The sequence below is a fragment of the Tardiphaga sp. 619_E2_N8_4 genome (genome assembly GCF_051810905.1).
GTDB lineage: Bacteria > Pseudomonadota > Alphaproteobacteria > Rhizobiales > Xanthobacteraceae > Tardiphaga > Tardiphaga robiniae.
This window is the reverse complement of sequence record NZ_JBPWQJ010000001.1, coordinates 1,247,399-1,304,123: the sequence shown is the minus strand read 5'-3', so window position 1 is coordinate 1,304,123 and position 56,725 is coordinate 1,247,399. Positions and strand designations below refer to the sequence as shown.

Annotated in this window: 56 protein-coding genes and 1 pseudogene (2 of these 57 cut by a window edge); 23 read left to right on the top strand and 34 right to left on the bottom strand. The window is 61.3% G+C overall.

What is annotated here, in order from left to right; all coding sequences use genetic code 11:
• The 4 genes from AB8A23_RS06230 to AB8A23_RS06215 form a co-directional block, all read right to left on the bottom strand.
• On the bottom strand, positions 1-159 hold the start of the coding sequence (locus tag AB8A23_RS06230) for an ABC transporter substrate-binding protein (protein ID WP_439060128.1). It extends 1,071 nt beyond the left edge of the window; the window shows 159 of its 1,230 coding nt (coding positions 1-159); the start codon lies at positions 157-159; the stop codon falls past the left edge of the window.
• Between the two features lie 76 nt (positions 160-235).
• Positions 236-994: an enoyl-CoA hydratase/isomerase family protein gene (locus AB8A23_RS06225; protein WP_439060129.1), complete on the bottom strand. Its 759-nt coding sequence runs from the start codon at positions 992-994 to the stop codon at positions 236-238.
• Positions 994-2,232, bottom strand: a complete 1,239-nt coding sequence (locus AB8A23_RS06220) for a CaiB/BaiF CoA transferase family protein (protein WP_439060130.1) — start codon at positions 2,230-2,232, stop codon at positions 994-996. Before AB8A23_RS06220 ends, AB8A23_RS06225 begins: the two co-directional genes overlap by 1 nt.
• A 164-nt stretch (positions 2,233-2,396) precedes the next feature.
• On the bottom strand, positions 2,397-3,707 hold the full coding sequence (locus tag AB8A23_RS06215) for a hydroxymethylglutaryl-CoA reductase, degradative (RefSeq protein ID WP_439060131.1): 1,311 nt from the start codon (positions 3,705-3,707) through the stop codon (positions 2,397-2,399).
• 273 nt (positions 3,708-3,980) lie between these two features.
• Between AB8A23_RS06215 and AB8A23_RS06210 the strand changes: the two genes are divergently transcribed.
• Entirely contained in the window at positions 3,981-5,375 is a 1,395-nt protein-coding gene (locus tag AB8A23_RS06210) for a PLP-dependent aminotransferase family protein (protein ID WP_439060132.1), read from the top strand.
• Between the two features lie 14 nt (positions 5,376-5,389).
• Here AB8A23_RS06210 and AB8A23_RS06205 read toward each other — a convergent pair whose 3' ends face one another.
• Positions 5,390-6,091, bottom strand: coding sequence for a GntR family transcriptional regulator (locus AB8A23_RS06205; RefSeq protein WP_120287567.1), 702 nt, complete (start codon positions 6,089-6,091; stop codon positions 5,390-5,392).
• A gap of 165 nt (positions 6,092-6,256) precedes the next feature.
• Here AB8A23_RS06205 and AB8A23_RS06200 point away from each other — a divergent pair, with 165 nt between their 5' ends.
• Genes AB8A23_RS06200 through AB8A23_RS06185 form a run of 4 tightly spaced genes read left to right on the top strand, consistent with a single transcriptional unit; the run spans position 6,257 to position 10,394 of the window.
• On the top strand, positions 6,257-7,111 hold the full coding sequence (locus tag AB8A23_RS06200; protein ID WP_210269347.1) for an ABC transporter ATP-binding protein: 855 nt from the start codon (positions 6,257-6,259) through the stop codon (positions 7,109-7,111).
• A gap of 3 nt (positions 7,112-7,114) precedes the next feature.
• Positions 7,115-7,888, top strand: coding sequence for an ABC transporter permease (locus AB8A23_RS06195; protein ID WP_068729960.1), 774 nt, complete (start codon positions 7,115-7,117; stop codon positions 7,886-7,888).
• A gap of 27 nt (positions 7,889-7,915) precedes the next feature.
• Entirely contained in the window at positions 7,916-8,941 is a 1,026-nt protein-coding gene (locus AB8A23_RS06190; RefSeq protein WP_120287570.1) for an ABC transporter substrate-binding protein, read from the top strand.
• A gap of 13 nt (positions 8,942-8,954) precedes the next feature.
• Positions 8,955-10,394 (top strand): amidohydrolase family protein, encoded by a 1,440-nt coding sequence (locus tag AB8A23_RS06185; RefSeq protein WP_175369233.1) that lies wholly within the window; start codon positions 8,955-8,957, stop codon positions 10,392-10,394.
• Positions 10,395-10,433: 39 nt separating this feature from the next.
• Here the strand turns inward: AB8A23_RS06185 and AB8A23_RS06180 are convergent, their stop codons facing one another.
• The 7 genes from AB8A23_RS06180 to cyoA form a co-directional block, all read right to left on the bottom strand.
• The gene (locus AB8A23_RS06180) at positions 10,434-10,967 is read right to left on the bottom strand and encodes a response regulator transcription factor (RefSeq protein WP_089263395.1); all 534 of its coding nucleotides are present in this window, start codon (positions 10,965-10,967) and stop codon (positions 10,434-10,436) included.
• A complete protein-coding gene (locus tag AB8A23_RS06175; RefSeq protein WP_420878717.1) occupies positions 10,957-12,330 on the bottom strand; it encodes an ATP-binding protein in 1,374 nt (457 codons plus the stop codon). Before AB8A23_RS06175 ends, AB8A23_RS06180 begins: the two co-directional genes overlap by 11 nt.
• An 84-nt stretch (positions 12,331-12,414) precedes the next feature.
• Entirely contained in the window at positions 12,415-13,236 is an 822-nt protein-coding gene (locus tag AB8A23_RS06170) for an SURF1 family protein (RefSeq protein ID WP_175369235.1), read from the bottom strand.
• On the bottom strand, positions 13,236-13,625 hold the full coding sequence (gene cyoD, locus AB8A23_RS06165) for a cytochrome o ubiquinol oxidase subunit IV (RefSeq protein WP_093757703.1): 390 nt from the start codon (positions 13,623-13,625) through the stop codon (positions 13,236-13,238). The genes AB8A23_RS06170 and cyoD overlap by 1 nt, the downstream gene beginning before the upstream one ends.
• Positions 13,622-14,254, bottom strand: a complete 633-nt coding sequence (cyoC, locus tag AB8A23_RS06160) for a cytochrome o ubiquinol oxidase subunit III (RefSeq protein ID WP_439060133.1) — start codon at positions 14,252-14,254, stop codon at positions 13,622-13,624. The genes cyoD and cyoC overlap by 4 nt, the downstream gene beginning before the upstream one ends.
• Positions 14,251-16,275, bottom strand: coding sequence for a cytochrome o ubiquinol oxidase subunit I (gene cyoB, locus AB8A23_RS06155; RefSeq protein ID WP_439060134.1), 2,025 nt, complete (start codon positions 16,273-16,275; stop codon positions 14,251-14,253). Before cyoB ends, cyoC begins: the two co-directional genes overlap by 4 nt.
• Positions 16,276-16,289: 14 nt before the next feature.
• Complete coding sequence (cyoA, locus tag AB8A23_RS06150) at positions 16,290-17,456, bottom strand: ubiquinol oxidase subunit II (protein ID WP_170849649.1); 1,167 nt, start codon at positions 17,454-17,456, stop codon at positions 16,290-16,292.
• A 178-nt stretch (positions 17,457-17,634) separates the two neighbouring features.
• Here cyoA and AB8A23_RS06145 point away from each other — a divergent pair, with 178 nt between their 5' ends.
• On the top strand, positions 17,635-18,969 hold the full coding sequence (locus tag AB8A23_RS06145) for an MFS transporter (protein WP_089263383.1): 1,335 nt from the start codon (positions 17,635-17,637) through the stop codon (positions 18,967-18,969).
• 101 nt (positions 18,970-19,070) lie between these two features.
• Here the strand turns inward: AB8A23_RS06145 and ccoS are convergent, their stop codons facing one another.
• The 10 genes from ccoS to AB8A23_RS06095 all read right to left on the bottom strand — a co-directional run bounded on the left by ccoS (position 19,071) and on the right by AB8A23_RS06095 (position 27,717).
• Positions 19,071-19,226: a cbb3-type cytochrome oxidase assembly protein CcoS gene (ccoS, locus tag AB8A23_RS06140; RefSeq protein WP_089263381.1), complete on the bottom strand. Its 156-nt coding sequence runs from the start codon at positions 19,224-19,226 to the stop codon at positions 19,071-19,073.
• Positions 19,223-21,487 (bottom strand): cation-translocating P-type ATPase, encoded by a 2,265-nt coding sequence (locus AB8A23_RS06135; protein WP_439060135.1) that lies wholly within the window; start codon positions 21,485-21,487, stop codon positions 19,223-19,225. The genes ccoS and AB8A23_RS06135 overlap by 4 nt, the downstream gene beginning before the upstream one ends.
• A 70-nt stretch (positions 21,488-21,557) precedes the next feature.
• Positions 21,558-22,358, bottom strand: a complete 801-nt coding sequence (locus AB8A23_RS06130; RefSeq protein WP_089263377.1) for a DUF2189 domain-containing protein — start codon at positions 22,356-22,358, stop codon at positions 21,558-21,560.
• Positions 22,359-22,374: 16 nt separating this feature from the next.
• The gene (locus AB8A23_RS06125) at positions 22,375-22,575 is read right to left on the bottom strand and encodes a hypothetical protein (protein ID WP_439060136.1); all 201 of its coding nucleotides are present in this window, start codon (positions 22,573-22,575) and stop codon (positions 22,375-22,377) included.
• Between the two features lie 11 nt (positions 22,576-22,586).
• Positions 22,587-23,468 (bottom strand): cytochrome-c oxidase, cbb3-type subunit III, encoded by an 882-nt coding sequence (ccoP, locus tag AB8A23_RS06120; RefSeq protein WP_439060137.1) that lies wholly within the window; start codon positions 23,466-23,468, stop codon positions 22,587-22,589.
• Positions 23,459-23,644 carry a cbb3-type cytochrome oxidase subunit 3 gene (locus AB8A23_RS06115; RefSeq protein ID WP_439060138.1) on the bottom strand — a complete coding sequence of 62 codons (186 nt, stop codon included), beginning with the start codon at positions 23,642-23,644 and terminating at the stop codon, positions 23,459-23,461. The genes ccoP and AB8A23_RS06115 overlap by 10 nt, the downstream gene beginning before the upstream one ends.
• 2 nt (positions 23,645-23,646) lie before the next feature.
• Positions 23,647-24,387, bottom strand: a complete 741-nt coding sequence (ccoO, locus tag AB8A23_RS06110; protein ID WP_439060139.1) for a cytochrome-c oxidase, cbb3-type subunit II — start codon at positions 24,385-24,387, stop codon at positions 23,647-23,649.
• 2 nt (positions 24,388-24,389) lie between these two features.
• Entirely contained in the window at positions 24,390-26,048 is a 1,659-nt protein-coding gene (gene ccoN, locus AB8A23_RS06105; RefSeq protein ID WP_439060140.1) for a cytochrome-c oxidase, cbb3-type subunit I, read from the bottom strand.
• A 241-nt stretch (positions 26,049-26,289) separates the two neighbouring features.
• Positions 26,290-26,664: a nuclear transport factor 2 family protein gene (locus AB8A23_RS06100; RefSeq protein ID WP_068729987.1), complete on the bottom strand. Its 375-nt coding sequence runs from the start codon at positions 26,662-26,664 to the stop codon at positions 26,290-26,292.
• 93 nt (positions 26,665-26,757) lie between these two features.
• Entirely contained in the window at positions 26,758-27,717 is a 960-nt protein-coding gene (locus AB8A23_RS06095; protein WP_089263370.1) for a tripartite tricarboxylate transporter substrate-binding protein, read from the bottom strand.
• A gap of 157 nt (positions 27,718-27,874) precedes the next feature.
• Here AB8A23_RS06095 and AB8A23_RS06090 point away from each other — a divergent pair, with 157 nt between their 5' ends.
• Both AB8A23_RS06090 and AB8A23_RS06085 read left to right on the top strand, forming a co-directional pair.
• Positions 27,875-28,348: a DUF2867 domain-containing protein gene (locus AB8A23_RS06090; protein ID WP_231078722.1), complete on the top strand. Its 474-nt coding sequence runs from the start codon at positions 27,875-27,877 to the stop codon at positions 28,346-28,348.
• 7 nt (positions 28,349-28,355) lie between these two features.
• Positions 28,356-28,898, top strand: a complete 543-nt coding sequence (locus AB8A23_RS06085) for a hypothetical protein (RefSeq protein ID WP_210269350.1) — start codon at positions 28,356-28,358, stop codon at positions 28,896-28,898.
• Here the strand turns inward: AB8A23_RS06085 and AB8A23_RS06080 are convergent.
• Positions 28,882-30,021 (bottom strand): FUSC family protein, encoded by a 1,140-nt coding sequence (locus tag AB8A23_RS06080; RefSeq protein ID WP_439060141.1) that lies wholly within the window; start codon positions 30,019-30,021, stop codon positions 28,882-28,884. The two genes, AB8A23_RS06085 and AB8A23_RS06080, sit on opposite strands and share 17 nt — an antisense overlap.
• A 129-nt stretch (positions 30,022-30,150) precedes the next feature.
• Here AB8A23_RS06080 and AB8A23_RS06075 point away from each other — a divergent pair, with 129 nt between their 5' ends.
• The gene (locus AB8A23_RS06075) at positions 30,151-31,515 is read left to right on the top strand and encodes an MmgE/PrpD family protein (RefSeq protein WP_439060142.1); all 1,365 of its coding nucleotides are present in this window, start codon (positions 30,151-30,153) and stop codon (positions 31,513-31,515) included.
• A gap of 6 nt (positions 31,516-31,521) precedes the next feature.
• Here AB8A23_RS06075 and AB8A23_RS06070 read toward each other — a convergent pair whose 3' ends face one another.
• Both AB8A23_RS06070 and AB8A23_RS06065 read right to left on the bottom strand, forming a co-directional pair.
• Positions 31,522-31,809, bottom strand: a complete 288-nt coding sequence (locus tag AB8A23_RS06070; RefSeq protein ID WP_439060566.1) for a DUF1330 domain-containing protein — start codon at positions 31,807-31,809, stop codon at positions 31,522-31,524.
• Between the two features lie 96 nt (positions 31,810-31,905).
• A pseudogene (locus tag AB8A23_RS06065) lies at positions 31,906-32,031 on the bottom strand (DUF1127 domain-containing protein); the annotation flags it as partial.
• Between the two features lie 221 nt (positions 32,032-32,252).
• Between AB8A23_RS06065 and AB8A23_RS06060 the strand changes: the two are divergent.
• From AB8A23_RS06060 to AB8A23_RS06040, 5 genes are all read left to right on the top strand, one after another.
• Entirely contained in the window at positions 32,253-33,173 is a 921-nt protein-coding gene (locus tag AB8A23_RS06060; RefSeq protein ID WP_439060143.1) for a LysR substrate-binding domain-containing protein, read from the top strand.
• Positions 33,174-33,238: 65 nt separating this feature from the next.
• Complete coding sequence (locus AB8A23_RS06055) at positions 33,239-33,841, top strand: 3-keto-disaccharide hydrolase (RefSeq protein WP_089263360.1); 603 nt, start codon at positions 33,239-33,241, stop codon at positions 33,839-33,841.
• Positions 33,842-33,945: 104 nt separating this feature from the next.
• Complete coding sequence (locus AB8A23_RS06050; protein ID WP_439060144.1) at positions 33,946-34,863, top strand: pirin family protein; 918 nt, start codon at positions 33,946-33,948, stop codon at positions 34,861-34,863.
• Positions 34,864-34,929: 66 nt separating this feature from the next.
• Positions 34,930-35,847 carry a phosphoribosylaminoimidazolesuccinocarboxamide synthase gene (locus AB8A23_RS06045; RefSeq protein WP_439060145.1) on the top strand — a complete coding sequence of 306 codons (918 nt, stop codon included), beginning with the start codon at positions 34,930-34,932 and terminating at the stop codon, positions 35,845-35,847.
• A gap of 175 nt (positions 35,848-36,022) precedes the next feature.
• Positions 36,023-38,215 (top strand): SLC26A/SulP transporter family protein, encoded by a 2,193-nt coding sequence (locus AB8A23_RS06040; RefSeq protein WP_439060146.1) that lies wholly within the window; start codon positions 36,023-36,025, stop codon positions 38,213-38,215.
• Between the two features lie 42 nt (positions 38,216-38,257).
• On the opposite strand, the gene AB8A23_RS06035 is transcribed toward AB8A23_RS06040, so the two are convergent.
• From AB8A23_RS06035 to AB8A23_RS06020, 4 genes are all read right to left on the bottom strand, one after another.
• On the bottom strand, positions 38,258-41,425 hold the full coding sequence (locus tag AB8A23_RS06035; RefSeq protein WP_439060147.1) for an efflux RND transporter permease subunit: 3,168 nt from the start codon (positions 41,423-41,425) through the stop codon (positions 38,258-38,260).
• 8 nt (positions 41,426-41,433) lie between these two features.
• Positions 41,434-42,564, bottom strand: a complete 1,131-nt coding sequence (locus tag AB8A23_RS06030) for an efflux RND transporter periplasmic adaptor subunit (RefSeq protein ID WP_439060148.1) — start codon at positions 42,562-42,564, stop codon at positions 41,434-41,436.
• Positions 42,565-43,097: 533 nt separating this feature from the next.
• On the bottom strand, positions 43,098-43,448 hold the full coding sequence (locus tag AB8A23_RS06025) for a hypothetical protein (protein ID WP_439060149.1): 351 nt from the start codon (positions 43,446-43,448) through the stop codon (positions 43,098-43,100).
• Positions 43,449-43,506: 58 nt separating this feature from the next.
• Positions 43,507-43,905 carry a hypothetical protein gene (locus AB8A23_RS06020; protein WP_439060150.1) on the bottom strand — a complete coding sequence of 133 codons (399 nt, stop codon included), beginning with the start codon at positions 43,903-43,905 and terminating at the stop codon, positions 43,507-43,509.
• Between the two features lie 235 nt (positions 43,906-44,140).
• On the opposite strand from AB8A23_RS06020, the gene AB8A23_RS06015 reads away from it, so the two are divergent.
• Positions 44,141-44,353: a hypothetical protein gene (locus AB8A23_RS06015; RefSeq protein WP_089263345.1), complete on the top strand. Its 213-nt coding sequence runs from the start codon at positions 44,141-44,143 to the stop codon at positions 44,351-44,353.
• Positions 44,354-44,466: 113 nt separating this feature from the next.
• Here the strand turns inward: AB8A23_RS06015 and AB8A23_RS06010 are convergent, their stop codons facing one another.
• Together AB8A23_RS06010 and AB8A23_RS06005 are read right to left on the bottom strand one after the other, a co-directional pair.
• A complete protein-coding gene (locus AB8A23_RS06010; protein ID WP_439060151.1) occupies positions 44,467-45,957 on the bottom strand; it encodes an NAD-dependent succinate-semialdehyde dehydrogenase in 1,491 nt (496 codons plus the stop codon).
• A 154-nt stretch (positions 45,958-46,111) separates the two neighbouring features.
• Positions 46,112-46,441, bottom strand: coding sequence for a hypothetical protein (locus AB8A23_RS06005; RefSeq protein WP_120287595.1), 330 nt, complete (start codon positions 46,439-46,441; stop codon positions 46,112-46,114).
• Between the two features lie 274 nt (positions 46,442-46,715).
• On the opposite strand from AB8A23_RS06005, the gene AB8A23_RS06000 reads away from it, so the two are divergent.
• Positions 46,716-47,900 carry a serine hydrolase domain-containing protein gene (locus tag AB8A23_RS06000; protein WP_120287596.1) on the top strand — a complete coding sequence of 395 codons (1,185 nt, stop codon included), beginning with the start codon at positions 46,716-46,718 and terminating at the stop codon, positions 47,898-47,900.
• 162 nt (positions 47,901-48,062) lie between these two features.
• On the opposite strand, the gene AB8A23_RS05995 is transcribed toward AB8A23_RS06000, so the two are convergent.
• The gene (locus tag AB8A23_RS05995) at positions 48,063-49,064 is read right to left on the bottom strand and encodes an adenosine kinase (protein ID WP_120287597.1); all 1,002 of its coding nucleotides are present in this window, start codon (positions 49,062-49,064) and stop codon (positions 48,063-48,065) included.
• A gap of 160 nt (positions 49,065-49,224) precedes the next feature.
• On the opposite strand from AB8A23_RS05995, the gene murJ reads away from it, so the two are divergent.
• From murJ to AB8A23_RS05975, 4 genes are all read left to right on the top strand, one after another.
• A complete protein-coding gene (gene murJ / locus AB8A23_RS05990) occupies positions 49,225-50,778 on the top strand; it encodes a murein biosynthesis integral membrane protein MurJ (RefSeq protein ID WP_439060152.1) in 1,554 nt (517 codons plus the stop codon).
• An 88-nt stretch (positions 50,779-50,866) separates the two neighbouring features.
• The gene (gene trpS, locus AB8A23_RS05985; RefSeq protein ID WP_093757729.1) at positions 50,867-51,919 is read left to right on the top strand and encodes a tryptophan--tRNA ligase; all 1,053 of its coding nucleotides are present in this window, start codon (positions 50,867-50,869) and stop codon (positions 51,917-51,919) included.
• Between the two features lie 156 nt (positions 51,920-52,075).
• Complete coding sequence (locus AB8A23_RS05980; RefSeq protein ID WP_089263331.1) at positions 52,076-52,570, top strand: universal stress protein; 495 nt, start codon at positions 52,076-52,078, stop codon at positions 52,568-52,570.
• A 136-nt stretch (positions 52,571-52,706) separates the two neighbouring features.
• Entirely contained in the window at positions 52,707-53,276 is a 570-nt protein-coding gene (locus AB8A23_RS05975) for a NifU family protein (RefSeq protein ID WP_089263329.1), read from the top strand.
• Positions 53,277-53,350: 74 nt separating this feature from the next.
• Here AB8A23_RS05975 and AB8A23_RS05970 read toward each other — a convergent pair whose 3' ends face one another.
• Positions 53,351-55,030: a methyl-accepting chemotaxis protein gene (locus AB8A23_RS05970; protein WP_439060153.1), complete on the bottom strand. Its 1,680-nt coding sequence runs from the start codon at positions 55,028-55,030 to the stop codon at positions 53,351-53,353.
• Between the two features lie 133 nt (positions 55,031-55,163).
• Entirely contained in the window at positions 55,164-55,487 is a 324-nt protein-coding gene (locus tag AB8A23_RS05965) for a hypothetical protein (protein WP_439060592.1), read from the bottom strand.
• On the opposite strand from AB8A23_RS05965, the gene tsaB reads away from it, so the two are divergent.
• The 3 genes in view from tsaB to AB8A23_RS05950 are tightly spaced (at most 42 nt apart) and all read left to right on the top strand, a layout consistent with a single transcriptional unit that may run on beyond the window.
• Entirely contained in the window at positions 55,404-56,099 is a 696-nt protein-coding gene (gene tsaB, locus AB8A23_RS05960; RefSeq protein ID WP_439060154.1) for a tRNA (adenosine(37)-N6)-threonylcarbamoyltransferase complex dimerization subunit type 1 TsaB, read from the top strand. The genes AB8A23_RS05965 and tsaB overlap by 84 nt on opposite strands.
• On the top strand, positions 56,099-56,584 hold the full coding sequence (gene rimI / locus AB8A23_RS05955) for a ribosomal protein S18-alanine N-acetyltransferase (RefSeq protein WP_439060567.1): 486 nt from the start codon (positions 56,099-56,101) through the stop codon (positions 56,582-56,584). The genes tsaB and rimI overlap by 1 nt, the downstream gene beginning before the upstream one ends.
• A 42-nt stretch (positions 56,585-56,626) precedes the next feature.
• Positions 56,627-56,725, top strand: the 5' end (the start) of a protein-coding gene (locus tag AB8A23_RS05950) for a Fur family transcriptional regulator (protein WP_068730031.1). Its footprint extends 354 nt past the window's final position; only the first 99 of its 453 coding nucleotides appear in the window; it begins with the start codon at positions 56,627-56,629; its stop codon lies off the right edge, out of view.

Sequence of the window (56,725 nt, the reverse complement as noted above, 5' to 3'; positions counted from 1 at the left end):
GCCGGTAATGTCGGCATAGACGCCCGACATATCCTCGATCACGCCGACACGGACGACGCCATCCGAGACCTGCGCGTTCTGCGCCAAAGCAGAGGCAATGCAAAGAAAAACGCTGGCAATCGCCATCGTAAAACACGCACCCAGTTCAGATCGTCTCATATCCTCCACCCCTTTTACGTTTTTGATTTTTCAATATGCCTGCAACGCGCGATCTCTCCAGGGACCTATCGCATCGTCACTTCCCGTTTCCTCTGTTCGCAAACGCAGCCAAGCCAAGCTTGGCATCCGCACTCGTGAAGGTGCGCTGACCGAGCGCGGCCTCCACGCGAAATGCTTCTGCGAGCGGCAGGTCCTGAAGCGTCAGCGCCGCTTGCTTGATGGTCTGGATGGCGACCGGACTCAGTGCCGCGATCTTGGCTGCCATCTCATAGGCCAGCGGTTCGACTTGATCGGAATCGACAACCCGGTTGACGACGCCTTTGGCAAGCATGTCATCCGCGGAAAAGCGCTCTGCCGTCAGCATGATCTCCATGGCATGCGCGTAGCCGATCTGCCGGACCAGGCGCACGAGCGTGCCTCCCGCCGGCACGAAACCGTGCTTCGGTTCGGGCAGTTGAAAGACAGCGTCGCGCGCCGCGATCCGGATGTCCGTCGCCAGCATGATCTCGAACCCGCCGCCCATGCACATGCCGCGAATGGCGCTGATGACCGGCTTATAGAATCCGGGAAACTTGATGTGCGCCGGATCCCAGGCAGAGATGTCGATCGTGTCCGCCGCAAGTGCAGGAATAGACTCCCGGAGGTCAGCACCGACGCAGAAGGCGCGATCGCCCGCACCGGTCAGCACCACGGCCCGGATCTCATCGTCATCCTTGATGGCGTGGAATGCGCGGCCGAGGTCGTCATACATAGCGAGCGTCAGCGCATTCATCTTGTCCGGCCGGTTGATCCGGACCGTTGCCACGTGACTGTCCTTGGTGAAATCAATCGCCATCAGATCGCTCCCGACGCCTTGAGACGCGCCAGTTCGGCCGCCGTGACATCCGCCAACCGGGAGAGAACCTCTGCATTGTCCTCGCCAGGCAGCGGCGCTTTTTCAAACGAAATCTGTCCCGCACCGGATAGCTTGATCGGCAGACCGAACATGCCGATCAGCTTTCCGGCGATCGGAACGTCGACGATCATGTTACGCGCAGCGATGTGCGGGTCTTCCACCACTTCGGCGATGGTCTTGATGGCGCTGAGCGGGATCTTGTCGCCCGCCATCTCCTCGAGTTCGGCCTTGGTGTAGTTCGCGAACCAGCGTTCCAGCAGCGGCTTGACCCTGGTCTCTGCCACCGCGTGATCGAACCGCTTCTCCATCGTATCGATAGCAGGATCTTTGGCCTGTTCCGGCTCGCCGAACAGCGCGCAGGTAATCGCCCAGAACTTGTCGGTGTAGCCGCCGAAGAAAACGTAGCCGTCCTTGCAGGGAAACTGGCCATAGGGCCGAACGAACGGATGATCGTTGCCCAGTGGCGAGGCGACCTCTTTCTGCGCGGTGTAACGGACCACGGCGTTCTCGGTCAGAGTCAGCACGGAGTCTTGCTGAGATACATCGACCACCTGACCGACGCCGGTCTTCTCTGCCTCTCGCAATGCTGCGAGCGTTCCGATAGCCGCATAGAGGGAAGCGGCGAGGTCGCCGATGATCGTGCCGACGCGCACCGGCGGCAGATCGGCATAGCCGTTCATCGACCAAAGGCCGCCGGCCGCCTGCCCCGTATTGTCATAGGCCGGCTTGGATGAATTTGGACCTGTGCGACCGAAGCCACTGATAGCGGTGTAGACGAGCCTGGGATTGAGTTCGCGCAGCACCTCGTAGCTGAGGCCAAGCTTGTCCATCGTGCCGGGACGGAAGTTCTCAACGAGGATGTCGGCCTTCTGCACCAACTTCTTCAGCAGGGCCTTGCCATCCTCGGATTTGAGATTGAGCGTGATGCCCCTCTTGTTGCGGTTGAACTGAGTGAAGAAGGCGCTGAGCTGCTCATCGTCGTTGCCGACGAAGGGTGGAAAGGTCCGCGCATAATCCGGCTCTCCGGGATGCTCCACCTTGATCACGGTGGCACCCAGGTCTGCGAACAACATCGAGCAGAATGGACCTGCGACAACACGCGTGATGTCAAGCACCGTCACGCCCTTGAGAGGACCGTTGCGCTCCTTGAGCCCACCTATCTTTTCTGCTGTGTTCACATCATCCTCCCAGTCCATACGAATATCCGCCGACAACATCGGCACGCATGGTTTTCGTACAAGAGCATGAGTATCGAAGATACATTTTCATACCCGCCGGCCGTGCAGGCGTGATGCCTGCACGAAGTTGCGTTGCACAAAGTGGCGTTAGAACGCCTCCACTTCTACGAACGCAGCTTCTCGAGAACTTCCTTGGCGCGATCAACACGCACGTCGTGATTGGCGGCGAGCGCGACGGCGACCATCTCGATCTCGTCACCGGTGGCGCCGGCGACGATGGCGATGTTGCGCGCATGCAGTGCCATGTGCCCCTTCTGGATGCCTTCGGTGGCCAACGCACGAAGCGCGCCCATGTTCTGCGCCAGACCGACGGCAACGGCGACTTCCGCCAGCTCCTGCGCACTCTGCACGCTAAGTATCTTCAGGGCCGCTCGCGCAGCGGGATGGGTCTTGGTGGCACCGCCGACGAGGCCGAGCGCCATCGGCATCTCAATGGTGCCGACGAGATTGCCCTTGCCATCGATTTCCCAACTGGTGAGCGAGGTGTAGCGGCCGGAGCGCGAGGCCCAGACATGGGCGCCGGCCTCGATGGCGCGCCAGTCATTGCCGGTGGCGACCACGACGGGATCGATACCGTTCATGATGCCCTTGTTGTGGGTCGCAGCGCGGTAGGGATCGACGATCGCAAACGCACAGGCCTCGACGATGCCGCGGGCGATCCGCTCGCCATCATATTCCTCGGTCTTCAACGCCTCCGGCGTCACTGACACCATTGCGCGGGCGATGCGCAGATCGGCATAGTTCGACAGGATGCGCAGACGCACGGTTCCGCCTGTGATCTTCTCGATCAGCGGCGCGACCGTCTCCGCCATCGTGTTGACGGTGTTGGCGCCCATGGCATCGCGCACGTCGACGATGAGATGCACGGCCATCATCGGCCCCACCGGTGTGTCTTCGAACACATGCACCTCGACGTCGCGGCAGCCGCCGCCGAGCGAGATCAGCACCTTGTCCTTGGCATTGGCCGCCTCGATGATGGCATCGCGCTCACGCAATACGCGGGCGCGGGCGCCATGCACATCGGTGACACCCAGCACCTGCACCTGCGCACGCATGATCGGCGCTGAGCTTGAGGTCTGGAAACCGCCGCATTTACGAACGATGCGCGCCATATACGACGCCGCAGCCACCACCGACGGCTCCTCGACCGCCATCGGAATCAGGTAGTCACGGCCGTTCACGGTGAAGTTGGTGGCGATACCGACCGGCAGTTCGAACGTGCCGATGACATTCTCGATCATGCCATTGGCGAGTTCGAGCGGCAGCGCACCGGGGCCGAAGGCCGCGCGCTCGGTATCACCGAGCGAGGTCGCGTCGATCACACGGTCCAGCCTTTCGGCAGGCGCGAGATTGCGCAGATTTTCCAAACGCGAATTGATCTTTCCGGGCTGTTCGCCCGACTTTGAACCGGCCATTGCGGCGCCTCCCATACAGGGTCTTCTGTTGGCGGCACGTTAGGCATCCGCGGATGACGTTCGAAAGAGACAGTTCTGAAATATTGTCCTAGACTGTACCCATGGCGATATGACCTCTCTATTCGCGGATGCAGCATTCTTCCGTGCAAATGGAGTGCAGACCAGGTCCATCTGCGCGAAGACATGAGACTGGACGATTGAATTCAATCTTGTCGCTCTTGGAGAAAGGTACGGTTCCGATGGACCGTCCAGCACTGCACCTGGAGGCATTGCTTGACCGCTTCTCGTGAGCCGTCCGACCGCAGCACAACGCTGGCCGAGACTTTGGCCGGCCGGTTGCGTGTGCAAATCCTCTCCGGCGCATTGCCGGAAGGCAACCGCCTGCCCTCGATCAGAAAAGCCGCCGGGGAATTTGGCGTGTCGAAGAACACCGTGGTCGAAGCCTATGACCGACTGGTGCTTGGCAATCTCGTCGCAGCAAAGGCAGGCTCCGGTTTCGTGGTCATCTATCGCGGCGATGATGGCGGGCGACCGAAACACGTGAGCGAAGCCGTCGACATCGCATCGCTGCTAAGTGCCCAGCTCTCGCAGAATTTCGAGATCCGCGTCGGCGACGGACGGCCGCCGGCGTCGTGGACGGAGCAATCGGAGATCAAGCGCCATCTGAGCGGGACCGGACGGATCCTGCCGGCCGCCGCTGACGCCTATGGCTCCGCGCTCGGCTTCCTGCCGCTCCGACAACAGATTGCATTGCGGCTGCAAGCCCAACAAATCGCGGCGAAGGAAGACGGGCTTCTACTCACATTCGGAGCCAATCACGCGCTCGACCTGATCATCCGCGCGATGCTGTCGCCTGGCGATACGGTGCTGGTGGACGAGCCCGGCTATTATCCTCTGTTCGCCAAGCTCACGCTGGCGCAGGTTCGCATCGTGGGTGTTCGCCGCCTGGCGGATGGGCCGGATGTCGACGACCTCGCCGCAAAGATCCAGTCGGAGCGGCCGAAGCTGTTTTTCACGCAGTCGCTTGGCCACAATCCGACTGGAGGATCGATCACGCTGCCCGTGGCGCATGCGGTGCTTCAGACGGCGATGCGATCGAACCTCGTGATCGTCGAGGACGACCCGTTTGCCGATCTGCCGATGGCGGTGAACAGCCGGCTGGCGACGCTCGATCAGTTGAACAATGTGATCTCGATCGGAACCTTTTCGAAGACGCTGTCGGCGAGCCTGCGATCGGGCTTCATCGCGGCCCGCAGCGACCGCATCGCGACGCTGGCCGAATTGAAGATGCTTACCACCGTTAACAGTTCAGGCCATGTGGAGCGACTGCTGCACCGGCTGCTCGCGGACGGCCACTATGAACGGCACCTGAAGCGGCTGGGACAGCGGAGTGAAGCCGCCATGGGCCAGGTGCGCGCCAATCTCGTGCGCGGCGGACATCCGCTCTATGCCGACGCACGCACGGGCTATTACCTGTATCTGCTGCTGCCGGACGGAATCGACGACATGGCGCTGGCGCGCGAAGGCGCGAAGGACAGCATCTTCATCGCGCCGGGAAGCCTGTTCTGCCTCGACAAGAACAGTCGGCTGGCGCGGGCGATCAGAATCAATGTGTCGCGGGCGGACAATCCAAAATTCTACGAATTTCTGCTGCGCCGGCTGCAATAGACGCCGCGACGCCTTCAGGTCGCTTCCTCGGTATAGGGCGCCAGCACATCCAGCAGATCCCGGCCCCGCGCCGGGGTCGGCTCCACCAGCGCGCGGTTGGCGACCGAATCCAGATGCGAATGCATCAGCGACATCGCCTTGTTGGCATCGCCCTCCTGAAGCGCCTCGATGATCGCGATATGCTCGCTGATGCCGCATTCCGACGAATGCGGGCGACTGAACAGCGACAGTGTCAGACAGCAGCGATAGGCGATCTCGCTGACATAGCGGACCAGCACCGGACTGTTGGTCATCGACGCCAGCATGATGTGAAATTCAGTCGCCAAGCGAATGGACACGGCGTTCGGCCCGTCATGCGCCTCGCGCTCCGCCTCGACATGCGCCTTGAGGCGCGCGATCTGACTGCTGCTGAGCTTGCCGGCGATCTTGCGGACGATCAGCCGTTCGAGATCCATCCGAATGTCGAAGATGTCGCGCGCGTCCTGCCAGCTCGGCGTCACGACTACAGCGATGCGGTTACGTCGCAGCTCCACAAGCCCCTCGGACGCCAGTTGCCCGAGTGCATAGCGCGCAATGGTGCGGCTAACGCCGAAGCGCTCACCCAAGGAGTCCTCGGGAAGCTTGGCGCCGGGTTCCAGAGCCTGCTCGATGATCGCCCGCCGCAGCGCGCGGCAGATCACCCCAACCTTGTCTTTTGAATTCGGCGCTTCTGGCATTCAGATCGAACCTGTCGCGATTTGGGCATTCCGGGCCGTGCCCGAAGTGCATGCAATCGAGGAGAGTGACTGCCCAATAATTCCTCAGGGAATGGCGAGCGAACGTAAAATGACAACGTTTCGCTCCGGACTCAAGTGGCACCCCAATTGCATGCACTTATCGCCATGACAAGTATGCAAGAAAATGGACCCACCGAGGGCCAGCGCAGACCGGTCGCCGTTGAGCTGTCCGCGACCTCAGTAACGTTCGGCCGCGGCCCGACCGCCACGCCGGCGCTTGCGGAGACGAACCTTATCATCCCCGACGGCGAATTCCTTGCCCTTGTCGGCCCCTCCGGCTGCGGCAAGTCGACGATCCTCAAGCTCGTCAGTAATCTGCTCCGCCCCACTACCGGCGTCGTCATCGTCGGCGGGCGTGAGGTCGCCGCCAAGGCGTTGCGGATTGGGATGGCGTTCCAGAACCCGACCATGCTGCCCTGGCTGACCATCGAGCGGAACATCATGCTTCCGCTCAAGATCGTCGAGCCGTTCCGATCCGAGTATCGACAGAAGCGCAAAGGCGAATTTCGCGACAAGGCGCTTGCATTGCTGGCCCAGGTCGGCCTCAAGGACTTCGGCAACAAGTATCCTTGGCAGTTGTCCGGTGGCATGCTGCAGCGGGCCAATCTGTGCCGCGCGCTGATCCATGAGCCGCGCATGTTGCTGCTCGACGAGCCGTTCGGCGCGCTCGACCAGTTCACCAAGGAAGAACTCTGGTCGATCCTGCAGAGCCTCTGGCTGCAACACAAACCGACGGTGCTGCTGGTCACGCATGACCTCCGCGAAGCCGGCTTCCTGGCCAGCCGCATCTGCGTGATGAGCGCACGACCGGGCCGCATCCTCGACGACAGCCCGGTGGACTTCCCGCGCCCGCGCACCATCCCCATGACTTTCGAGCCTGATTTCGTCGCGCTCAACCAGCGCCTGCGGGAACTCATCGTCAATGCCCGGAGCAACGCTCCCGAAACGCAGGAGGCATAGGTCATGAGTGTAGGCCTGCGTCAAAAACTCTGGTCGTTCGGACTGATCGTCATCTTCTTCGTCGGATGGCAGTTATTTTGCGCCATGTCGGGCGTGTCGGATCTGGTTCTTCCGCGTCCGACGGAAATCATTGCGACGCTGATTGCGCGCTTCCCGATCCTGTGGCCGCATATTCTGCAGACCCTCGGCACGACCATGGCCGGCTTCGTCCTTGGCGTCGGCCTCGGCGTAGTGCTAGGCGCGGTCATCGGCGTCTCGAAAGTCGCCTATGACACCGCCTATCCGCTGTTGGTCGGCTTCTCGTCGATTCCGAAGGTCGCCGTCGTGCCGATCTTCGTTCTGTGGTTCGGCTCCGGCTCGGTACCGGCGATCCTCACCGCGCTGTCGATCTGCTTCTTCCCCATCGTCGTCAATATCGCGACCGGTCTCGCCACCACCGAGCCCGAGTTGGAAGACGTGCTGAAGGCGCTCGGCGCCAGCAAGATGGACATTCTCTGGAATGTCGGCCTGCCGCGCACCATGCCGTTCTTCTTTGCCTCGCTGAAAGTCGCGGTCAGCTACGCCTTTGTCGGTGCCGTTCTGGCCGAGACCGTCGCGTCGAATCGCGGCATCGGCAATGTGATGATGAGCGCATCGTCGAACTTCAACGTCCCGCTGGTGTTCGCCTGCCTGTTCATTCTCGCGATCCTTGGCGTGGCGCTCTACGTCATTTTCTCTCTGATCGAGGCGCGTGTGACCGGCTGGGCCACACGCAAGAACGATCTCGTTGCCACCTAATCCACCCACATCAACCAGGAGAATGTCATGTTGAAGAGATTGACCGCCCTCGCAGTCGGCAGCGTCCTGCTCACAGGCTCTGCCTTCGCTCAGGAGACGACCATCAAGTTCACGCTGGGCTGGAAAACCCAGGGCAGTGATGCGGCATTCTTCTACGCGAAGGACAAGGGCTACTTCAAGGAAGAGGGCCTGAACGTTGTCATCGATCAGGGCGAAGGCTCGGGCGCAACAGTGACCCGCATCATGTCCGGCGCCTGGGACGCTGGCTTCGGCGACGTCAACGCCATCATCCAGAACTCCTCGACGCGCCCACAGGACGCGCCGGTGATGGTCTATATGATGTGGAACCAGCCTCCCTTCTCGATCGTCACCAAGAACACCAGCGGCATCAAAACGATCAAGGATTTCGAAGGACACACGCTCGGCGGCGCGCAGGGCACGCCGACGACGCGTCTGTTACCTGTCTTCATCCAGAAGAACGGCCTCGCGGCCGACAAGATCAAGGTCACCAATATGGCTCCCAATCTGCAGGAGCCGATGCTGATCAAGGGCGATATCGACGCCGCGCTGGTGTTCAACATCACCAGCTACTTCAACCTCGTCCTGAACCGTCAGGATCCCGAAAAGGACTACAAGTGGTTCTCGTTCGGTGAGTTCGGCCTCGACCTGTATTCCAACGGCGTGATGGTGTCGCAGAAGTTGCTGGCCTCGAACCCCAAGGCCGTTGCCGGTCTGGTCCGCGCGATCAACAAGGCTAACATCGCCGTCGCCAAGGATCAGAATGCCGGCATGGCTTCGGTCGTCGCCTTCGACAACCTCGTTGATGTCCCCGTCGAGAAGCGCCGGCTGCAATATTCTTTCGACAAGCTGATGGTCTCGCCCGAGATGAAGGAAATCGGCGTCGGCGACATCAAGGATGACCGCATGACCCGTGCCATCGGCATGGTCGTCGAAGGTTACGACTTGAAGCGCACCCCGACCCCGAAGGAAGTATTCTCGCGCGAATTCCTGCCGGCGCGCGGGGATCGCGAATTGGTCTATACGGCGAACTAAGGCTTGCACGCGGATGAACGGGATCCTGTCTGCGACGAATATTTTCACCGGCGCAGATCGAGGCCTCGTGCCTCAGGCCAGCATCCACCATGCGGATGGTCTGATCACGAGCGTCTCGGCCGGCGCGCATATTTCGCCGCAGACAAACCACCTGATCATCCCCGCACTGGTCAACGCCCACGACCACGCACGTCCATCGATGACATCCTTCGGCGCATCCGATATGCCGCTGGAATCATGGATCGCACGGTCAGCCTTCGGCACGCCGCCCGATCCCTATCTCGTCGCCGCCGTCTCGCTCGCCCGTTCAGCGCGTGCAGGCTGCGGCGGCGCGATGATTCATTACACCCGCCCAAGCGGCAAGATGCCGATTCTCGATGAATCGATTGCGATCGCGAAGGCCGCCAGCGATGTCGGCATCCGGCTGGCCTTTGCATTGGCCGTCCGCGACCAGAATCCGATCGTCTATGGCGACAGCGCCGACGTGCTTGCCGCATTGCCCGAAGACGACCGCAGCACGATCCAGGACATGTTCATTCGTCCGAGCCCGACACCATCAGAATATCTTGACCGTGTGGAGGCCATTGATGCCGCCATCGCCAGTCCGATGACCGATGTGCAATTCGGCCCGGCCGGCGTCCAGTGGTGCTCGCCTGCTTTGCTCGAAGCCATCGCCGAGCGCTCCGCTGCCACCGGCCGGCGCGTGCACATGCATCTTCTTGAGACCATCTATCAGCGGCAATGGGCCGATCGCGCCTTTCCGGGCGGCGTTGTGCGCTATCTGAAAGATATCGGCCTGCTATCGAACCGGCTGACGCTGGCCCATTGCATCCATGCCCGGCCGGACGAACTCGATATGATCGCCGAGTCTGGCGCGACCATCGTGACGAATTTCAGCTCCAATCTTCATCTGCATTCAGGCCTCGCTCCGATTGCCGATGCGCATCGCCGCGGCTGCCCCATTGCCGTGGGCATCGATGGCGTCGCGCTCGACGAAGACGACGACGCGATCCGCGAAATGCGCCTCGTGCAGATGGCGCATGACGGCCTCGGCTTCAACCGCACATGGAGCCGTGCGGAGTTTCTCACGCTCGCCGTCCGCAACGGCCGGAAGTCGATCGGCGCACCGGGCTCGGGCATGCTCGCCGCCGGAGAAGCCGCTGATTTCATTGTTCTCGATATCGGCCAACTCGACCGCGATGCCATCATGCTGGTCGATCCGATCGACATGCTGTTTGCGCGCGGCAATACGAGCTGCATCCGCGATGTCGTGGTCGACGGGCGCACCATCAGCCGCGATGGCAAGCCGACCGGCGTCGACCTGGAGGCCATGGAGACCGAGTTGCGCGGGCTCTATCGCAAGAGCGTGCCCCAGTTCAAGGCGTTCGAACGCGCCTGGGCACCGTTCGAAAGCGCCGTGTCGCACTGGTTCCGGCAACAGGGGTGTTGCTAGCAGCGGGGGCGCTGCTAGCTCACCAAACCTTCAGCGGCTTCAGTTCACCTGACGTTTTTCCAGCTTTCGTGCCAGCGTGCGGCGATGCATGCCGAGGCGGCGCGCCGTCTCCGAAATGTTGAAATCGCTCTCCACCAGCGTCTGGTGGATGCGTTCCCATTCCAGCGTCTTAATCGAGGTCGGACGTTCCGTGAGCGCCACTTGCACATCGCCAGTCGCCTTCTGGAACGCTTCCTCGATATCGTCGGTGTTCGAAGGCTTGGCGAGGTAATGACACGCGCCGAGCTTGATCGCCTCCACCGCCGTGGCAATGCTGGCATAGCCGGTGAGCACTACGATCAGCATCTCAGGGCTCAGCGCATGCAACGCCTCGACACAAGCCAGGCCCGAGGCTCCGCCGAGCTTGAGATCGACCACCGCATAGCCCGGCACCTTGTCGCCGAGCACCTCGGTTAAGGTCTCGAAGCCCTCGGAATGCAGCACGGTGTAACCGCGCCGCTCGAACGATCGCTTCAGCGTGCGCGCGAAACCCTCGTCATCCTCGACAATGATCAGCAGACGTTCATCCGACATGTTTGCGCGCTCCAATCGCGAGGGCGGATAGTGGTAGCGACAGCGTCACGAGGGCACCGCCCACAGGACGATTCTCCGCCACCACTGCGCCGCCCAGTTTGCGGACAGCATTGACCACCAGAAACAGACCGAGCCCGCGCCCGGACTGGCCCTTGCTTGAATTATAGGGCTTGCCGAAATTCGCCAGCATCTCCTTGGCGAAACCCGGTCCCATGTCGCTGACCTTCAGCACCAGCGAATCGCCATCGCGCTCGATAGCGAGGCGAACCCAGAGCGGCGATACCTCGTTGGCGTTATCGAGCACGTTGAAGATCATCTGCTTCAACGCCGAGTCCGACACGATCGGCATGTCCTCGCCGAACCGATTCTCATAGACCAGCGTGTTGATCGAGCGCGCACCGCGCCAGTCCTCGACCAGTTCGCCGAAGAAACCATTGACGGTCGTCACAACCGGCGCCTCGCCGCGCATATCGCCGGCCGACATGAGAATGCCGGTGACGATCGACTTGCAGCGCTGCACATCGGCCTGCATCTCGCTGATCTCTTCCATCAGCTCCGGGTTGCCTGCAAGTTCCGGCATCCGGCGCCAGTCACTGAGGATCACCGACAGCGATGCCAGCGGCGTACCGAGTTCATGCGCGGCACCAGAGGCGAGCAGGCCCATGCGCACGATATGATCTTCCTCCGCGGCCTGCTGACGCAGCGCTGCCAGACCCTCGTCGCGCTCGCGCAAGTTTTCTGCAATGCGCGTCATGAAAACGACGATCAGCGCCGCGTCGAGTACGAAGCAGATCAACATACCGATGATGTGCAACTGGAACAGATCGTTGCGCAGCGCGTCCGGCAGATCGAGGGGGCGATGAAATACAATCAGCCCGGCGAAGCACAGACAGGCAACAACAACAACGACCCAGGTCGAGCGGCCGTTCAGCAACATCGCCCCGAGCGTAACCTGCAGGAGATAGAGCGATATGAATGGATTTGTGGCACCGCCGCTCAAATAAAGCTGGGCGGTCAGCGCCGCGACGTCGAGCAGCAAAAGCAGGAGCAGTTCGCGGTCACGCGCGTCGGTCTGCTGGCGCAGCCACTCCTGGCTGATGACGTTCAGGAATACTGAGCCGCACAGCACCATGACCATGGCCATCAGCGGTAGCGAAATGCCCATCACCAGATGCACGAAGCCGATGGTCAGAACCTGCCCGACCACTGCGATCCAGCGCAACTGGATCAGCAGATTGATGTTCTTGATATTGGTGGTCTCGTCGAGCGGCAGAGCCGTGACTGCAACGGGTGTGGTGACACCCGTCGCGTCGACTGTTGACGCGGCAACCGCACTGACGCCAGTGACGTCCGGTGTGCCCACCTTGCTCTCTGCTCCCAAACCCGGCATCTCGCCCCGTCAGCTTGATCGGCCGGGCTCGATCGGACCGGCGTATCATCCAAGACGTCATACGCGAGGTAGTGATTTTTTCCGAATCCGCCACTCGTCGCGAGCGACGAACAGGGCACCGCCGGCCAGCATTAAAGCGAGGCCGAACCAGCTGATGGCATAGACCACGTGGTTGTTCGGGAAGGCGATCACGGTCAGGCCACCATGGGGCTGCCCCGGCGCGTCCAGCGCGGCATTGGCATCGATGAAATAGGGTGCGACAGCGCCGAGCTTCTGGCTGGCGGCAATCGCCTCGACGTCGCGGGAATACCAGCGCTGGGCGGCAGGATCATTGGAGCGCAGGAACCCGCCTTTCGGCTCGGTGATGCGCAACAGGCCCATCACCGACACCGGCGTCGCAGGCGCCGCGAATGCGTCGGCTTTGCGCTCATCCGCGCTGATGAAACCCCGGTTCACCAGCACAGTGTATCCGGCCTCGGCGCGCAGCGGCGTCAGCACCCAGAAACCGGCGCCGAGATCCGAGACAGCCTGCACCGGAGTATCGGCGCCCGGCACGAACCGGCCGGTGACGCTGACGCGACGATATTCATCGTCATTGCGATTGATCGCAGGCCACGCCGCAGGCCCGGGTGCAGCTTCGGGCGCGGCGTGGCTGCGCTGATCGACACGTGCGATCAGATCCAGTTTCCAGGCGCGGCGTTCGACCTGCCAGATGCCCAGGGCGGTCAATCCCGCGATACCGAGCAGTGCCAGCAGGCCCAGCACCGTGAGGGTCGTCGCGCTACGTGGCGACCGCCCGGATTCCGTTTTCGATTCAGACGACTCCTGTCTGGCCGGGCGGCCTACGACGATCCCGTCGTTGGCGCGCGCCGTGGCCATCAGGGCATATTCCTCATGTCGTGAACCGGCATCATGTTGACGTTGAGGTGGTACATCACCCAGAGCGAACCGCTCAGCGCAATCACGACGATGATGATCGTGAAGATCAGCGCCATCATGGTCCAGCCGGCATCCGACGTCGTGTTCATGTGCAGGAAGTAGACCATGTGAACCACGATCTGCACCACAGCGAACGCAACGACGATCGCGATGGTCCAGTTCTTGTTCTCGATCGCGCCCGTCATCACCAGCCAGAATGGAATGGCGGTAAGGATGACCGAGAGGACGAAGCCAGTCATATACGACTTGAACGAACCATGGTCGCGGCCGTCATCGTGGCCGTGGTCATCGTGACCATGTCCGTGCGCGGCATGTGCATCGGCGCTCATCGCAGCACTCCCAGCAGATAAACAAAGGTGAAGACGCCGATCCAGACGACGTCGAGGAAATGCCAGAACATGCTCAGGCACATCAGCCGCCGCTGGTTCGCCTCGATCAGGCCGAAACGGGCGACCTGCACCATCAGCGTCACCAGCCAGATGATGCCGAAGGTGACGTGCAGGCCGTGGGCGCCTACCAGCGTGAAGAAGGACGACAGGAAGGCGCTCCGCCAGGGGCCAGCACCTTCGTGGATCATGTGATGGAACTCATAGAGTTCGATGCAGAGGAACGCGAGGCCGAACAGACCGGTGATGCCGAGCCATATTTGGGTCGACTTCACTCTGCCCTTCATCATCTCCAGCATCGCGAAGCCGTAGGTGATCGACGAAAACAGCAGCATCGCGGTGTTAAGCGCGACGAGCTTGAGGTCGAACAAATCCTTCGGCCCGGGGCCCGCAGCATAGCTGCCGCCGAGTACGCCGAAGGTGGCGAACAGCATCGCGAAGATGAGGCAATCGCTCATCAGGTAGAGCCAGAAGCCCAGCATGGTGCTGGAACCGGCCGGATGATCGTGTTCATCGACGACGTAGAAGACCGGCACTTCAGTGCCGTTTATCGTTTGGGTCGGTACGTTCATGACGCGGCCTGCACTGCGAGAAGTTTCGTACGCTCGCCTTCGGTACGGATGACGTCCTCCAACGGAATGTGGAAGTCACGGTTGTAGTTGAAGGTATGGAAGATCGCGACGCCGACGATGGCAACGAAGCTCAGGGCCGCGAGCCACCACATGTACCAGATCAGGGCGAAGCCCATCGCCGTGGCCAAGATCGAGAGGATCACGCCGGTGCCGGTGTTCTTTGGCATATGGATCGGCCTGAAGCCCTCCAGCGGGCGCGTATAACCGCGGCGCTTCATGTCCCACCACGAGTCATTGTCGTGAATGACCGGGGTGAAAGCGAAGTTGTAATCCGGCGGCGGCGACGACGTTGCCCATTCCAGCGTGCGCCCGTTCCAGGGATCGCCCGTGGTATCGCGCAGCTTCTCGCGATTCCAGATGCTGACGGCGATCTGGACGAGGAAAGCACCGATGCCGATCGCGATCAGAACCGCACCGAAGGCGGCGATGACGAACCAGATCTGCAGCGACGGATCGTCGAAGGTGCGCAGGCGGCGGGTGACGCCCATCAGACCAAGCACATAGAGCGGCATGAAGGCAAAGTAAAAGCCGAGGACCCAGCCCCAGAACGAGACCTTGCCCCAGAACTGATCGAGCTTGAAGCCGAAGGCCTTCGGGAACCAGAAGTTGATGGCAGCGAAGATGCCGAACACCACGCCACCGATGATCACGTTGTGGAAGTGAGCGATCAGGAACAGGCTGTTATGCAGGACGAAGTCGGCCGGCGGTACTGCGAGCAGAACGCCGGTCATGCCGCCGATTACGAAGGTCAGCATGAAGGCAATCGTCCACATCATCGGCAGTTCGAACCGGATGCGGCCGCGATACATTGTGAACAGCCAGTTGAATATCTTCGCGCCCGTCGGGATCGAGATGATCATCGTCGTGATGCCGAAGAAGGAATTCACGCTGGCGCCCGAGCCCATGGTGAAGAAGTGATGCAACCAGACCAGATAGGACAAGATCGTGATGACCAGCGTGGCGTAGACCATCGAGGTGTAGCCAAACAGCTTCTTGCCCGAGAAGGTCGAGGTCACTTCCGAGAACACGCCGAACAGCGGCAGGATCAGGATGTAAACCTCCGGATGGCCCCAGATCCAGATCAGGTTCACATACATCATCGGGTTGCCACCGAGATCGTTCGTGAAGAAGTTGGTGCCGACATAGCGATCCAGCGACAGCAGCGCGAGAACGGCGGTCAGGATCGGGAAGGACGCCACGATCAGGACGTTGGTGCAGAGCGAAGTCCAGGTGAAGATCGGCATCTTCATCATGGTCATGCCGGGCGCACGCATCTTCACAATGGTCGCGATCAGATTGATGCCCGATAGCGTCGTGCCGACACCGGCAACCTGCAGCGCCCAGATATAATAGTCGACGCCGACATCCGGACTGTAACCGAGATTCGACAACGGCGGATAGGCCAGCCAGCCGGTCTTGGCGAACTCACCGACGAACAGCGACATCATGACAAGGATGGCGCCACCGGTGGTCATCCAGAAGCTGAAATTGTTCAGGAACGGGAACGACACGTCGCGCGCACCGATCTGCAGCGGCACGATGTAGTTCATCAGGCCGGTGACCAGCGGCATCGCGACGAAGAAGATCATGATCACGCCATGCGCCGTGAACACCTGATCGTAGTGATGGGCGGGCAGGAAACCTTCGGAGCCATTGAAGGCCATGGCTTGCTGGGCGCGCATCATGATCGCGTCGGCGAAACCGCGCAGCAGCATGACGATGCCCAGCACCATATACATGATGCCGATTTTCTTGTGGTCCACGCTGGTGAACCACTCCTTCCAGAGATAGCCCCACAGCTTGAAATAGGTCAGTGCGCCGAGCAGCACGATGCCGCCGAGCGCGACCATCGCGAAAGTCGCGACCAGAATCGGCTCATGATAGGGAAACGACTCAAGCGTCAGGCGGCCGAAGATGAACTTCGCAAGCCCGGTATTTGCCAGTGCGGCTGTATCAGACATTTAGATCGACCCGATCAGGTGTTGGAAGCGCGCCGCTCGGCAGGCGGCGGCGCAGGCGTGAAATTGAATGGCGCGGGGGCGGCACCCGGGCGCGCGAGACCAGCACCGGTGACCGGCGTCGGGTCGAGTGGAGTCGTCGTCGAGCGGTGATCGGCTGCTTCGCGTGCGGCCTCGGCGAGGGTGCAGACGCTGGCGACGTAATTCTTCGTCGAGCTGGAGCCGTCAAGCATCGAAATATTGTATTTCAGCGGCAGGATGTTGCGGGCGCTGGCAAGGCCGAGGCCCCCCTTAGCGTCCATCGCCATCATCTCACTCATGCACATCTTGCCGGGCTGGGCGCACATGTTGAGGATCGCCTTGTAGAGGTCAGGTGCGACTTCCTTGTAGAGACGAACCGGCACATTCTCGCTGGGCTTTTCGAGATCCAGATAGGCCTCACGGCTCAGCGTCTCATTGCTCGCCTTGGCCTTGGCGATCCAGGCATCGAAGCCGGCCTGATCGACGCCATGGAACTTGAAGCGCATGCCGGAAAAGCCGGCGCCGCTATAGTTCGCCGAGAAACCGTCATAAACGCCAGCCTTGTTGATGACCGCGTGCAGCTTGGTTTCCATGCCGGGCATCGCATAGATCTGGCCGGCGAGCGCGGGGATATAGAAAGAGTTCATCACCGACGAAGCAGTGATCTTGAAGCGCACCGGACGATCGACCGGCGCGGCCAGTTCATTGACCGTAGCAATGCCGTATTCCGGGTAGAAGAACAGCCACTTCCAGTCGAGCGCGACGACTTCGACCTGCAGCGGCTCAAGAAGGCTCGCAGCATTGCCGGGCGCAATCCGGTCGAGCCGACGATACGGGTCTAGCAGATGCGTGCTGGACCAGGTCACGGCGCCGAGACAGATGATGATGAGGAGGGGCATCGACCAGATGACGAGCTCGAGATGGGTCGAGTGATCCCAGTCCGGCTCGTATTTCGCGTCAGCATTCGACTGCCGGTACTTCCAGGCGAAGAACACGATCAGGGCCATCACCGGCACGATGATCAGCAGCATCAACACCGTGGAAATGACCACGAGATCGCGTTGCTGCACTGCGATGTCACCCGCAGGATTCATCACGACGAAATTGCATCCGCCCAGCAAGGCAACCAAGGGCAGCAAAAGGAGTATCCGTAGGCGGCTCAAGGTGTTACCCATTCGATAATGTCCGTACGCGCGCACGGTTAGGCGTATTTGCTGCAGGGCAACATTGGACAATTTGTCCAATGGTCCGAAGACGCGGTTCGCGACAAATCGTCAACCTCGCGTCGCCCTTTGGGCGTCGATTGCATGACCTTCAACACACCACCGACGGATAGAAAAAATGGCGCAGACGTCATCGACGATCGAACGGGACGCACGCCTTCTGCACGCGGATGGCCACGGAGCGGTTAACCCGGGCGAGATCGCCATTGGCGTCATCATCGGCCGGACCTCCGAGTTCTTTGACTTCTTCGTCTATGCGATCGCTTCGGTGCTGGTGTTTCCGAAGCTCGTCTTCCCCTATCTCGATCCTCTGACCGGCACTCTCTATTCCTTTGCGATCTTTTCGCTGGCATTCATCGCCCGCCCGATCGGCACGATGATCTTCACGGCCATCGATCGCAGCCAGGGCAAAGGCGCCAAGCTGACCATCGCGCTGTTCCTGCTCGGCGTTGCCACCGTTGCCATCGCCTTCCTGCCCGGTCACGAATCCATCGGCGTCGCATCGGCCTGGCTGCTGGCTGCTGCGCGTATTGGCCAGGGTATTTCTTGGGGCGGCACCTGGGACGGTCTTGCTTCGCTGCTGGCGCTGAATGCGCCGGAGGGCAAGAAGGGCTGGTACGCCATGATTCCGCAGCTCGGCGCCCCGATCGGTTTGCTGGTGGCGAGCGCGCTGTTCGCCTTCTTCGTCGACACTCTGTCCGCTGACGACTTTCTCGACTGGGGCTGGCGCTATCCGTTCTTCGTTGCTTTCGCCATCAACGTCGTCGCCCTGTTTGCGCGCCTGCGCATGGTGGTGACGCCCGGCTACACCGAACTGTTCGAAGCCCGTGAACTCGAGCCGTCCTCGATCACCGAGACGATCGCCCAGCAGGGCCGCACCGTGGTGATCGGCGCCTTCGCACCGCTGGCGAGCTTCGCACTGTTCCACATGGTCACAGTATTCCCGCTCTCATGGGTGTTCCTGTTCACCCGCGAAGCACCCGGCCGCTTCCTGATCGTCGAATGTATCGGCGCCGTGTTCGGCATCATCGCCATGATCGTGTCAGGCTATGTCGCCGACAAGGTCGGCCGCCGCACGCTGCTGACCGGTTCGGCGATTGCCATCGCCGTGTTCAGCGGCTTCGCACCGCAGATGCTGGACGGCGGCATCGTCGGCGAACTCGCCTTCATGGTGACCGGCTTCATCCTGCTCGGCCTGTCGCTCGGTCAATCTTCGGGCTCGGTCGCATCGAGCTTCTCGAAGCGCTTCCGCTACACCGGTTCGGCGCTCACCACCGACCTTGCCTGGCTGTTCGGCGCCGGCTTCGCGCCATTCGTGGCGCTGGTGATGTCGAGCCGCTTCGGCCTGTCCTCGTCGGGCGTGTATCTGCTGTCGGGCGCGGTCGTGACCCTGCTTGCGATCTCGATCAACCGGCAGTTCGCCAGCCGCGACGCCTCGGCGATCCAGCCGTAAGCAACACTGTCGCTAAAGAAAGAGCCCCAGTTCTGATCAGAACCGGGGCTCTTTCTTTTTGTTCTGGCTTATTTCCCTGACGCGAACCGGCATCTACTTCGCTAATGCGACAGCGGCACATCATCCTGGTGCAGGATGCGTTCGGCGGCGCCCTGCAGGTCGTCATACTGACCTGATTTCAACGACCACAGGAACGCCGCGAGGCCGCACAGGCCAAGCCCGATGGCGATCGGAATCAGATAGAAATAGTCTGTCATTCCGCCGGCTCCATTCTGACTGACATTCGCGACGTTGATGCGCTTGCGCCCTGAGACTTGTCGGACCTGCCGTGGCCACGCAGCCGTAGTGCATTGGCGACAACCACGATGGACGAACCGGACATCGCGATCGCCGCAACCAGCGGCGTGACATGGCCCATGATCGCGATCGGCACCGCAATGAGATTGTAGCCGACTGCCAGCGCGAGATTCTGCCGCACGAGATGCCCTGCCTCGCGCGAGACCGCGATGGCCTGCGATACGGCCGACAGATCCTCGCGCAGGAAGACGAGATCTGCGGCGTTGCGCCCGACATCGGCGGCCGATGCCGGAGCCATCGAGGCGTGCGCGGCCATCAGCGCCGGCGTGTCATTGAGACCGTCGCCAACCATCAGCACCTTCTTTCCTGAAGCCGCCAGCTCCACCACATGCGCTGCCTTGCCGCCCGGCAGTACGCCGGCGAAATACGGCACGCCCATGCCGCTCGCAAGCGTGCGCACAGGCGTCTCGCGATCTCCCGAAACGACTTCGACAGCGAGCCCGTTGCGCTTCAACGCGCCGACCGCCTCGGTTGCGCCCTCGCGCAACCGATCCTCAAAGCGGAAATCCGCCACGCATTGTCCATCGTGCGACAACACGACGGAGGATCCATCGAGATCCATACCGCTGGTATCGGCGAGGGCCCATTCCGGCCGCCCGAGGCGCAGCACGCTGCCGCCGAAGCGCGCTTCCATGCCGCAGCCCGGATGTTCGGAGACATCATCGAGCGCAATCGGAGTCGTCGTTGTTGAAACGGCAGCAGCGAGTGCACGCGAATAGGGATGACGTGAATGCGCGGCGATCGCGCCGGCCAGCGCCAGGGTCGCAGGATCGACGTTGTCCGAATTGACGACGCGGGCATTGCCAAGCGTCAGTGTGCCCGTCTTGTCGAACACCACCGTATCGATCTCGGCGAGACGCTCAAGCGCCCCGCCATCCTTGATCATGATGCCGCTCTCAAACAGCCGCCGCGCAGCAACCACCTGCACCATCGGCACCGCCAGGCCGAGCGCACAAGGACAAGTGATGATCAGCACCGCCACTGCAATGGTGATCGCGCGATGCACATCGCCGGACACAATGAGCCAGCCGACGAGTGTGATGGCTGCGGTGAGATGTACCACCGGCGCATAGAGCCCAGCCGCACGATCGGCGATGCGACGATAGACCGAACGGCCCTGCTCCGCGGCTTCCATCATCCGCAGCATTTCCGCGAGGAACGAATCGTTGGCGGAGGCTGTCGCCGTGATGATCAGAGGCCCTGTGAGATTCAGCGTACCGGCGCGCAGCACTGAACCCGGCAGTGCCGGCTGCGGCACGCTCTCACCGGTAACCAGCGAGACATCGAGCTCGGACAAACCTTTAATGACCTGCGAATCGACTGGCACGCGCTCGCCGGCAGCGAGCATGATGGTCATACCCGGCGTGATTTCGCCGACCGGCAGATAGGTCTGCGCACCATCACTCTGCAGAACCAGCGCGCCGCGTGCCGCCAGACGCGCGAGCCCCTTCACTGCAACGCGAGCGCGTTCGCGCATCATGTGATCGAGGGTGCGGCCAATCAGCAGGAAGAACAGCAGCGTCACCGACGCATCGAAATAGGCATGCGGACCATGGATCGCGGTCTCGTACAGGCTCATACCGAAGGCCAGCAAGACGCCGAGCGAGATCGGCACATCCATATTGGTGCGACCGTGACGCAGTGCCTGCCAGGCCGAGCGAAAGAATACCCGGCCGGAATAGATCAGCGTCGGCAGCGCGATCAGCGCAGAGATACCGTGGAACAGATCGCGCGTCGCGGGCTCGGCACCGGACCACACCGAGACCGACAGCAGCATGATATTGCTGGCTGCAAAGCCCGACACCGCCAGCGCACGGATCAGTTCCGACAGCGCCGTATCCGTAGCATCGCCATCGACCTCGAACAGATGCGCTTCATAGCCAACATTGCGTAGCGTTTCGATGAAAGGCGGCGGTGCGGCATCGGCGCGCCATTTGATGGTGACGCGCTTGGTCGAGAGATTCACCCGCGCCCATGTCACGCCATCGAGCGCACCAAGCGCTTGTTCGACCGTGCGAATACAGGCGCCGCAATGAACGTCCGGCACCGAGAGATCGGTCTGCCTCAAACCGCCGGCAATGGTACGGCTGACCAGCAGGACTTCGCGCGGATCCGGCGCCGCCAGTATGGCCAATTCTGCTCCTGAGCCACAGCAACTCATCGGAGACCTCGTTTCTCACTTTGCACATGATCCTTTCGGAAAACCGGTTCCCACTTTTCCGGATCATGCTTTAGCCAGTCACCTCGACACCCGGCTTCATCGCCACATAGGCGTGCCATGTCCCGTGACCGAGCACGGGAAACACGACGATCATACCGAGCAGGCCGGTCATGACATTGATCAAGAACAAAGCCAGCGCGATTCCCGCCCAGGTCAGCATGACCGGCAGATTGGCCCAGACCATTCCCATACTGGTGCCCATTGCAGTAAGCGCATCGACGCGTTCGTTGAGCAGCATGGGAATGGCGAACACGCTGATCGCAAAGGAGAATGCCGCAAAGATGCCGCCGACCGCGGTGCCGGCGATCAGCATCGCCCACCCGATGGGTGTGGTGAACAGCATGGAAGCGACGCCATCGAGGCCGGGAAACGGGTTCATGCCGAAAAACAGCGCGTAGATGATCACCGCGGCGCGGATCCAGACCAGCATCAGCGAGCACAACAGGAGGCCCGCGAACAACAGCTGCCCGCCCGACTTTGGCCGGACAAGGATCATCTGCAGCAGCGACACCCGCTCATGGGCGGCGATCCGGCGACTCTTCTCATAGAGTCCGATGGCGAGCACCGGCCCGACCACCATGAAGCCGGCAAAGGCCGGAAACAGGATGTAGTCCCAGCCGAAGGCGAACAACCCGCCGACCAGGACGACCGAGACCGCAAAAACCAGCACGCCATAGCTGAGGCTCACCGACGGGATAATTGTCAGGTCGCGCCAGCCGGCTTTGAGCCAGTCAAAGGCGACGGATGGCGCGACATGGCGATTCCACGACACCGAGGGTGGTAGCGGAGGAGCAACGGCTGGAAGAGTCATCTTCGACCTCGCAATCTCAATGACGCGGTGTGCATGACGAGGACGCCGCACTGAATTTGCCGGCTTCCGCGACACTGGCATCGCGCTTGACGTGATCGATACAGTCGGGCTGCGACGAGAACGCCACATAGACCATGTGCGCATTGGCCATCAGCACCAACAGCAGACCGGCAGCAATCGCCATCCAAACCCAGACCTTCGCGTTGACCTGCTTCATCGCTGCTACATTCACGGCCCGGCAGCCCTGAGGTTGACGAGATAGAGCGCGAGGATTTTGCGATCGAGCGCCGACAGCCGGGAATCCCAGCTCGGCATGTGACCTTGCCGGCCACCCCAGACAGTCGTGAAGACCGATTGGGCGTCACCGCTATAGATCCAGAAATTGTCACGCAGGTTCGGCGCACCAAGTTCGATATTGCCGGTCGCATTCTCGCCGTGGCAGGCGACGCAATTGTCGGTGAACACCGCCTTGCCGCTGGCGAGCTTCGCGGGCGCGATCGCCTTAGCCGCCGCGGGATTCGACAGGCTGCGGACATAGTCGACGACATCGTCGATCTGCTCGCGCTTCAGCATCCCGTCACGGCCGAAGGCCGGCATCTGCGAGGTCCGCGAGTCCTTGTGCGGCGAATTGACGCCAACGCGGATCGTCTCGGCGATCGCATCGGGCGTGCCGCCCCACAGGAAGGCCTGCGACACCAGCGTTGGAAAGCCGTTGCCGCCCTCGGCGGTGCGGCCATGACAGGCCGCGCAATTATCGCCGAACAAAGTCGCGCCGGTCTGCCGCACGATCTTCATCAACTTCGGATCGGCCTGGATAGCTTCGAAGCTTTCGGTCTCAATCAGCCTGCTCCACTTGGCGCGGTCCGAGGCCGCGTCCTTGATCTGCTCGGCCACGACGTTGCGCTGGTCGATCCCGAGCAGGCCCTTGGTATAGGTCACGCCGAGCGGCCAGGCCGGCATCAGGATCCAGTACACGACCGAATAGAGAAAGGTCGCCCAGAGGAAGAAGACCACCGCACGCGGCACCGGCGTGTTCAGTTCCTTGATGCCATTCCATTCGTGACCGGTGGTGAGATAACCGGAGACGGGGTCGCGTTCCTCTACTGCCATCGCTTCGCCTCATACGGCCTGTCCTCAACAGAGGGGTCGAGGATCGACTGCGCGGCAGAGTCGAACGACGTCTTGTTCTTTGGCCAGTAGGCATAGACCACCACGCCGATCGACATGGCGGTCAGGTAGAACAGTCCGAAGGATTTCGCGAACCAGACCGTGGCCTCATGCTCCATCGTCACTCTCCCGCCGCAGCCGTTTTGGCCTTATGAGCCGCATCGGTCAGCTTACCCAATATCTGCAAGTAAGCGACCAGCGCATCCATCTCGGTGGGCTCGCCGGGCTGGCCATCGAAGGCGCGCACATTGGTCGCCTCGCCATAGCGCTTGGTGACACCTTCGGCGAAGGGCGTATCTGGCGTTGTCTGGCCATAGGCATCGTTCGACGCGTTGGCGATCATCTCATCCGTATAAGGCACGCCGACCTTGCGCAGCGCAGCCAGATGCAGACCGAGATCGTCGATCCGCGCCTTGGCGCGCGTGAGATAGGCGTAAGGCGGCATCACCGATTCCGGCACCACGTCGCGCGGATTGATCAGATGCTTGACGTGCCATTCGTCGGAATATTTGCCGCCGAGGCGCGCGATATCCGGTCCGGTACGCTTCGAGCCCCACAGCATCGGATGGTCGTATTTGGATTCGACCGCGAGCGAATATGGCCCATAACGCTCCACTTCATCGCGCAATGTGCGGATCATCTGCGAATGACAGGCATAACAGCCTTCGCGGATATAGATATTGCGGCCAGCGATTTCGAGCGGCGTATAGACGCGCATATCCGGCGCGTCTTCCACCGTCTGATGGATCGTGAAAAGCGGCACGATCTCGATGAGGCCGCCGATGCTGGCGGCAATGATAATGCCGATGGCAAGGCCCATCGTCTTGCGTTCGAGCTTGTAATGCAGGCCGAACAAACCCATCGTCATTCTCCCGGCTGCAGCGCAGGCACGCCAGCGGGCTGTGCCGCCGGACGATCTGCGGCGCGTTCATCGGCCGGCTGATCAGCAGTGCGGATAGTCATGACGATGTTGTAGAGACCGATCACCGCACCAGCGAAGAAGAAGAACCCGCCGACCGCGCGCGCAACGTAATAGGGCTTCATCGCGATCACTGTCTCGATAAAGGAATAAGACAGCGTGCCGCTGCTGTTATAGGTGCGCCACATCAAGCCCTGGATGATGCCTGAATTCCACATCGCGAAGACGTATGTGAAGAGGCCGGCGACAGCGAGCCAGAAGTGCCATTCGACGAGCGCCGGCGAATACATCCGCTCGCGCTTCCACAGCCACGGCACCGACGCATAGATCGAACCGAAAGTGATCATCGCCACCCAGCCGAGCGCGCCGGCATGGACGTGGCCGACGGTCCAGTCGGTGTAATGCGACAGCGAATTCACCGAACGGATCGCCATGAACGATCCCTCGAACGTGGTGAGGCCGTAGAACACCGCAGCCACCATCATGAAACGCAGCGTCGCATCGTCGCGCACCTTGTACCAGGCGCCGTTCAGCGTCAGCAGAGCGTTGCCGGCGGAGCCCCAAGACGGAATCAGCAGCATCAGCGAGAAAGTCATGCCGAGTGTCTGCACCCATTGCGGCAGCGCCGTGTAATGTAGGTGATGGGAGCCCACCCACATATACATGAAGGTGATGCCCCAGAACGAGATGATCGACATCCGGTAGGAATAGATCGGCCGACCCGCGCGCACCGGCAGATAGTAATACATCATGCCGAGGAAGCCGGAGGTGAGAAAGAAAGCGACGGCGTTGTGGCCGTACCACCATTGGGTCATCGCATCCTGCACGCCGGAAAAGGCCGAATAGCTCTTGGCGTGACCGAACGAGACCGGCATCGCCAGATTATTGACGGTATGCAGAATCGCCACCACCAGGATGAAGGCCATGTAGTACCAGTTGGCGACGTAGATATGCGGCTCCTTCCGCCGCGCCAGCGTCCGCATATAGATGACGAAATAGACGATCCAGACGATTTCCAGCAGGAGGTCGGCATACCATTCCGGCTCGGCATATTCCTTCGACTGGGTGACGCCCATGAAGTAGCCGGTGGCGGCGAGCACGCAGAACAGATTGTAGCCGAGCAGTACGAACCACGGGCTGATCTGATCGGGCAACCGCGCGCGCGAGGTCCGCTGCAGCACATAGAGCGAGGTGCCAATCAGTCCATTGCCGCCGAAGCCGAAGATCACTGCACTGGTATGCGCGGGGCGGATGCGGCCGAAGCTCGACCAGCCAGCATCGAACGTCAGATTGGGAAACACCAGCTGCCACGCGACCCAGTCGCCGATGAACATGCCGATGACGGCCCAGATCATCGCCAGAATGATCGCCAGTTTGGTAGGGTCATCGTAATACAGCGCGAGCCGGGCCTCGTCCGGCTCTGGCTCGTAATAGACATAAATGACACCGAAGATGCCGGCGATCCCCGCCAGCATGACAATCGCACCATGGACGCCGAGCGGGTCCTGACGGCCGGCGATCGCCATCGCAAGGCCGCAAATCGTGAGAGCCAGCAGGATGATGAGCGCGAACTGCCGCTCCGATTTGGTCAATTGCGCGATCATCCGGTCATCCCCTGCTCGTCTCGCGGCGGCTCGTCAGGCAGGACGCGCAGCGCCCGATCGGCACAGAGCATCCTCACACCATCACGACTAGCTCACTCCGCCGCCACAGCGATTGACTTAGGTCAAGCCCGCGAACGGATTCCGACCGGGATCAATCGCAATTTTTGATACTTACAACCAATGTCGCGCAACCGAACCTGGCGCGTCTCTTTTACAGGCGCAGACAGGATGCCTTTGCCTGTTAGTCCTTCACGTCGTAGCGATAGGATTTCGAGACGATCTGCCAGCCATCGGCCAGCTTCATCGCGATCAGGTAGTCGGTGAAGTAACGCGGCGGCAGCTGGCAGCGCACCTTGATGAAGGCTGTCTTGTCGTCGGAGCGATCAATGGTGACAATGAGGTCATCGCGGGTCTTGCCATCGACCTTGCCCGAGGTCCGCGTACGAACCATGGCCATCCAGTCCGGCATGGTCAGCACTTTCAGCTCGCCATTCTCGACCCAGCGCAGGTCCGCGGTCGGATGAAAGATCGCGCCAAGCTTGTCGGCATCAGCCTCGTAGAGGCCGTCGAAATAATGCTGGATCACCGCTTCAACGGTCGAACGATCATAAGCCAACTTAGTCCCCCACCCACAATCAGACTGGAACCCTTATAACACAGAAGCGATGACGGCCATACTATACCGTTGCGTGGGTGGTCCGGCCTTAGATCACTTGCTGTCACCCAGCATCTTTCGAAAACGCTCGATCTCCTGCGGCACGAAATGCGCAAGATAGGCCGGCGCCATTTCGGCATCTGCGGCGGGCATCGAGCCGAGATCATCGAGGCGCTTCTGATAATCGGGATTGGCAACGGCAGCGCGCATCGCGGCATTGAGCTTCGCGATGATCGGCGCAGGCGTGCCCTTCGGCGCGAACAGCGCATACCAGCCAGATATTTCAAATTGCGGCAACCCGGCCTCGCTGGCGGTCGGAACGTCAGGCAGATGCGGCAAGCGCGTTCTGGATGCCAGCGCAATCGCGCGAATGAGACCGCTCTGGATGGCCGGCGTCACCGACGCCGAGGAATCGCAGATGCCATCGATCTGCCCACCTATCAGATCATTCAGGGCCGGACCGCCGCCGCGATAGCCGACCAGCGTGACATCGATGCCCGCAGCCTGAACGAAAGCCTTGCAGAACAGATAGTTCTGCGAGCCCACACCGGAGTGGCCGATATTGAGACGGCCGGGATTCTGTTTCGCATGCGCGATGAATTGCGCGAGATTGTCGGCCGGAAAATTGCGCCGGATGGCAACCATAGCCGAACTCTTGTTGAACATGCCGATGCCCGCAAAATCCGACGGCGCGAATTTCACATCGGGTGTGAACAGGTAGACCGCAGTATTGGTGCCGCTATTGCCCTGCACGATGGTGTAGCCGTCAGGCGGGGCCTGCGCGACGCGAGCCAGCGCCACGGCCCCGCCCGCACCGCCGATATTTTCGATCACGATGGGCTGACCGAGATGCCGGCTCATCTGTTCGGCAATCAGCCGTGCATTGACATCGGAACTGCCGCCGGCAGCGAATGGCACAACGAGCGTGATGGGGCGGGTGGGATAATCCTGCGCGGATGCGCACAGCGGCGCGATCAGCACCAGACAGAGCGGAGCAAGCCTGAACCAAGCCATCCCAAATCCTCCCTGACCAGGTCTTGTCTAAGTAGATCTTTGCCTGATTTTTCCGTGATCTTAGGGAGTATCCGGTGCCGGATGCAAAGACATGTTATGCTGCAGAGCGGCGTAACCAACGGCGTGCGGCGCCGTTCCTTGAGTCTACGGAGGTCCTATGACCATCTCCATGGTTCACCCAACGATCGACACCAAGAGCCTGCTGGCCGGCGCACAATTCGCCGACGCCTTCAGTATCACGACCGAAACGACGGACCTGACCGCCCGCGACGCCGCCACCCGCATGCTCAGCCACTCTCCGCCCTGGGTGGACGCCCTGATGCGGCTGCGGGATCTGATCGTTGCGCCCTTCGGGCTGAAGACGGCGCACTCTGCGCGTCACGCCAATGTCGACAAGGTCGGCTTTTTCCCTGTGCTCAGCGAGACGCCGCAGCGTCTGATCGCGGGATTCAATGACAATCATCTCGATTTTCGCGTCGTGGTCGATGTCGCAGCGGACGGTACCGGCCAGCGCGTTACGGCAACGACCGTCGTGCTGATGCATAACTGGCTCGGACGTATCTACCTGACGGTCATCAAGCCGTTTCACCGAATGGTGGTCCGTTCCATGCTGCGGCAGGTCACGCGCTGAATTTGCCGTGGCGGCCGTGGGGAACCTGGGTCATCGCAGCCCGTTAGCCCATATGCCATTTACCGAGATCGATCCGCAGAACGACGAGCTGAAAGTCACGCTGGCGCACGCGTTTGACGCCGCTTGGCAGCCCTTTGTGACGCATGAAGGCGAGTCCGCGGATACGCCCGAGAACCGCCGCCGCCTTGCCGCGCGGATTGTCGCCGTGGCGCGGTCAGGACAGATCGATGAAAAGGCGCTCAGCGAGGCCGGATTGATTTACCTCCGCGTACTCGCCGAGGCGGCGCGGCTTTCCGCCCGCATTCGTGACGTCGCATCTCCCGATCTGGCGCCCCAAGCTGACGACCAACGAAACCAGTCGTTCGGCCCGGAGACGGTCGCTGCGATGTCCACAGCGCTGGATCGCTGCCTCGATGAATTGCCGCTGCGGATTTCATCGGACGCCGTGCAGTTGCTCTCGAGCAGTATTCTCGATGAAGCATCGCGCGGGGAGCGCGACCCGGAAAAGCTGCAGCTCCACGCCTTGGCATTGCTCAAGTCGCGTCAATAGGCTCCTTGCTCACCGGATCCGTCTCGGCCCATTCGGCGACGCAACGTTCGAGATCCTTCAAATTCTGTCGCATTTGTTCCAGCGAAAAGCCGATCGCAAAGAAGCGCTCAGCCACATCGCCGGGTAATCCGCGCGTTAGCCCCTCTTGCCGAAGCGCACCGACCTCTCCTGCATAAGCCTGTAGTGCGGTCTGCACCGGCCAGATCGCCGGCGCGCCGGTGCCGCTGCGCAGTGCTACGGCGGTCGAATGCAGAAACGTCGTCATCGCATCGCTGACCCGCGACAGCGGACCCGCCAGCCTGACCTGCAACGCGGATGGCAACGGCACCACCGTGGACCGCCCGATCATGACCAGGTCATGCCGCAGCCGCAGCGTCGTACGCAGCAAGGGACCTGTATCGGGTCCGCGGGACAAATGCGCGGCACGCTCCCGTTCGGCTTCGGCTCCGATCGCATTCAGATTGGTGAGCGCATGGCCGATGCCGTCCTGCAACCGGTGCAGTGCCTCATTGTCGCGCCCGCGCGTCAATGACGCCAGCAGTTCGGTCAACGCCGTTGCGATCAGATCGAGCGCTTCCGCCGAACTGGCCCGGACTTGGCTATGCGCCCGCGACGGCAGCACCAGGAACGACACCAGAAGACCTGTGACGGCACCGACCGTGACTTCGAGCACACGATCGATGGCGGATTCCAGCGGCGTGTTGTGGTTCATCATCGGCAGCAGCAGCACGATGATGGCCGTCACGGTCGCGACATTGAGGCTCGGATTGATCGCCGCGATGAAGGCCAGTGGCGCCACGGAGAGCACAAGCACCGCGAGCAGCGCACCTTCATTGGAATGCGGGATCAGGATCGCAACCGCGCCGCCATAGATGGCGCCGCCGATCGTGCCGACCAGATAATCACGTGTTGCCTTCAGCGACCGCCCGACACTCATCTGGGTGACAATGATCGCCGTCAGCACAGCCCACAGCGGCAGTTTCAGCCCGACGGTCAGGGCTATGATCAGCGCAGCAAGCGCCGCCGTGGTCACCCGGACGCCGAGGCCGAGTTCGACCTTTCGCGCCCGGAAGAAGGCAACCACCCGTTTCAGGAAGCCGAGAATTCGCTTCGATGCGGACATGTCAGAATTGATCCCTGAAACGGATTTTGACGAACCAGTTTCAGCATGGCTGATCCACGCGTCGCCATGGCCGCTTGAAACGCCGATTTGGTCCGCCTAAGGCTATTTCAACAAGAGTGAGGAAACACAATGGCCAATGAGACCGCAACGCTTGCCGCTTATGTCGCGGACCTGAAATTCGACGACATTCCGCAGGACGTGCTGGAACGCGCCAAGGTCCTCACCCTCGATTATCTCGGCAGCACTATCCGTGCCCGCAGCGAGGCCGAATCTACCCCCTCACTGCTGAAGATGCTGGAGGCCCTGTCGCTGGACGGTAAGGGCGACTCCACCGTATTTGGTGACAGCAAGACTTGGACGCCGGCCGTGGCCGCCCTGCTCAACGGCGCGCTCGGCCACTCGCTCGATTTCGACGACACCCATGCCGATTCCTCACTGCATCCGAGCGCCCCCGTCGTTCCCGCCGCCTTCGCCGTCGGCGAAATGGTCGGCGCCTCCGGCAAGCAGGTGCTGACGGCTATCGTCGCCGGCTATGAAGTCTGCTGCCGGCTCGGCAACGCCCTCGATCCGACCTCGCATTACGCCAAGGGTTTCCACCCAACCGCCACAGCCGGCACCTATGGCGCTGCAGCTGCGGCCGGCAAGTTGTTCGGGCTCTCGAAGGATCAACTGATTTCAGCCTTCGGCGTGTCGGGCAGCCAAGCGGCGGGTTCGCTGCAGTTCCTCGTCAACGGCGCCTGGAACAAGCGCTACCAGGTCGGCGCGGCCGCCATGAACGGCGTGATCGCCGCGACTTTAGCGCGCAACGACTTCATTGGCGCGACCGAATCCGTCGAGGGCAAGCATGGCCTGCTGGTTGGCTATAGCGATAACTCGCATCCGGAGAAGGCCGTGGCCGATCTCGGCTCGGTCTACGAGACCATGAAGATCGGCATCAAGCCCTATCCGAGCTGCCGCTACACGCATGCGGCGATCGACGCATTGGTGGCGATGCGGCGCGAGCACAATCTGACGCCCGAGCAGATCAAGCGCGTCGAGATCGGCCTCCATCGCAACGGCATCACGCTGACGGGCGACGCCGCCACCAAGCGTCATCCGACCTCCATCGTTGGCGGCCAGTTCTCGATGTTCTTTACCGGCGCGCTGGCGCTCGATCAGGGCAGCTTCGGCTGGGACGACTACAAGCGCCTCGGCGACAGCGCGATCAATACGCTGGCCGACCGCTTCGACGTGGTTCAGGACGAACGCCTGGAAGGCAAGCGTCATCCGTTCGGCGCACGCGTCAGCATCCACACTGAAGATGGCGTGCATGAGCGCATCTATGCCGATCCGTCGGGCGAGCCGACATCGTTTCCCGATGCCGTGGCGATGCAGCAGAAATTCCTGCAGCTCGCGCGCCCCGTGCTGAACAATCGCGCCGAGAAATTCGCGGATGCGATCCTCTCGCTCGAGACTTTCGACCGCGTGGCGACGGCGACGGCGCTGGGACGGTAACGGACATCAAGCGCCGTCGATGATGATGAAATCGGCCTCGGCGTATTTTTGCCGGATGGATCTGGCGGTTTCGTATTCCGGGCTACGGTAGCAGGCGGTTGCGGTCGCGTGGTCGGCGAATTCCACCACCACATTGCGATCGCGGGCGTCGCCTTCCATGGTTTCGAAGGCGCCGCCGCGCACGATGAACCGTGCGCCGAACTTGTCGAACGCCGGCTTGGCCGCAGCGAGATATTCCGGATAACGGCCCTCGTCGCGCACCGAGACGCGGACAATCCAGTAGGCTTTCGACATCATGGCTCTCCAGTTTTGATGTGATCGTTGTGACGCGCTCTGCGTCGCGTCGTCGTTGCCACGGCGGGTCACCGCATCAATGCCGGCGCGGGTCACGCCGATATCGCGCAATTCGTAATCGCTCATGGAGCGTAGTTCGTCACGCGCCTGTTGCCGCTCGCGCAGGCATCGCCAGCCGTGACGCAGGGCCGCGACGGCGGCGATCGCGACCGAACGCAACATCCGGCCGCGCTCAGCATGGACACGCCGGATGATGGATCGCTTCAGCGCAGTCCATTGCAGCGGCGTCAGGCGACGGACGTCGTGCGCATACGTTTCGCGTTTGTCGTCGATCATGTCCGCCCCTTTCCGCTGATGGGTGCCGTTGGCCATGCGGGTTTACCCGGCGCATTTCATCCCATAAAATGAATAATCAAGATCATTTCGATCTCATGGAGAGATGTATGGATCTGTCCGAGCTGCGCATCTTCCGCGCCGTTGTGCGCGAAGGCGGTGTGACGCGCGCCGCGGAACGGTTGCACCGCGTGCAGTCCAACGTGACGACGCGGGTGCGTCAGCTCGAGGACGATCTCGGCACGGCGTTGTTCGTGCGCGAAGGCAAGCGCCTGCATCTGACGCCCGCGGGCCAAACGCTCCTCGGCTATGCCGACCGGCTGCTGGCGCTGGCCGACGAGGCCCGCGACGCGGTGCAGGACCCACGGCCGCGCGGCGTCTTCCGCCTTGGCGCCATGGAAAGCACCGCGGCGGTGCGCTTGCCCGGACCGCTCAATGAATTTCACCGCCGCTATCCCGACGTGCAACTCGAAATGCGCATCGGCAATCCGGAGACCCTCGCGAAAGGCATCCTTGCCGGTGATCTCGACGCCGCCTTCGTGGCCGAGCCGATTGCCGCGGCGCCGTTCGACCGCATGCATGCGTTCGACGAGGAGCCGGTGATCGTGTCGTCGCCACGCCATCCGCCGATCGGGCGCAAGGACAGCGCGCCGCGCTCGGTACTGGTGTTCGAGAACGGCTGCCCGCATCGCAAGCGGCTGGAAGACTGGTATGCAAAGCGCGGCGAGATGCCCGAGCGCACCATCGAACTCGGCTCCTATCACGCCATGCTCGGCTGCGTAGTCGCGGGTATGGGCATCGCGCTGCTGCCGGAAAGCGTGCTGTCGACATTCCCGGAAGGCAAGCGGCTCACCGTGCATCGCCTGCCGAGCGGCGAGAATCACGCCGAGACGGTGCTGATCTGGCGCAGGGGCGCGGCTTCGCCGAACGTCCAGGCAATGCAACAGGTGCTGCTGGACGAACGAACGACCCGCGGCCCTGCAGCTAAGCGCAAGGCATCAAGCGTTAACGCACCGCACAATGTGAAGTAGATTTACAACCGCATTCTCCCGTGGCTAACGTCACGCCAATAAAAAGCAAACAGGAGGAGACCTTTATGTTGCGCGTTACAGCGATTGCAGCCGGATTCGTTATCGGCGTTGCGGCTCTTACGACAATCCAGCCTGCCATGAGCCAGTCTGACGGCTGGGTCACGCTGGTCGACAGCACCAAGATGGGCGACTGGGACAAGGTTGGCGACGCCAACTGGGAGATGAAGGACGGGGCACTCGCCGCCGACAAGCTGCTCTCCGGCAAGGATCTCGCTTATCTCGTCAGCAAGACGCCCTACAAGGATTTCCAGATCAAGGCCGAGTTCTGGACCGATGCCGAAGCCAATAGCGGCATCTTCATCCGCTGCGATAACCCGAAGGTGATCGATGGCAAGACCTGCTACGAGGTCAACATCTTCGACAAGCGGCCCGACCCGTCCTACGGCACCGGCGCCATCGTCGATGTGGCCAAGGTCAATCCGATGCCCAAGGCGGCGGACAAGTGGAACACCTATGAGATCACGGCGAAAGGTCCGAAGCTCACGGTCATCCTGAACGGCGAAAAGACCGTCGATGTCGAGGACACCAAGCACGCCGCCGGCCCGATCGCCCTGCAGTACGGCTCAGGCGTGGTGAAATTCCGCAAGGTCCAGATCAAGCCCCTGTAAGCACAGCCATTCCTCAGTCCGGACGGAGCGATCCATCCGGGCTGAGGCCCTTTTACCCGCCCCGCCAAATGCTGTTATGATGGCCCCAACCCCACGGAGCCCTCATGAGCTGGCAACCATCAGAAGATCCGATCCTCGGCGACGCGCAGACCTGCGACGCGCTGGAGCTCGTGATCGTGCCGCGCACCCGCGATCTCGGCGACGGCTTCCTCGTCCGCCGCGCCCTCCCCCATGGCAAGCGCCAGATGGTCGGCCCGTTCATTTTCTTCGACCATTTCGGCCCGATGCAGTTCATCTCCGGCAAGGGCATGGACGTGCGGCCGCATCCGCATATCGGCCTGGCCACGGTGACCTATCTGTTCGACGGCGCGATCATGCATCGCGACAGCGAAGGCAATGTCCGCGAGATTCAACCGGGCGCCATGAACCTGATGACCGCCGGAAAGGGCATCGCCCATTCCGAGCGCACTCCAGACGTGCAACGCCGCGACGGCCAGAAGATGCTGGGCCTGCAGAGCTGGATCGCGCTGCCCAAGGGCTCCGAGGAAATCGCGCCATCGTTCCAGCATTATGCCGCAGACAGCCTGCCGACCATCACCGACACCGGCTTCACCGCGCGCGTGATCGCCGGCAAGGCGTTTGGCAAAGCTTCGCCGGTGTCTATGGTGTCGCCATGGTTCTATGCCGAAGTGGCCGTCGAGGCCGGCACCAGTGTGCCGCTCGATCCCGACCATGAGGAACGTGCGGTCTATATCGTCGATGGCGAGATCGAGATCGCTGGCGACCGCCATGAGGCGCCGCAACTGCTGATCTTCCGGCCCGGCGATGCCATTACCATCAAGGCGACGCGCAATACCCGCATGATGTTCCTCGGCGGCGACGCGCTGGAAGGGCCGAGGCATCTGTGGTGGAATTTCGTGTCCTCCAGCAAGGAGCGCATCGAGCAGGCGAAAGAGGACTGGAAAACCGGCCGCTTCGCGCATGTGCCCAACGAACGCGAATTCATCCCGCTGCCGGAATAGGCTCACTCCTTCATCACGTCGCCGCCGGCCAGACGCCGGACGACTCTGCTTTCGAAAGACCCTGACATGACCACAATGGCCACCAGCGACCTGCCCCTCCCCAAGATCGGTCGCGGCAAGGTGCGCGATATCTATTCCGTCGGCGACGACCGCGTGCTGCTGCTGACCACCGACCGCATCAGCGCCTTTGACGTGGTCATGAACGAAACCATCCCGATGAAGGGCGCGGTGCTGACCCAGATCAGCGCCTGGTGGTTCAACCAGCTTGGCGGCGTGGTCCCGCATCACATGATCTCGGCCGATGCCGACGAGATCATCGGGCAGGTGCCGGCGCTCGCAGGTCACCGGGCCGCTTTGGCCGGTCGCGCCATGCTGTGCCGCCGCACCACCGTCTTCCCGATCGAGTGCGTGATCCGCGGCTACATTTCGGGTTCGGCCTGGAAGGAATATGCCGCGTCAGGCACGCTGGCCGGTGAGAAGCTCGATGCCGGGCTGCTCGAAAGCCAGAAATTCGCCGAGCCGGTGTTCAGCCCGGCCACCAAGGCCGAGACCGGCCATGACGAGAACATTACCATCGCCCGGATGCGCGAGATTATCGGCGAGGAGGATGCCTTCACGCTCGAGAGCATGACTCGCGCCGTTTACACCCAGGGCGAGGAGATCGCCCGCGAGGCAGGCATCATCATCGGCGACACCAAGTTCGAATTCGGCAGGGAAGGCAATGGCCGCATCATACTGATCGACGAGGTGATGACCCCCGACAGCTCCCGTTTTTGGGCCGCCGACGTCTATACACCGGGCCAGTCACAGCCGAGCTTCGACAAGCAGCCGCTGCGCGACTATCTCGACATCGAGCGCCGGGCCGGCCGCTGGAACGGTGAAGCCCCGCCGCCGCCGCTGCCCCCTGAGGTGATCGACGCCACCAGCAAGCGCTATTTGGAGGCCTATCGCCGCCTGACCGGCACGGAGCTGGTCATCAACTAACAAACTGACTGTCTTTCCCTCGGACTGTCATAAAAATAGTCTTGTCCGTACATCTCACCGTCGTCTACCAGAGACGGCGGCGGTTGCGCCTGTCGCGCAGCGCTCCTACAGGTTCGCGCGTGACATACTTCCGGCCCGCACTCCTCATCGCCCGTCATTGCGAAAGTAGCCGCCCATGACTGACTCCCTTGTCAGCCCGGGCGTGTTGCACGCATGGCGTAATGACGTGTTCGGCGGCCTGATCGCCAGCGTCCTCACCATCAGCTTCGGCCTGTCCTATTCGGTGCTGATCTTCACCGGGCCGCTGGCCTCGCTGCTGCCCTACGGCATTGCCGCGACCTTCATCTCTGCAAGCGTCATAGCCGCCGTGATCGCCCTTGGCAGTTCGTTCCCCTTCGCGGTCGCCGGCCCCGAGAGCTCGACCGCAGCCGTCGCCGCCATCCTGGCGGCGGCTCTGGTCGAGCACATCGTTACGGCCGATGCACCGTCTGCCTTGCTTGGCCCGGTGCTCATCACCCTATCCTCGGCCACGATCATCACCGGCATTGTGCTGTGCGGCTTCGGCGTTACCCGCATGGGACGCGCTATCCGCTATGTGCCCTATCCGGTGATCGGCGGATTTTTGGGAGCCACCGCCTGCCTGATCGTCACCGGCGCCATTCAGGTGATCACCGGCTACAAGCTGCAATGGACGAACCTGGCAAAACTCGCCAATCCGATGATGTTTTACGAGTTGCTGGCCGCGGTAGCCGTCGCACTCACCATCTATGCGACCTGGCATCGGTCCCGTAAGCCACTAGGCCTGCCGATGATTCTCATCGGGAGCGTCATAGCGGCTCATCTAGTTTTCAAGATCGCCGGTGTGTCCGTGATCGAGGCACAGGCTATGGGCTGGACCTTCGCATCGCCGCCCAAGGCCAACCTGACCTTACCCTGGGCCTTCTTCAGCGACGGCTATCCATGGCAGGCGCTGCCCGGACTCATCGGCAATTTCATCGCTGTGATCTTCGTGACGGCCGTGAGTACCCTGTTCAATACGACGGGCCTCGAAGTCGCCGCACATCGGGAAGCCGATATCGAACGCGAGCTCAATGCGACCGGGGCGGCCAATATCCTGGCCGGGGTACTGGGAGGCTATGCCGGCTGCATCTCGATCAGCCGTTCGCTCCTGAATCGCAACAGCGGTGCCACGGGGCGGCTTTCGGGCCTCACCGTCGCCGCGGCAGCCGCGCTGATGCTCGTCGTCGACCCCGCGCTGCTGGCCTATATGCCGCGCTTCGTGCTCGGCGGCCTGCTGCTGTATCTCGGCTTGGAGCAACTTCATCGCTGGATCGTCGACTCCCGCAAGCGGCTGTCGCTGCTCGACTACCTGTCGCTACTGGCAATCATCATCATTATTCTCACATGGGGGTTCGTGGCCGGCGTGCTGATCGGCATCGTGATCGGCTGCGCCACCTTTGCGCTCAGCGTATCGCGGGTATCCTCGATCAAATACGGTTTCGATGGCTCCGAATATCGCAGTTCGCTCGATCGATCACTTGAGGATCAGCGTACGCTGGCGGCGCATGGCCGCGAAATCCAAGGCCTTAACCTGCAGAGCTATTTGTTCTTCGGCTCGGCCAACCGGCTCTATCTGCATGTCAAGGCGCTGCTGCGCCGTCATCCCGAGTGCCGCTATCTCGTCTTCGACTTCAAGCTGGTGACGGGCATCGATTCGTCGGCCGCCCACAGCTTCGCCCAGATCAAGCGCATCGCCGAAGGCCACGGCACCACGCTGGTGCTCGCCAATCTTCATCCCTCAGCCAATCGCAATTTGCGCGCCAGCCTGTTCATCGATGACGCCGTCAAGGTCATGGGCGAACTCGATCACGCGCTGGAGTGGTGCGAGAACGAGGTGATCGCGCGGCATCGCGGGCTCGCCGAAGAAGAAGCCAACTTGCGCGACTGGTTCACCAAGATCCTGCGCACCGCCGACGATTCCGAAGAACTGATGCGCCGCTGCCAGCGCGTCGAGGTCGTTGCCGGCGAGATCATCGTTCAGGCCGGCGACGCTGCCGATTCCATGCACTTCATTCTGGACGGCCGACTCGGCATCATGGTGCCGGCGGGCGATGGCAAGCTGACGCGGGTGCGCAGCCTCGGGCGTTACACGACAGTGGGCGAAATGGGCCTTGTCGCCTATGCACCGCGCAGCGCCACCATCCAGGCAGAGATCGCCAGCGTGCTGTATCTGCTGCGCGCCGACGCCTTCGAGGACATCAAGCAGAACCATCCGGCATTGAGCCAGAAACTGCTGACTTACTTCGTGTCTGTGATGGCGGAGAGGCTGGCTTTTGCGAGCCGGATGATTGCAGTGTTGCGAAGGTAAGAATAGCCGACACAGCGCATCTGAAACGGACGTCGCGATCGTCTACGAGTTGGAGCCGCCGACACCGACGGCCGAATTGGCAGGTTTCGTTGCCTTGCGGCTGGCGCGCCAGTTCTCCCACCTTTGGACAACGACAAAAAAGGTCGGAACGAACAGGACGGCAAGGCAGGTCGAGGCGAGCATGCCCGAGAATACGGTGATGCCGATCGACTTGCGGGCGTTGGCGCCGGCGCCGGTCGCGAGCACCAGCGGCAGCACGCCGAGAATGAAGGCGAAGGACGTCATCAGGATCGGCCTGAATCGCGCACGTGCGGCTGCGACCGCCGACTCCAGTAGTGGCTTGCGATCATGCACGTGCAGTTCGATCGCCACCTCAACGATCAGGATCGCGTTCTTCGCCGACAGCGCGATCAAAAGAATAATGCCGATCTGGGTGTAGAGATTGTTCTCGATTCGCAGCGCGGTGAGTACCGCCATCGGGCCGAGCAGTGACAGCGGCACGGCCAGGATCACCGAAATCGGCGCGTACCAGCTTTCATACTGCCCCGCGAGCACCAGATAGACGAGCAGCAACGCAAGACCGAACACATAATAGAGCTGATTGCCGACGATCTTTTCCTGATACGACATCGCCGTCCACTCGAAGCCCGTTCCCGGAGGCAGCGTCTTCGCCGCAATCTGCTCCATCAACGCCATGGACTGCCCCGAACTGTAGCCCTGTGCTGGCAGGCCGATCACCGTCGCCGTCGGATAAAGATTATAGAGACTGATCAGCGACGGCCCCACGGCAGGCGTAATCTTCGCCACAGTGCCAAGCGGAACCATGTTGCCCTGCTGGTTGCGCACCATCAGGTTCTCGATGTCCCGGGCAGTCAGCCGGAATTTGGCATCTGCCTGTGTGTAGACCTGAAAGGTGCGGCCAAACTTGTTGAACTGGTTGACGAAGGACGAGCCCAGATAAGACGACAGGGTCGAGAACACCTGATCTGTCGTGACATGCAAAGTCTGGGTCTTGATACGGTCGACCTCTATATCGAATTGCGGCACCATCGAGCGGAACGGCGAGCTGACGCGCTGCAAAGCACTCTGCGTCTGTGCATTCGCCACGATCGCGCCGGTGATCGCCTGCAGCTTGTTATAATCGGCGTTGCCATCGCGCAGTTCGATCTGCATGGCGAAGCCCGCCGCATTGCCGATGCCCTGAATGGGCGGCGGCGGAATCACCAGAATGCGCGCCTCTGGAATCACCGACAGGCTCTCGTTCAATCCAACGAACAACGAACGAAGATCCTGCCCCGGTCCGCGCTCGCTCCATTCTTTCAATATCAGATAGGCAACACCGGCATTGGCGAGGCTGGAGCTGCTGTCGAGTGCGGAGATGCCGGCAATGGTAACCACCTGTTCCACCGCTGGCGTCTTCGCGGCCAATTCGCTGACTCGATCGAGTACACGCTGAGTCCGATCCAGCGCGGCACCATCGGGCAACTGGACTGCGACCAGCAGATAGCCTTGATCCTCGATCGGGATGAAGCCGGTGGGAATCCGGGATAGGCCGTAACCGCCAATACTGATCAGGATCAATGCCAGGACAACCGAGAGATTGCTGTGCGCGACCATGCGACCGATCAGAGCGGCATAGCCCCGTTCGAGCCGGTCGTAGACCCTGTTGAACCCACGATAGAAAAAATTGCGCTTCTCCGGCGGCACCGGGCGGCGCAGCCACAATGCGCATTGCGTCGGCTTCAGCGTGGCCGCATTGACGGCGCTGAGCAGCGCCGTGGCCGCGATGACCAGTGCAAATTGCGCATACATGCGCCCCGTCAGCCCGGGCAGGAATGCCGCCGGCAGGAACACCGAAATCAGTACCAGCGTGATGCCGATGATCGGGGCGAACAGCTTGCCCATCGCGCTGATCGCCGCGTCATGGCCGGACATGCCCTGCTCGATATTGTAGGCCGCGCCTTCGACGACCACGATGGCGTCATCGACGACGATGCCGATCGCCAGAACGATGGCGAACAGGGTCGACAGATTGATGGTGAAACCGAGCGCCGCCATCGCCGCGAAGGCGCCGATGATCGTCACCGGCACAGTGGTCGCCGGCACCAGCATCGCGCGCCAGTCCTGCAGGAAGATCAGGATGACCACCAGCACTAGCAAACCTGCTTCGAGGAGCGTCTTGTAGACCTCGTTGATCGATGCCTGGACGAATTTCGTGGTGTCGAACGGCGTGTCGTATTTGATGTCGTCGGGAAATTGCATGGCCAGCGCCGCCATCTTCTTCTCGACAGCCTTCTCCACCTCGAGCGCATTGGCGCCCGGCGACTGGAATACGCCAATGCCGACGGCCGGCTTCTGGTTGAGCGAAAAGATCTGGCTGTAGGTCTGCGCACCCAATTCGACGCGTCCGACGTCACGGACCCGGGTGACATCGCCATTGTCGCCGGTCTTGACGATGATGTCCTCGAATTCACCGGGATCATCCAGCCGCCCGTTGATATTCAGTGTGTACTGGAAGGCCTGCCCCGCGGGCGTCGGCGGCATGCCGATCTGCCCCGCAGAAACCTGCTGGCTCTGCTGCTGGATGGACTGGATGATATCCTGCGGCATCAGCCCGCGCACTTGCAGCTTGTTCGGATCCAGCCATATCCGCATCGAATACTGACCGGCGCCGAACACCGTCACATTGCCTACGCCGGACAGACGTGACAGCTCGTCCCGGATGTTGATCGTGGCGTAATTGCTCAGAAACAGGCTGTCATAGGTCGCCTTCGGCGACGTCAGTGTCACGAACAACAGGATCGCCGTCGATTTCTTCTGAACGGTCACGCCCTGATTCTGAACGGCGGTCGGCAGCGATGACAGCGCGCTCGATACGCGGTTCTGCACCAGCACCTGTGCGAAATTCAGATCGGTGCCGATCTTGAACGTGACCGTGAGCGAATAGGTGCCATCTGCAGCGCTGTAGGACTGCATATAGAGCATGTCCTCGACGCCATTGACCTGCTGTTCGATCGGCAGCGCGACCGTGTCCACGATGGTCTTGGCGCTGGCGCCGGGATAGCGCGTCGTCACCTGGACGGTCGGCGGCACCACATCGGGATATTGTGCGACAGCGAGGCCATAGAGCGAGACGCCGCCGATCAGGATCATCAGCAGCGCGATGACATTGGACAGGACCGGCCGCTCGATGAAGAACTTCGAAATCATGGCCTGTCCTATTTGGTCGGTGTCGGCGCTTCGATCTTTCTCAGTTGCGGATCGACCTTCTGCCCCGGAATGGCCCGCAGCAGGCCCGCAATGACGACGCGATCGTCCGGCTTCAGGCCGCTTTCGATGACGCGAAGCTCAGCTTCCAGCGGGCCGGTGACGACCTTGCGCTGTTCGATGACATTGTCGCCATTCACGACCAGCACATAACGCCCGGCCTGATCGCTGCCGAGCGATACATCCGGCACCAGCAGGGCGTTGTCCTGCTGGTCGATGGACACGCGAACGCGAACATAGAAGCCCGGCAACAGGATGCGATCCGGATTTGGCAGAACACCTCGCACCGGCAGCGTACCCGTCGACTGGTTGATGGTCGGCGAGATGTAGTCGATCTGGCCCTTGTGCGGAAAACCAGTCTCGGTCTGCAGTCCGATCTCGATCGGCAGCCGCCTGAGATCGTTCACCGTCAGTCCGCGTCGCCGGGCTTCATCACGGATGCGCAGAACGTCCTGTTCGTTGACGTTGAAATTCACATAAATCGGGTCGAGCTGCACGATCGTCGCAAGCTGGGTCGGCGACGCGACACCAACCAGTTCGCCAACCGACACCAGATGTGCGCTGACGATGCCGTCAAACGGCGCAATGACATTCGTATAACCGTAATTGACGGCCGCGATTTTAGTGTTGACCTGCGCCTGCTGCAGATTGGCTTGTGAATTTTCGCGTGTCGCCGTCGACTGCTCGAGCGTTGACTGCGCAACAACCTGCCGGGATACGAGGTCCGACTGGCGCTTGAAATCCGATTCCGCCTGCTTTGCAGACGCCTGCGCACCGGCTTCCGCAGCCTGCGCCTGTTCAAGCTTCAACTGGTATGTCTCAGGCTCGATCGTGAACAGCGTCGTGCCCTGCTTGACGAAGGAGCCGTCCTGGTAGTTGATCGACTGCAGAACGCCCTGAACGCGCGCCACGAGATCGACATTCTTGATCGGTGCTGTATTGCCTGTCGCTTCGAGGAAGCGCGTGATGCCGCGCTGCACAGGGACCGCCACCTCAACTTTCGGCGGCGGTGGCTGCACGAAAGTGTTTTGCTCGCAGGCACTTAAAAAGAGACTCGCCAGCGCGATGCTTGAAACACGCATGACCGTGACATGCTGCAGCTGCTCAATGCGGGTTTTCGGTCCAGATGAACAGGCGCGCACAAATCGCATTGTCCTGCCTCAGTCAAAAGACTCTCAAAAAAAGCCTTGGCCAAAAACGACAGCCGCCCGCATCAATAGCAACAATCCACTTGTAGTGAAACCGAAACCGTAAAATGATGTCGGACCGAAGTTGTTTTGCGAATGCCTTTCAGAACTCACGCTTCTTGAAGATTTTACGCAGTTGCCCTGACTAACTGGGCGGTAGCAACGAGGATTTCAGCGATGAATTTCATGTTCGGCTTGGCCGCGCGATATCGCGTATCGATGGCTACTATCATTCTAATCGCAATCGCGAGCCCCACCTTTGCGCAAGCGCCGAGCCAGGCGCAGCGTGACGCGATCAAGACGCAGTGTCGCTCGGATTACATCGCGCATTGCTCAAACGTTCCTCCTGGTGGAGAAGCCTCGCTGCAATGCCTGCAAAAGAACATGACTAGTCTTTCTGCGGGATGTGCGGGCGCGGTGCGCGCAGTTCAGGCGCCAACTACGGCACCGAAGGCCACCGCTCCAACGCCTGCTGCAGCGCCCAAGACAGAAGCAACACCACCGGCTACCAAGCCCGCGCCCGCCACTGCCGCACCAAAGGCGGCGGTGAAAAGCACAGCCCCGCCACCTGCTGCGGCAGCCACAACCGCTGCGCCTGCTGCCGCCGCTGCTCCTGCACCTATCGTGCTGCGGCCGATGCGGCCACGCGAAGAATTGCTTGTGATGAGATCGGCATGCGGCGGCGACATCAGATCGCTCTGCGGCGGCGTAGCGCCTGGTGGCGGCCGCATCGTGCAATGCCTGGCCAGCAACAGCGCATCACTTTCGCCGGCTTGCACCAGCGTTCTTGCGCCATTCGCTCAACGATGAACACGATGCGCCCGGCAATAGGTGGGATCACTCTCCACGGAAGGCCAAAATCAACTGGATCAACCGGACAGACAGAATGACGTAACAGAGCGACATGATGATCTGAAGCGCCACGTGCCATTCCAACTTTGCGAGCTTGTAGAGGCCATCGAGGAAATTCAGCAGCAACAAAACAATTCCGAACAGCATGACACCGCGACCGACAAGACCGTGGCGCAAATATCCAAACAGGACGATCAGGGGCTCATTGCTCGACACATGCGCCCCGGCCGAGATGATCAAAGTGCCGATCACCATCTTTTCGACGTGACTGAATATTTCCTTTGAGGCGGGCTCGATATGTCGACCGTGAAAAGTAAGCCACCTGGTTCTGAAATCCGACATGCTTTCTCCTGTTGAGATCAACACCGGGCAAAATCGTCCCATCGCATGTTTCTGGTCGGCAAGGATTTGTATTTAGGAGATTGAATAAACGTTCTGTCGGATCGAGACGCAAGGCGGCGTCGCAAGATTTCTCATTGACCACGCAGCCTTTGCGTCTCCTGCGAACTACTCTTTGCGCGTGAAGCCACTTCTCATTTGATCGTTCTTAATTCCGCCTACTGAAGCCCACGAACCTTTCTTCGTTTGTTTTGCCAACCAACACAGCCGGGAGATCACCATGCGTACTTTCTTAATGATGGTTGCAGCCGTTCTCGCATTCGGCACGACGATGACGTTTGAAGCCACCGACGCCAACGCCGTCGTCTGCGCACGCGGCGTTTACCGTGCCGGCTGCGCCGGCTATCGTGGCGCCGCGGTGGTGCGCCGCCCGGTGGCGGTCGCGTGCCGCACCGTCTGGGTCAATGGCGTGCGCGTCCGTCGCTGCTACTGAGCGACGTTGGCTCGGCCAGCCCAAATGCAAATGCCCGGCACATCTAGCGAAGCTTGCTTCGCGCTGGCCGGGCATGACGCATAATGAATTTTAATTGGGTCGGAGGTGACGCCTCAGATCCCCGACATCATGATGTATTTGATCTCAACATATTCTTCCATGCCGTGATGCGAGCCTTCGCGGCCCAAACCCGACTCCTTCACACCACCGAACGGAGCGACTTCGGTGGTGATGAGGCCGGTATTGACGCCGACCATGCCGGACTCCAGCGCTTCCGCAACACGCCAGACACGGCCGAGATCACGCGAATAGAAGTACGATGCCAGACCGAACGGCGAGGCGTTGCACATGGCGATGACATCGGCTTCGTCCTTGAAGCGGAACACCGGCGCGAGCGGGCCGAAGGTTTCTTCCTGCGAGACCAGTGCATCCGATTTCACATTGGCGAGCACCGTCGGCTCGAAGAACGTGCCGCCGAGCGCATGGCGCTTGCCGCCGGTGACGATCTTGGCGCCGCCCTTTACCGCATCGGCGATGTGGCGCTCGACTTTCTCGACGGCCTTCTCGTTGATCAGCGGGCCTTGGGTGACGCCCTGTTCGGTGCCGTCGCCGACCTTCATCGCTGCGACCTTCTTCGACAGCTTCTCGACGAACTGATCGTAGATGCCATCCTGCGCATAGAGGCGGTTGGCGCAGACGCAGGTCTGGCCCATGTTGCGATATTTCGAGACAATCGCGCCTTCCACGGCGGCATCGATGTCGGCATCGTCGAACACCACGAAGGGTGCGTTGCCGCCGAGTTCGAGGCCGAGCTTCTTCACGCCGACCGAAGCCTGCTTGTAGAGGATCTTGCCGACATTGGTGGAGCCGGTGAAGCCGACGAAGCGCACCGCAGGATGTTCGCAGAGCACGAGGCCGATCGCCGATGCGTCGCCGGTGATGATGTTCAGCACACCCTTCGGCACGCCGGCACGCTCGGCGAGTTCAGCCAGCGCGAGCGCCGACAGCGGCGTCTCGTTGGCAGGCTTGATCACCACGGTGCAGCCGGCGGCCAGCGCCGGCGACACTTTGCGGGTGATCATCGAGTTCGGGAAATTCCACGGCGTGATGGCGCCGCAGACGCCGATCGGCTGCTTGATGGCGAGGAGCCGGGCATCGGCACGCTGGGTCGGGATGGTCTCGCCATAGACGCGGCGGGCTTCCTCGGCGAAGAATTCGATATAGGCGGCGCCGATATCGACCTCACCCAGCGCTTCGGCCAGCGGCTTGCCCTGCTCGGTGGTCAGGATCAGCGCGAGATCCTCGCGGTTGGCGATGATCAGCTCGAACCACTTGCGAAGGATATTGGAGCGCTGCTTGGCGGTGAACTTGGCCCAGGCCGGAAACGCCTTTTCGGCGGCCTCGACAGCCTGCGTCGTTTCCTTGGCGCCCATATTGGGCACCTTGGCAATTTCAATCTCATTGACCGGATTGGTCACCGAGGTCTCGCCGGTGCCGACCCAGGCGCCGTCGATGTAGCACTTGTCGCGCAGCAGCGAGGGGTCCTTGAGGCGGTCGCGCAGCGAAGGGGCGGTGGACTGGCGTGCGGCTGAGGTCGGTGACATGGGCGGTTCTCCTGCGGAAAGTGTCGCGAACGTATAGCCGCGGACTTGTAGAGGAGTATAGGCCCGAAAGCGCCCCTTGGCGGCGAATGGCAGCTATCGGCCGCAGGGGTATTTAACGCCCGAATTCAATAGTCGCAGAACGCCGCAAGCCCGATCAGGCCGCGCCGCGCATATAGGTCTCGCGCCGATCGATCATTCGCTCGAAAGCGATGCGGGCGTTGGCACGGTTGGTCGTGGAGAAGGTGCGGTATTCCAGCTCCGGCAGCATCGCTGCGTCGCTGCGACCGAACCAGGAAATAAACGATTTGGGCGGGGCCGAAATCTTCGCCAGCGCCTGCGCCAGATTTTCAGCCGCATCGAAAGCGAACAAGGCGCCGGTCTGCGCCACGCGAACTTCGAAAATTCCTGGACCGATCGGGGCCTCGATGCTCTCGCCACGGGAAGCGCGGGGATAATGTTTCCAGTCGGTCCAGTTCGCGATCATCGTCTGTCTCCGCAGCTGACACGCTGCATCAGGTACTCATGGTCTTACGGATTAGTGTCGGAAGGCGCTTTGACGTTCACGTCATTTTTTGAACACAGCTGCGCCAATTTCGTTCCAAGGCGCGATCGAACTCGCTCCCATGCCCGATATGGTTCCCCTCAGATGTTAAAACCAGCGCAAATGTAATCACATCCGCGAGACCGACGACCTCGCGCCCAAGTTGAATGTCCACGCCGGAAATCGGTAAGGTCAAAGAAAATCGGAGAGGAAACGGATGTCAGTTCAAGTCGAGATTGACCGGATTCTGCAGCAAGCCAGCGAAACAGGTGCGATTCCCGGTGCCGTGGCGATGGCTGCGACGCGGAACGAGATCATTTACCAAGGGGCGTTCGGCAAGCGCGACGCATCCAAGGATACCACCATCACACCGGACAGCGTGTTCTGGATCGCCTCCATGACCAAGGCGATCACGGCAGCTGCAGCGATGCAGCTGGTGGAGCGGGACAAATTGACGCTGGATGCACCGCTGGCGACCGTGCTTCAGGACCTCGCGGAGACGCAGGTGCTGGATGGCTTCGACAGCGAAGGCGCTCCGAAACTACGTCCGCCGCGCCAACCGATCACCTTGCGGCATCTGCTGACCCACACAGCCGGTTTCTGTTACGACATGTGGAACGGCGACATGGTGCGCTATCTTGAGACAACCGGCATTCCGCCGTTTCGCTCCGGACTGAACGCCGCCATGAAGGTGCCGATCATGCGCGATCCCGGGACCCGTTGGGAGTACGGCACCAATATCGACTTCGTCGGCAAGGTCGTCGAGGCCGTCAGCGGCGAACGCCTTGACGCCTATTTCCGAAACCATTTGCTGGCGCCGCTTGGGATGACCGACACCGCCTTCGTGATTGGCGGCGACCAGCGCAAGCGCCTTGTTGCCGTGCACAGCCGCGGCGTCGACGGTGCACTGACCCCGATCCCGTTCGAGATCAAACAGGATCCGGAATTCTTCGCCGGTGGCGGGGGACTCTATGGCACCGCCCCCGACTACATCAAGTTTACGCAAATGATGCTGAATAACGGGACCGGCAACGGCAATCGGATATTAAAGCCAGAGACCGTCGCGCTGATGAGCCAAAACCACATCGGCGAACTCAACATGACGCCGATGGCTTCAGCGGTACCGACCGCCAGTAACAATGTCGACTTCCTTCCGGGCATCGACAAGAAATACGGGCTCAGCTTCATGATCAATACGGCGCAGTCAGCCGAAGGCCGCAGCGCCGGCAGCCTTGCCTGGGCCGGACTCGCCAACACCTATTACTGGATAGATCCAGCGCGAGATATCACCGGCGTCATCATGATGCAGGTGCTGCCGTTTGCGGATTCGACTTGTTTAAAGGTGTTTTCGGATTTCGAACGCGCCGTTTATGCGGAGCTGCATGCGAAGAAGGCGGCGTGAGAGCCGCGATGCGCTGATCTCTCACCACGTCATGGCCGGGCTTGACCCGGCCATCCACGACTTTCCTCTCTTGCCAAGACGTGGATGCCCGGCACATCTAGCGAAGCTCGCTTCGCGCTGGCCGGGCATGACGACAGAGAAGAAAACCCAAGAAATGCAGTCTTAAACCGGCAACCCGTTCTTGCCCGCCAGGTCCTTCAGCGAAACCTGGGGACGCGCGCCGATATGCTGGATGACTTCAGCGGCGGCCATCGCGCCGAGCTTGCCGGCATTCTCATAGCCGGCGTTGCGCACCAGGCCGAACAGGAAGCCCGCCGCGAACAGATCGCCTGCACCGGTGGTATCGACGAGCTTCTCGATCTTGTGTGCAGGCACTGCAACGACGCCATCGCTCGATGTCACGACACAGCCCTTCTCGCTGCGGGTGACGACGCCGAGCTTGGTGTCCTGGCCGAGCTGCTTGAGCGCCGCATCGAAATCCGTGGTTTCGTAAAGCGAGGTCAGTTCGGCCTCGTTCGCGAAGATGAGATCGACGGTGCCGGACCGCATCAGGTCGAGAAACTCGGCACGATAACGACCAACGCAGAACGCGTCCGACAACGTCAATGCGACCTGACGCTTGGCGTCATGGGCGATCTTCGAGGCCTTCACGAAGGCTTCCTTGGCGCTGGCGGGATCCCACAAATAACCTTCGAGATAGACGATCGACGAGGCCGCGACCGCAGCGGCGTCAATATCGTCGGGCGTCAGATCCTGCGCAGCACCGAGATAGGTGTTCATGGTGCGCTCGCCATCGGGTGTCACCAGGATGTAGGAACAGCCGGTGGCCGGACCGCCGGTGGCGGGTTTGGTGTCGAACGCAACGCCGGCCGCACGGATGTCGTGGGTATAGAGCGTGCCGATCTGATCATCCTTGACCTTGCCGACATAGGCCGCGCGGGCGCCGAGGCTGGCGAGGCCGACGATGGTATTGGCGGCCGAACCGCCGGACATTTCGGTGGCAGGGCCCATCGCCTTGTAGATCGCGGTGGCGCGGGCTTCGTCGATCAGCGCCATACCGCCCTTGGTCATCTCATGCGCGGCGAGGAACTTGTCGTCGGCCTGCACCAGCACATCGAAAATCGCGTTGCCGATTCCGAGCACGTCATATTTTGCTGAGGTCATTAAGAATATCCCGTTGCGGCAATTGCGATGAGGCTGAAAATCCGTTTCAACTCGTCTCGCGGTCGCCCAAGTTGAGCCGTCGGTAAAGGCCGGTTTGATGGCTGCAGCGACTATCACGTTCTGCCCCGCGCCAGCAAGGACAGCCCCTTACGATGGTTCTATGATCCGTTCCATCCTGACCGTTTCCACGGGCACTTTGGCGTCGCGATTGCTGGGCTTTGCCCGCGACGCAATGGTGGCTGCGCTGCTCGGTGCAGGCCCGATCGCGGATGCTTTTCTGGTCGCGTTTCAGCTGGTCAACGTGATCCGGCGGTTGCTCACCGAGGGCGCGCTGAATGCGGCGCTGATTCCGGCCTGGCTGCGCATCCAGACGACGCAGGGCGCGATCGCAGCCACAGCTTTTGCGGGTCGTGTGCTCGGCACCATTAGCGTTGCGCTGATCGTCGCGACGATCCTGATCGGTTTTGCGATGCCGCTCGTGATCGCACTGCTTGCCCCGGGTTTCGTCGGCCAGCCAACGCTGCAGCTCGCCGTCGACAATGCGCGATTGATGCTGCCCTATCTGGCCTTCGCCGGCCCCGTCACGGTCATGATGGGACTGCTGAACGCGCAACAACGCTTCGCGGTGACCGCATTTTCGCCGCTGCTCTTCAACATCGCCCTGATCGCCGTCATGGCCCTACTGCTAGTGTGGCGGCAAGAGCCAGACACTGCCGCTATGGCCATGGCGGCCACTGTGGGCATTGCCGGGCTGCTACAATTGCTGATGCTGATCTTGCGGAAATCTGGCGGCAATCTTGCGGCGCCTTTGCGGCTGTCGTTCGATGGCGAGATGCGCGGCTTCTTCCGCAAGGCGTTGCCTGGCATGGTCGCCAATTCCGGGCCGCAGCTTCTCATCGTCACCGGCGCAATCATCGCATCGACGACTCCGGCTGCCGTATCGTGGCTGTATTTCGCGAACCGCCTGATTGAACTGCCGCTCGGCATCGTCGGCACGGCCATGGGCACTGTGCTGGTCCCCGCATTGACGCGCGCCGTGCGATCAGACGATCAAGCCGCCATCGCGCAGGCGGAATCGCGCGGGTTTGAACTCGCGATCGGTCTCGCATTGCCGGCTACGCTCGGACTGATGATATTGAGCCATCTCATCGTGCAGTGTCTGTTCCAACACGGCGCGTTCGGCGCGAGCGACACGATCTCGACTGCAAGCGCGCTGATATGGCTGGCTTTGGGCCTGCCCGCTCAGGTGCTCGTGAAAGCCTTGTCGCCAGCCTTCTTCGCACGCGAGGACACGACGACGCCGCTGCTGGCGACGCTCGTCGGTTTGGTAATCGCAATCATCTTCGCACTGGTTTTGAATAGGCCATTCGGTACGAGCGGCATCGCGGCGGCGATCGCTCTGGCTGCGTGGGGCAGCGCGATCTTTTTGATCGTCCGGAGCGCAGCAGCTTTCGGCTTCTCGCCCGACCATGATGCAAGACGCCGACTGCCGATCATTGTCCTGTCGTCGCTGACCATGGGCGGCCTGCTATGGCTCGCCGCGCATATTGCCTTGCCCTGGACGGCGCAGGCCCACGGCCTGGTACGAGCGAGCTTGCTCGGCCTCCTGATCGTTGGCGGGCTGGCAATCTACGCAGCACTGCTCACCCTCTCCGGCGCCGTGCGCTGGGCCGAAGTCCGCGGCGCCCTCAAGCGATCACCGGCGGCCGGCTAGGGCAGATTGGCAATGGACGCCGCCCGGCGCCTATGGCAAGTCACGCCCCTTGGCCCGCATTCCACCACGGGCGCACAGGAACTAGACGATGGCTTTTACTCAACGGGTTTTTTCGGGCGTCCAGCCGACCGGCAATCTGCACCTCGGCAACTATCTCGGCGCGATCGTGAATTTCGTCAAACTGCAGGAGACGCATAATTGCATCTACTGCGTGGTCGATATGCATGCCGTCACCGTGCCTATTTCCGTGTGGGGCGGCCCGGATGAATTGCGCCGCAACACCCGTGAAGTGACTGCGGCCTTCATCGCCTCGGGCATCGATCCAAAGAAGCAGATCATCTTCAACCAGAGCCAGGTCTCCGGCCACGCCGAGCTGGCCTGGATTTTCAATTGCGTCGCTCGCCTCGGCTGGCTGAATCGCATGACCCAGTTCAAGGAAAAGGCCGGCAAGGACCGCGAAAACGCGTCTGTGGGTCTCTACGACTATCCGGTGCTGATGGCTGCGGACATTCTGCTGTATCGCGCCACGCACGTTCCGGTCGGCGAGGACCAGAAGCAGCATCTCGAACTGTGCCGCGACATCTCGCAGAAGTTCAACAACGACTTCTCCGAATCCATCGCAGCGCAAGGGCATGACGGCCCTTACTTCCCGATGCCGGAGCCTGTCATCACCGGACCGGCGACTCGGGTGATGAGCCTGCGCGACGGCACCAAGAAGATGTCGAAGTCGGACGCGTCAGACAATTCGCGCATCAACCTCACGGACGATGCAGACACGATCGCGCAGAAGATCCGCAAGGCGAAGACCGATCCGGAACCATTGCCGTCGGAAGAGAAGGGCCTGGAGCCGCGTCCCGAGGCCGATAATCTCGTCGGCATCTATGCGGCACTGTCCAATCGGTCGAAGGCTGACATTCTCACAGAATTCGGCGGCGCGCAGTTTTCGGGCTTCAAATCGAGCCTTGTCGATCTCGCTGTCGAAAAACTGTCACCTATCGCCGGCGAGATGAAGCGGCTGACGACATCCGATCTGACCTATGTCGATCAGGTTCTGGCCGATGGCGGCGAACGCGCCGGCGTCATTGCCGCCGAAACCATCAAGTCCGTGAAGGACATCATCGGCTTCGTCCACAAGCGGTAAATTCGCTATCGCATTCCTTTTCTCTGCCACAATCGACGCGACGCAAGTCATCCTTGCGTCGCGCTTGTCGAACGCCGCTGCGCCGTGGCAGCATGACACGATTGCCAAGCCGCTCACATTCTGGCGCATCAGACACGCCACAGCATCGGGACATGCATGAGCACCCAGCGACGTAGTTATGAAAGCGGCCACAAGCCGAAATGCCTCGTGGTCGTCGATGACAGCGAGGAATGGGATCGCGCAGTATATTACGCCAGTCGCTGGGCCATTCGTGTCGGTGGCGGCGTGGTAATGCTGCGCATTATCGACACTGAAGATCGCAACCAGCAATGGCTCGGCGTTGCCGACGTCATGAAGGCCGAAGCCGAAGAAGGCGCCAATGCCGCGCTGGACCGCGCCTCGGGCCGCGCCAATGGCATCGCCGCCATCACCCCTGAACGCGTGATCCGCGAGGGTGATCCCACCGAGCAAATCCTCGACGTAATCGACAAGGACGTCGACATTTCCATGCTGGTGCTGGCTGCCTCAGCCGGCGCGGAAGGCCCCGGCCCGATCGTCACCATGATGGCCAAGCTGGTCGGCTCGTTTCCGGTGCCGGTCGTCATCGTGTCGGGCGCCCTGAGCGACCTCGACATCGACGCCCTGTCGTAACCACCCTTTCGGACGGCTAAGGGACTGCGAAATAGGCCAAATTCGGCGATTTCGCGCCTTGATCGTGCGTTTTTCGTCGCCATCTGCTAGGGGATACTCACGCGCCGGCCTTGAACCGGCGACGCAGGAGAGACCGATGTTCATCCAGACCGAAGCTACCCCCAATCCCGCCACGCTGAAGTTCATTCCCGGCCGCGACGTGCTCGACAGCGGCACCATGGAATTCACCTCACCGGAAGCCGCAACGCGTTCGCCGCTGGCCGAAAAGCTGTTCGCCGTGAAGGGCGTCACGTCAGTGTTCTACGGCTCCGACTTCGTCACCGTGACCAAGGACGACAGCGACTGGCAGCACCTCAAGCCGGCGATCCTCGGCGCCATCATGGAGCACTACATGTCCGGCGCGCCGCTGATGGCCGACGGCAGCGTGAGCGGCGACGTGATCTCCGACGACGAGGCCGAATTCTTCAACGAGGAAGACGCCGAGACAGTCGATACGATCAAGGACCTGATCGAGACCCGCGTGCGCCCGGCTGTTGCGAATGACGGCGGCGACATTACTTTCCGCGGCTTCAAGGACGGCATCGTCTATCTGAACATGAAGGGCTCGTGCGCCGGCTGCCCGTCATCGACAGCGACCCTGCAGCACGGCATCCAGAACCTGCTGAAGCACTTCGTGCCGGACGTTGTCGAAGTCCGCCCGATGTAAGTTCGGTCGCACTGCGACACCTCAAAATGCCCGGGACAATCCCGGGCATTTTCGTTTCTGGAACTTGCCTTCGCTTAGCGACCGATGCTTGCGGCTTCTTCGGCGGCGCGCTGCATGCTCGATGACATCTCGTTCGTCACCGTGCTCTGCTCTTCGACGGCAGCCGCCGTTGCGGTGACATATTCGCTGACGTTCTGGATTTCCTGCTTGATCGCGTTCAGCGCATCGACCACATCGCTCGAAATGCCATTGAGGCTGCCGATCTCGCTGGCGATCTTATCGGTCGCCTGCTTGGCCTGGTTGGCCAGATTTTTCACCTCCGATGCAACGACCGCAAAGCCACGACCGGCTTCACCGGCACGCGCCGATTCGATGGTGGCATTCAGCGCCAACAAGTTGATTTGTCCGGTGATGTTGCCAATCAGCTCAACGATCCCGCTCATCGCCTGCGCTGCCGTGCTGAGACGCTGCGCTTGATCGTCCGCCAACTCGACCTTGCCCACGGCAGACATCGCCGTGGTCTTTGATTTCATCATGGCCTCAGAGATTTCGCGCACCGACGCGTTCAGTTCCTCGGCGCCGGCGGCGACCGATTCCATCATCGCCCGCACGCGTTCGCTCTTCATGCGCGCGATCACCTGCGCCGTGGTGTCGGTGGCATACTTTACGACCTTGTAGGGCTTGCCATTGAGATCGAGGATCGGATTGTACGAAGCCTGTATCCAGACTTGTTTGCCGCCCTTACCGATCCGCTGGTACTCCGCCGCCTGATAGTTACCCCGCTTGAGCGCCGCCCAGAATTCGCGATAGTCCGCACCGTCGCGCTCACTCGGCACAACAAACATACTGTGGTGCTTGCCCTGTATTTCCGAGAGCGCGTAGCCGAGCACGTCCAGAAAATTCTCGTTGGCGCTGAGAACGATGCCGTCCATGCTAAATTCGATCACGGCCTGCGACTTGCCGATGGCCTCGATCTGACCAGAGAAATTTGCCGTGCGCAGCTTCTGTTCGGTGACGTCTGACGCGAACTTGACCACCTTGATTGGCCGGCCTGTCTCATCAAGGATTGGATTATAGGTCGCGAGAATCCAGACCTCTTTGCCGTTCTTGCCGATCCGCTTGTATTCGGCGGCCTGATATTCACCACGATTGAGGCTGGCCCAGAATTCGCGATAGGCCGCGCCGTCGCGGGTTGCGGGATCGACAAACATGCTGTGATGTCTGCCTTCGATTTCCGCGAGATTGTAACCCATAACATTCAGGAACAAGTCATTAGCCGTGACAATCGTCCCATCGAGCTTGAACTCGATGACAGCCTGCGAACGACCGATGGCTACGATCTTGCCGGCATCGTCCATGCTGCGGATTTTCACTGCAGTTGTATCCATGGCAAACTTGATGATTTTCAGGGGCTTGCCATCATTCCCAAGGATCGGGTTGTAGGAACCCTGGATCCAGACTTCCTTGCCACCTTTGCCGAGACGCTTGAACTCGCCGGCCTGGTACTCGCCGCGATTGAGGTTGTTCCAGAACGTGCGATATTCCGCGCTGCTCTTCATCTCCCGCGTCACGAACATGCTGTGGTTCTTGCCGACGATTTCTTCCAGCGCATATCCAAGGGCGGACAGGAAGTTTTGATTGGCTCCAAGGATCGTGCCGTCAGCGCTGAACTCGATCACCGCTTGCGATTTTTTGATCGCTGCCGCCAGGGCCAGCCCCTCGCGCGCCTCTGAACTGCTCAACCAATGCAGCATCGAATCGCCTCCCATAAATATAATCGTATTCAAAAAATTAGACGAATAATTTCAGCCCGCATGAAAGCCACGCGCATCCGCAAAATGTCGCTTCCGAACGGTATGCTTATCTCATCGATCTCCGAAGAATTTATTAAGTGAAGCTTTTAACCAGAGCGAAACTGAAGCTGTCCACGGGCGCATTTCGCTCACGTTTGATGATCTCGCTGTCGTATCTTGTGAAAATATCTTTATGAGAAAGCGAGTAGTGGATGCACGCTAAAGCTGCCGCCCCCTCTCCGGCAGTAACGCGAATCACAGCACCATTGCGCGTGGAGCGATATTCTGCGAGTGGCAGGCGCAAACCCTCGCAAGCCGTGGTAGCGTCTCTTTTATGTTGATCCTTGCCATTGATACCGCCCTTGACGCCTGCGCCGCAGGCATCCTCGACACCCGCACCAGCAAGCTCATTGCGCATGAGTCCATGCCGATGAAGCGCGGTCACGCCGAAGCGCTGATGCCGCTGCTCGGGCGCGTCATAGCGGATTCCGGCATCGCCTTCGCCGACCTCGACCGTATCGCCGTCACCACCGGCCCAGGCAGCTTTACCGGGCTGCGCGTTGGCCTGTCGGCGGCACGCGGCATCGGCCTCGCGGCCAGCAAGCCCGTGGTCGGCATCACCACACTGACGGCCTATGCGGCACCCGTCGTCAGTGAGAACATGGATGCGCCTGTCATCGCCGCCATCGATGCGCGGCATGACCATGTCTATTTCCAGGTCGTCAGCGGTAACGGCACCTCGCTGGTGCGGCCGGGCGTCATCCCCATCGACGAGGCCCTTGAGGCCGCGCAGTTCGGCGCACCGTATCTGGTCGGCAATGCCGCAGAGATCCTGGCCGCGCGCTGGCCGTCCGATGCACCGGCGCCGCTGCGCGTCGATATGCAACCTGCTCCCGAAATCTCATGGGTGGCATGGCTCGGTGCCGCGGTGAATCCGGAGACCGCGCTGGCGCGTCCCTATTATCTGCGCGCACCCGACGCCAAGCCGCAAAGCAGCCTGATGCAGCAGGCCGCACTAGCCGCATCATGATGCCGGCCTGGTGGTCGCGCCTGTTCGGCCACGGCAATGCTGTGGTCGAGCCCGCCACGCTGCGCGACGCGCGACAACTCGCGCAGTTGCATGCGGCATCCTTCCATCGCGGCTGGGGTGCCGGGGAATTCGAACAGATGCTGCGCGAACAAAATACCCTCGTGCATCGGCTGAAACTGCGCGGCCGCCTCATCGGCTTCGCCGTTTCACGAATCGCCGCCGATGAAGCCGAGATTCTCTCCATTGCGGTGTCGCCCGGTCATCGCGGCCGCGGCCTGTCGCGCGATCTGTTTCTCACCCATCTCGGTCATCTGGCCGGTCGCGGCGTGCGTACCGTGTTCCTCGAAGTTGAGGAAAACAATCAACCGGCGCGGCGGCTTTATGACAGAACCGGCTTCGCAGTCGCGGGACGCCGCGAACGCTATTACAAGGAAGCGGATGGAGCGGAATTGAATGCGCTGGTGATGCGGCGCGACTTGTCCTGACGCCTGCGGAGTGGCAAAAGAAGCCACGATGGGATCCGGATCATGACTGCACTGAAATCATCTGCGATGAAGTCTGCTGGTATCGAGGCGCGCTGCGCCGCGACCGGCATGCGCATGACGGAACAGCGCCGCGTGATTGCG

Coding starts and splice junctions, on each gene's coding strand:
- AB8A23_RS05970 (WP_439060153.1), bottom strand. CDS start 55,030: ATGCTGCATTGGTTGAGCAGTTCAGAGGCGCGCGAGGGGCTGGCCCTG.
- AB8A23_RS06200 (WP_210269347.1), top strand. CDS start 6,257: ATGACAAGTATGCAAGAAAATGGACCCACCGAGGGCCAGCGCAGACCG.
- ccoP (WP_439060137.1), bottom strand. CDS start 23,468: ATGGCAGTAGAGGAACGCGACCCCGTCTCCGGTTATCTCACCACCGGT.
- ccoS (WP_089263381.1), bottom strand. CDS start 19,226: ATGACAGACTATTTCTATCTGATTCCGATCGCCATCGGGCTTGGCCTG.
- ccoN (WP_439060140.1), bottom strand. CDS start 26,048: ATGATCGCGCAATTGACCAAATCGGAGCGGCAGTTCGCGCTCATCATC.
- cyoC (WP_439060133.1), bottom strand. CDS start 14,254: ATGAACGTACCGACCCAAACGATAAACGGCACTGAAGTGCCGGTCTTC.
- cyoD (WP_093757703.1), bottom strand. CDS start 13,625: ATGAGCGCCGATGCACATGCCGCGCACGGACATGGTCACGATGACCAC.
- AB8A23_RS06130 (WP_089263377.1), bottom strand. CDS start 22,358: ATGACTCTTCCAGCCGTTGCTCCTCCGCTACCACCCTCGGTGTCGTGG.
- AB8A23_RS06195 (WP_068729960.1), top strand. CDS start 7,115: ATGAGTGTAGGCCTGCGTCAAAAACTCTGGTCGTTCGGACTGATCGTC.
- AB8A23_RS06005 (WP_120287595.1), bottom strand. CDS start 46,441: ATGATCGCGAACTGGACCGACTGGAAACATTATCCCCGCGCTTCCCGT.
- AB8A23_RS06055 (WP_089263360.1), top strand. CDS start 33,239: ATGTTGCGCGTTACAGCGATTGCAGCCGGATTCGTTATCGGCGTTGCG.
- AB8A23_RS06135 (WP_439060135.1), bottom strand. CDS start 21,487: ATGAGTTGCTGTGGCTCAGGAGCAGAATTGGCCATACTGGCGGCGCCG.
- murJ (WP_439060152.1), top strand. CDS start 49,225: ATGATCCGTTCCATCCTGACCGTTTCCACGGGCACTTTGGCGTCGCGA.
- AB8A23_RS06035 (WP_439060147.1), bottom strand. CDS start 41,425: ATGATTTCGAAGTTCTTCATCGAGCGGCCGGTCCTGTCCAATGTCATC.
- ccoO (WP_439060139.1), bottom strand. CDS start 24,387: ATGGGTTTGTTCGGCCTGCATTACAAGCTCGAACGCAAGACGATGGGC.
- AB8A23_RS06010 (WP_439060151.1), bottom strand. CDS start 45,957: ATGTCACCGACCTCAGCCGCACGCCAGTCCACCGCCCCTTCGCTGCGC.
- AB8A23_RS06170 (WP_175369235.1), bottom strand. CDS start 13,236: ATGGCCACGGCGCGCGCCAACGACGGGATCGTCGTAGGCCGCCCGGCC.
- AB8A23_RS06050 (WP_439060144.1), top strand. CDS start 33,946: ATGAGCTGGCAACCATCAGAAGATCCGATCCTCGGCGACGCGCAGACC.
- AB8A23_RS06145 (WP_089263383.1), top strand. CDS start 17,635: ATGGCGCAGACGTCATCGACGATCGAACGGGACGCACGCCTTCTGCAC.
- AB8A23_RS06030 (WP_439060148.1), bottom strand. CDS start 42,564: ATGCGTGTTTCAAGCATCGCGCTGGCGAGTCTCTTTTTAAGTGCCTGC.
- AB8A23_RS06015 (WP_089263345.1), top strand. CDS start 44,141: ATGCGTACTTTCTTAATGATGGTTGCAGCCGTTCTCGCATTCGGCACG.
- trpS (WP_093757729.1), top strand. CDS start 50,867: ATGGCTTTTACTCAACGGGTTTTTTCGGGCGTCCAGCCGACCGGCAAT.
- AB8A23_RS06225 (WP_439060129.1), bottom strand. CDS start 994: ATGGCGATTGATTTCACCAAGGACAGTCACGTGGCAACGGTCCGGATC.
- AB8A23_RS06075 (WP_439060142.1), top strand. CDS start 30,151: ATGGCCAATGAGACCGCAACGCTTGCCGCTTATGTCGCGGACCTGAAA.
- AB8A23_RS06070 (WP_439060566.1), bottom strand. CDS start 31,809: ATGTCGAAAGCCTACTGGATTGTCCGCGTCTCGGTGCGCGACGAGGGC.
- AB8A23_RS06180 (WP_089263395.1), bottom strand. CDS start 10,967: ATGTCGGATGAACGTCTGCTGATCATTGTCGAGGATGACGAGGGTTTC.
- AB8A23_RS06020 (WP_439060150.1), bottom strand. CDS start 43,905: ATGGGACGATTTTGCCCGGTGTTGATCTCAACAGGAGAAAGCATGTCG.
- AB8A23_RS06205 (WP_120287567.1), bottom strand. CDS start 6,091: ATGCCAGAAGCGCCGAATTCAAAAGACAAGGTTGGGGTGATCTGCCGC.
- rimI (WP_439060567.1), top strand. CDS start 56,099: ATGCCGGCCTGGTGGTCGCGCCTGTTCGGCCACGGCAATGCTGTGGTC.
- AB8A23_RS06060 (WP_439060143.1), top strand. CDS start 32,253: ATGGATCTGTCCGAGCTGCGCATCTTCCGCGCCGTTGTGCGCGAAGGC.
- AB8A23_RS06090 (WP_231078722.1), top strand. CDS start 27,875: ATGACCATCTCCATGGTTCACCCAACGATCGACACCAAGAGCCTGCTG.
- AB8A23_RS06000 (WP_120287596.1), top strand. CDS start 46,716: ATGTCAGTTCAAGTCGAGATTGACCGGATTCTGCAGCAAGCCAGCGAA.
- cyoB (WP_439060134.1), bottom strand. CDS start 16,275: ATGTCTGATACAGCCGCACTGGCAAATACCGGGCTTGCGAAGTTCATC.
- AB8A23_RS06115 (WP_439060138.1), bottom strand. CDS start 23,644: ATGGAGCATGAGGCCACGGTCTGGTTCGCGAAATCCTTCGGACTGTTC.
- AB8A23_RS05975 (WP_089263329.1), top strand. CDS start 52,707: ATGTTCATCCAGACCGAAGCTACCCCCAATCCCGCCACGCTGAAGTTC.
- AB8A23_RS06080 (WP_439060141.1), bottom strand. CDS start 30,021: ATGTCCGCATCGAAGCGAATTCTCGGCTTCCTGAAACGGGTGGTTGCC.
- AB8A23_RS06185 (WP_175369233.1), top strand. CDS start 8,955: ATGAACGGGATCCTGTCTGCGACGAATATTTTCACCGGCGCAGATCGA.
- AB8A23_RS06190 (WP_120287570.1), top strand. CDS start 7,916: ATGTTGAAGAGATTGACCGCCCTCGCAGTCGGCAGCGTCCTGCTCACA.
- AB8A23_RS05995 (WP_120287597.1), bottom strand. CDS start 49,064: ATGACCTCAGCAAAATATGACGTGCTCGGAATCGGCAACGCGATTTTC.
- AB8A23_RS06040 (WP_439060146.1), top strand. CDS start 36,023: ATGACTGACTCCCTTGTCAGCCCGGGCGTGTTGCACGCATGGCGTAAT.
- AB8A23_RS05980 (WP_089263331.1), top strand. CDS start 52,076: ATGAGCACCCAGCGACGTAGTTATGAAAGCGGCCACAAGCCGAAATGC.
- AB8A23_RS06095 (WP_089263370.1), bottom strand. CDS start 27,717: ATGGCTTGGTTCAGGCTTGCTCCGCTCTGTCTGGTGCTGATCGCGCCG.
- AB8A23_RS06215 (WP_439060131.1), bottom strand. CDS start 3,707: ATGGCCGGTTCAAAGTCGGGCGAACAGCCCGGAAAGATCAATTCGCGT.
- AB8A23_RS06045 (WP_439060145.1), top strand. CDS start 34,930: ATGACCACAATGGCCACCAGCGACCTGCCCCTCCCCAAGATCGGTCGC.
- AB8A23_RS06125 (WP_439060136.1), bottom strand. CDS start 22,575: ATGAAGCAGGTCAACGCGAAGGTCTGGGTTTGGATGGCGATTGCTGCC.
- AB8A23_RS05965 (WP_439060592.1), bottom strand. CDS start 55,487: ATGCGCAATGAGCTTGCTGGTGCGGGTGTCGAGGATGCCTGCGGCGCA.
- tsaB (WP_439060154.1), top strand. CDS start 55,404: ATGTTGATCCTTGCCATTGATACCGCCCTTGACGCCTGCGCCGCAGGC.